This window comes from Aquipseudomonas ullengensis (assembly GCF_014174475.1).
Classification (GTDB): domain Bacteria; phylum Pseudomonadota; class Gammaproteobacteria; order Pseudomonadales; family Pseudomonadaceae; genus Aquipseudomonas; species Aquipseudomonas ullengensis.
In genome coordinates this window covers 360422-417908 of record NZ_JACJUD010000002.1, presented here as the reverse complement: position 1 = coordinate 417908, position 57487 = coordinate 360422, and the positions used below count along the sequence as shown (strand labels likewise).

Here is a 57487-nt window from a genome sequence, read left to right as displayed (position 1 = left end):
TCGACCTGAGCCTGGACGAGCAGCCTCTGCAAGCACTCGGACGCTTCCTCGCCCCCGCTGCCAACGAAGCGAATACGCGCATCGATGCGCACATCTTTATCGCTCGCCTGCCGCACCCGGTCAGCCCGGCCGCAGAACTGGAAGAACTGCGCTGGCATGACGCCGACGGCCCACCCAGCGACGACCTGGCGCCCCTGCTGCTGGAACACGTGCTACCGGCCCTGGCCCGCCAGCGCGCGCATTGATCCACGGCAAGGCCTGTCCTGGCGCCCCGTTTAAGCTGCGCGCACAACCACTCTGCGGCCGCACAGGCCCATGCCAGACACCTTGCGTGTAAACCCCACCGCATCGCACGCGAGGTTTACATGAGCATCACCACCCAACATATCTGCGCCGCCGCCGACGCCCTGCACGGCTTCGTCGGTTTTAATGGCAAGACCGGCCAGTACATCGTCCGTTTCAGCGAGGACTCCTTCGGCCTCGATGTTGCCGCCGACAGCATCGTGCCCACCTGCGAATTCGTCTGGACCGCCCAGACCGACGAAACCATGTGCCTGGACCGCGAGCGCCTGCAACTGCTGGCCGCGCAGAACATCGACGAGCGCCTCAACCTCGGTGAGCCCTTGCGGGTTTACCTGCGCCGCAGCGACTTGCCGGCGATCAGCGCGATGCGCCGGTTGCTGCCCGCCAGCGGTTGAATGCACACAGACTGACCGAAACGACCGCACATTCATCGCTTTCGCCACCTGTCCCACCGGCAGGCGACTCCTATGCTCAACGCACAACAATAAGGAGTGGCAAGCATGTTCGATGTGCTGATCAAGAACGGCCTGTTTTTCGACGGCACCGGCGCTCCCGCCGTCCCACGCCACCTCGGCATCCGTGATGGCAAGGTGGCGGCAATCAGCGCCGAACCGCTGGACGAGAGCGACTGCGCCGAGGTGATCGACGCCAGCGGCCAATGGCTGATGCCCGGCTTCATCGACATGCACACCCACTACGACGCCGAACTGGTGGCTGCCCCGGCACTCAAGGAGTCGGTGCGCCACGGCGTGACCACGGTGATGATCGGCAGCTGCTCGATCAGCATGGTGCTGTCGGCGCCGGAAGACTGCTCGGACCTGTTCACCCGCGTCGAATCGGTGCCACGCGAGCATGTGCTGCCACTGCTGCAGGCGCGCAAGACCTGGAGCAGCGCCGCCGACTACGCGGCCTTCCTCGACCGCCACCCGCTGGGGCCGAACATCTGCTCGTTCCTCGGCCACTCCGACCTGCGCGTGGCCGTGCTCGGCCTGGAGCGTTCCGTGGATGCCAATGTGCGCCCCAGCGAAGCCGAGCTGACGCGCATGGAACAACTACTGGACGAAGCCCTGGACGCCGGCCTGCTCGGCCTGTCGAGCATGACCAACCCCTGGGACAAGCTCGACGGCGAGCGTCAGCGCTCCAAGTCGCTGCCCTCGGTGTACGCACCGTGGCGCGAGTACGTGCGCCTCAACCGCGTGTTGCGCCGACGCGGGCGCATCCACCAGGGCGCGCCGAACCTGGTGACCAAGCTCAACGTGTTCGCCTTCCTCTGGGAAAGCATGGGCCTGCTGCGCAAGCCGCTGAAGACCACCCTGATCACCCTGATGGACGTGAAGGCCGACCCGTGGCTGGCGCCGATCCTCGGCCCGCTGACCCGCTGGGTAGCGCGCCTGACCCGCGCCGACTTCCGCTGGCAGACCCTGCCGGTGCCGTTCGTTACCTATGCCGACGGCATGGAGTTCGTGGTTTTCGAGGAATTTCCCAGCGGTGAGGCGGCCCTGCACCTGGCCAGCCAGGACCTGCGTAGCGAGCTGTTTCGCGACCCGGCCTACCGCCGGCAATTTCGCCACGACGTCGACAAGCGCTTCGGCCCGCGCGTGTGGCACCGCGACTTCGACGACGCCTGGATCGTCGACTGCCCGGACGCCAGCCTGGCTGGGCACAGCGTCGGCGAACTGGCCAAGGCGCGCGGCATGCACCCCGGTGACCTGTTCCTCGACCTGCTGGTGGAACACGGCCCGCGCCTGCGCTGGCGCACGCTGATCGCCAACCACCGCCAGCACGTGGTGGAGAAGTTGGTGACCGAGCCGTGCACCCTGATCGGCTTCGCCGATTCCGGCGCGCATATCCGCAACATGGCCTTCTACAACTTCGCCGCGCGCCTGCTCAAGCTGGTACGTGATGCCGAGCAACGCGGCGACCATGTGATGCCCATGGAACAGGCGGTGTGGCGCCTCACAGGTGAGCTGGGCGCCTGGTTCGGCGTGGATGCCGGTGTGCTCGCCGTGGGCAAACGCGCCGACGTGGTGGTGCTCGACCCACAGCGCCTGGACGCCAAGCTGGAGGGGTACCACGAGGCGCTGATGGAGGGTTTTGACGGGCTGGCGCGCATGGTCAACCGCGGCGACGCGGTGCAGGCCACGCTGATCAACGGTCGGGTGGCCTACCGCCACGGCGAGTTCGCCGCCGACCTGGGCCAGGCGCGCGGCTACGGCCAGTTCCTGCGCGCAGGAACGTAGGGCGGGTGCAACCCGCGTGTTCCCTTACGCGGGTTTCACCCGCCCTACCGGAACCCGTCGTGGTGATCGTTCCCACGCTCCGCGTGGGAATGCAGCCCTCGACGCTCCAGCGTCCACCCTGTGCATTGCGCCGCCCGGAAGCCCTGTGATGCAGAGCCTGGGAGCCATCTGACCTGCTCCCGTGGTGGAAAACGCTTCGCGGTTTTCCACCCTACGCGGGCCTGTCTCGTAGGGTGGATAACGCTCTGCTTATCCACCGTGACGCCAACGCAAACCTACTGCGCAGCCGGCACCACCGCCCGCACGGTATTGCGGCTGTGCGCGCCGAAGTGACGGAACAGCTCGGCCAACAATTGCTCCAGCGCCGGATCGGGCGCGGCCTTGGCCGCCAGCTGATTGCCGGCACTGAAACCCTGGCTGCTCGGTTTCGCCGCCAGCCAGCGGCCAATCAAATCGTCCAGCTCGCCGGCGCGTTCATGGGACTCCGCCGCCACCACGTTGGCCGCGTAATCGGCATCGAAGGCCGGGTAGCCTGCATCCGTGCGGGTATCGGCATAGGCGGTCAGCAGCGGGCTGTCGGCCGGGCCCACGCGCAGCAGATCCTCCATGCGCGCGAACTGGTACTGCTCGATGGCGGTATGCCGGTCGGCCACACGCTTGATCGCCGCTTCCCGGTCCTGCGGGTAGCCGGCCTCGGCTTTCACCGCGATCATCACCATGCCGCTGGTGTCCACGCCGGGCAGGACGCTGGCGTGGTACGGCTGGGTCAGGTCCTGCAGGTAGTGCAGGGTCCAGCCAAGGAAACGGTAACCCCAGTAGGGATGGCCGCTGGCGAACGCCAGGCGCGCCAGGCCGCTGTACTGGTAAACCCGCCAGTGCGGCAGGGTGCGCGCCAGGTAGGGCGCCGCCGCGAAGATCAGCGGCGACTCGTGGAAGTAGCCGATATGGAACGGCGCCTGGGAGGAGTATTCGAAGCGCGCATCGCCAAACGGCTGGGTACCGAAGCCGTACTGCTGGCCGGCCTCGCCGGGGTTGTCGCTGAACAGGTTGATGTCGTGGCCGTAGTCCGGCTCATCGGCCGCGCTGCTCAGCACCTGCAGCGCACTCACCGCCTCGCCTGGCTGCAGGGCCAGGTAGCGCCACTGGCTCCACGGGCCGACCTTGTGGAACACCAGCACATCCTGCGCCAGCAGGCTGGGACGCCCACCGTCCGCTTGCCCCGGCAGTTGCTGGATAAAGCTGGCCAGGCGCACCTCGGGGTTGATCCGCAGGGCGCGGACAAACGCCGCGCGCGGATCGGCCTGGGATGTAGCGCTCCAGCGCAGCGCGTCCGGGCGGGCGGGGTAGTTGGGGAAATGCTCGCGGGCGAAGGCTTCCTGCTCGTCGAGCAAACGCTCCAAGGCCGGCGCCTGATCCTTGAGAAATGCCTCCAGCGGCTCGGCTGCCACCTCGCGCTGCAGGCCTGGCACCTGCTGCAGGGCCAGCAGGCTGCCCAGCGCATGGTTGGACCAGGCCTGAGCGCCGAGGGGCAGGCCTGCCAGCAGGCAGGCACATGAAAGCAGGGCAAAGAGTCTCACAGGCGCTCCCGATATTCGGTTCGGTTCAGCCACAAAGACTACCTGCTGCGCTAGCAGGCGACAGCGACGAAGTGCGCCAGGCGCACTCACCGATCAGGCGCGCACTCAGACCAACAGAACGGCCGCCGCTACGGCCGCAATCAGCAGCACGCCGACCAGCAGCAAGCCGACCCGCGACGAACCCGCCGCCTCGACAGGTGCCGGCGCAACGCTGGCCTGCGCCGCAGCCCGCAGCGGGTTGGGCGTGGCGGCCGGGTTGGCGACCTTGGCAGCCGGCTTGGGCAGATCGACGGCCTGCATAAACAGCGTGGCGTCTTCGTCCTCGACCTGCTGCGACTCGACCTTGGGCCCGATCACCAGCAGGGTCACCGAGCCCATGCGCACCTGATCACCCGGCTGCAGCACGGCCGCGCTGCGTTTCTCACCATTGACCAGCACACCGTTGGCCGAGGCCAGGTCCTTGACCTCCAGCACGTCGCCCTTGAGGAAGAACTCGCAGTGCCGGCGCGACAGCTCGGCATCGCTGAAACACAGCTCGCACTTGACCGAGCGACCGAAGGTCATCGAGCCGCTGATATGGAATTTCTTGCCTTCGTGCTCGCCCTTGACCACCTGCAGGAACCAGCGCTGGGTAGCCTCGGCCTTGGGTTTGCTCTTGGCTGGATCGACCAGCAGCAGCTCCACCTCACCGAGGCGCACACGGTCTTCCGAACGCAGCTGGTAACGGCTGCTGATGCGCTCGTCATTGACGAAGGTGCCGCTCTCGCTGTCGCAGTCATTGATGAAGTAGAGCCCACCCTCCTGACGAATCTCGGCATGGAAGGCGCCGATTCCGTCGTCATCCAGGGCCAGCTGGTTGCGCCGGTCCTGACCGATGGTGAAGCGCTCCTCAACCAGCCAGATAGGCGCCTGGCGACTGTCTTTGAAGTGCAGCTTGAGCATGGGCAATGATCCTGTCGAAGGCCGTTTACTGGCCGAAAAGGTTGTTCCAGACCCGTTGGATCGGGTTCTTCTGTTGCTTGGCAGCACTTTCCTGGGTTGCTTCGGAACGGGCACGGGTGGCCCGCGCCGAGCTGAGCAACTGTTGGTGTTCACCACGCATTTTGAGCAGCTCCGCATTATCCGGTTGGGCCTCGAGGCCACGCTCGATCATTGCCAGTGCGGCGGGGAAATCGGTGCGCCGGTAGGCCGCATTGGCCAGGTCGCGATAAAGCATGGCCACCCGCTGCAAGCCGGCCTGCGCCTGCTCCTGGCCAGGCACCCAGCCCAGCACCTGGCGGTAGTAGTAGACCGCGCTGTCTTCTTCCGGCAGCAGCAGGCGCTTGTCGGCGATGCTTTGCTCGGCCCGCTCCAGCGCCTGCGCCACCCGTGCATCGAGCACCCGCTGCAGCCCTTCCAGCGCGCCGGCATGGTTGGCATCCAGGGCCAGGGCCTGACGGTAGTAGAAGTCGGCGCTGTCCTGCTCCGGTTGCAGCAACTGGCCTTCGGCCAAGCGCTGCTCACCCAGGGCGAGGAAGCCGGCGATGCGTGTATCCGTGATTCGCTGCAGGCCGGCCAGGGCCTCGTCGTTGTCATCGTCCAGCAGCAGAATCTGCTTGAAGAAGAATTCGGCACTGTCCTGCGCCGGCTCGACCAACTGGCCAGAGGCGAAGCGCTGTTCGGCCTGAGCCAAGAGGTCGTCGATCTGCGCCCGCTCACGCAGGTAGAGCCAGCTGAAGGTCAGCGTGGCCAGCAACACCAGTACGCTGAGCCCCGCCAGGATCGGCATCGCCGAGCGGCGCGATGCAGCACCTTTGGCAACTGGCGCAGGCGGCGCTATCGGCTTGGCAAGCGGCAGCGCCGGGCGGATCTGCGTCTCATCGAGGTCGCTCAGCTCGATCTCGTCGAGGGCGGCAAGCAGCGCGCGGCAATCGCCGAAACGCTCGTCCGCAGCCTTGGCCAGCATGCGCGAGACAACGCCCTGGAAGGCAGCCAGCGCATCAGGCAGCGTCGGCGCAGACATCTGCACGTGGTTCATCACGGTCTGCGTGTAATTGCCACCGCGGTACGGGTTAGCGCCGGTGAGCATCTCCAGCAGGATCACACCTAGGCTGTAGATATCGCTGCGCGCATCCAGCGCCTGGCACTGGGCCTGCTCCGGGCTGCTGTACGCAGGGCTGCCGACAGCGACGCCGAAATGGGTCAGCTCGCTGTCGATGTCCAGGTCCTTGGCCACGCCGAAGTCGGTGAGCACTGCACTGCCGTCGTCGCGAAAGAGGATGTTGGCTGGCTTTACATCGCGGTGCACCAGGCCCTTGTCATGCACCACGGCCAGGCCGCTAGCGATCTGACGGATGATTTCCAGGGCCCGCTCGGGGGCGAACAACTCGCCTTTGTGCCGCGCCAGGTCGCCGCCGGGGAAGAATTCCATGGCCAGGTAGTAACGGCCGTCGGCCAGCCGGTCGATGTCGTAGATGGTGATGATCGAGGGATGGCTGAGGGAGGCGACGATATGCGCTTCCTTGATGAAACGCTGGCTGAAGGCCTCATCCTCGGCGCTTAGCAGCACCTTGATGGCGACCTTGCGGTGCAGCGATTCCTGGGTGGCGAGGAATACCTCGGCCATCCCGCCTTTGCCCAGCTGGCCATGCACGCGGTAGCCGGGTATCTCAAGCAAGCTATCGCTCATTCGATCTGATTCTTAGGGTTTATTGCCGACGGGGATTGAGCAAACGCCTGAGGAAACTGCGCGGTTTGGTGCCGATCTCCGGCGATTCCGACGCGCTACGCCCCAGGACGATGCAGGATATATTGTCCTTGCCGCCCGCCTCGATTGCCAGCCCTATCAGCTGTTCGACCAGCTCATCGAGGGTCGCTGCACTGCCGCAGGGCTGCTGGATCTGCGCATCGGTGAGTTCGCCGGTCAGGCCGTCACTGCACAGCAACAACAACTCCCCCGGTGCCAGTGTGCCCTGCACGCGATCGACCTGCAGCACCAGCTCGCTCTGCCCCAGGCACTGGGTGACCAGATTGCGCCGCGGATGGTTGCGGGCCTCGTCCACACTCAGCTCGCCAGCATCGATCATCGCCTGCACCCAGCTGTGGTCGCGGGTGAGCTGGGCGATCCCGTCGAGACTGATGCGGTAGGCACGGCTGTCGCCAATCCAGGCCAGGTCGAACTCGGCGCCGGCAAAACGCACGGCGACCACGGTGGTGCCCATGCTGCGCCCGCCGCCCTGCTGGCCGGCAGCGAGAATGGCGGCGTTGGCGGCATGGATGGCGGCGTCCAGATCACCACCTTCGGCAGTCACGGCACGCAGCGTCTGCAACGCCAAGGCGCTGGCGACTTCACCGCTCTGGTGTCCACCCATGCCATCGGCCACGGCCCACAGCCCAAGCTGGGGACAACACAGCACGGCATCTTCGTTGTGTGCACGAACGCGACCCGCGACGCTCTGCGCCGCATACCCCATCGACATGACTGGTGGAACCTCTCAACTGCACGAGCGTGCATGATGCGGCGCCAGGCGGCGGCTGTCAGCCTGGGCGATGGGAAGTGTTAAGCAGTCGAGATAGAGCGCCTCTGTGATCAGCGGCTGCGCTGGACTTCGTAGCTGTTCTGTCCGGGATAGCGCTGCACTTCATAGCCACCCGGATACTCGGTGCTCTGCCGGATACCGCCACTCTGCTGCACGCTGGAGCTGCCAGAGGACTGGCTTTGCCGGCCATAGCCCTCGGGCAGCGCCTGGCCACCGTAGAGGTTCTGGATCTGGCTGCGGCTCGAAGAGCTGACGCTGCCACTGGCACCCGGGCTGACATACTCAATGGGCACCGCCTGTAGCGGCCGGCGCACCACTTCGCCAGCCATGACCGGCAGCGCGGTGATCGCCGCCAGCCCTATCAGTAGTCGTATCGCGCTCATCGCATCGATCCTCGCGGGTTTGTTTCGATGCTACGCCGATTGCCGCCGCGCAACACCCCTGGCCACTGTATTGCCAGGCTTGGCAAGGACAGAGCGCCCGCTATCATGCGGCGCTTTTCGGGATGCCGTATTCAAGCCCATGCGCCGCACCATTGTTTTGCTGTCTTTGTTGCTTACCCTGCCAACCCTCAGCCATGCCGCCCCGCCACGCACCTTCAGCGAGGCCAAGAAAGTTGCCTGGAAACTCTATGCACGGCAGTCGATAGAGTTTTATTGCGGCTGCCGCTACAGCGGCAGCCAGGTCGACCTGAAAAGCTGCGGCTACGTGCCGCGCAAGAATCCGCAGCGCGCCGCACGCATCGAGTGGGAGCACATTGTTCCGGCCTGGACCATTGGTCACCAGCGACGCTGCTGGCAACAGGGCGGGCGCCGCCAGTGCGCAAACTCGGACAAAACCTACCGGCGCGCCGAAGCCGACCTGTTCAACCTGGTGCCCAGCATCGGTGAGATCAACGGCGATCGCAGCAACTTCAGCTATGCCTGGCTGCCACAACAGCCCAGCCAGTACGGCGCCTGCCCGATGGTCGTCGACTTCAAGGCGCGCAAGGCGATGCCCCGAGCGAAGATCCGCGGCATGGTGGCGCGCACCTATTTCTACATGAGCAAGCGCTACGGCCTGCGCCTGTCGAATCAGCAGCGCCAGCTGTTCGAGGCGTGGCACAAGCAGTACCCAGTGCAAGAATGGGAGCGACAACGCAACCTGCAACTCGGCTGCGTGATGGGCTGGGGCAATCCCTATGTTGGCAAGATCGACCTGCGACGCTGTAGCCCGGGACACGACTGAGCCCGATTCCAACGCCTTCGACCGATGCCCCACTCAGCAGATATTTAAAAAATGACTAGGCGTTTCGGCCCCGAACTTGTAAGGTGCTCGGACTGTGTTGCATGTGTCACCGCAAATCGAACTGTTTAGATCTCGGTCCAACTTTTCATCGGTTTCTTTACTCTTTGCACTCAGTCATGGCCTGGGCTGTTCCAGAGTCGTGTTAACTTTGTTCAAGGAGATATCCCATGTCCGAACGTCAAACCGGCACCGTTAAATGGTTCAACGATGAAAAAGGCTTCGGCTTCATCACCCCGGAAAGCGGCGCTGACCTGTTTGTGCACTACCGCTCGATCCAGAGCTCCGGCTTCAAAAGCCTGCAAGAAGGCCAAAAGGTTTCTTTCGTTGCAGTGAAAGGCCAGAAAGGCATGCAGGCTGACGACGTACAAGTAATCTAATTACTTCGCGCGTCACGAAAAACCGGCCTACGGGCCGGTTTTTTTATTCCTGCCATTTTACCCGCCGTGATCCTGCGGCAGTGATTCCTGAAGGGGGAACCAGCATGCGAGTCAAAGCATCCACCCAGAAGCCCAAGCCCGCGCCAGCCGTGGAAACCAGCGAGTCGATCGAGGCCCAAATCGCCGCCTTCCTCAAATCTGGCGGCGAGATCCAGCAGATCGCCAAAGGCGTCAGCGGACAATCGCACACCCCCAGCCGACATATCACTATCGGCAAGAAGTAAGTTCCGACACGCTGCGGGCCAAGCCGCTGGCTGGCCCATGCGTCGCTCGACATTTTGACCGAAATACTGGCACTTTGCCCCACCCCGCCCTTGCTCGCCCCGACAAAGCTCTGCATCCTTGGCAACATAAGAATGCGGCCACAGGCCCGGGACCTCGCTGATGCTCAAGCGACTACGCAACGACTTCCAACTGTCCATCATCACCCTGATGGGGTTTTTCGGCGCCCTCGGTATCACACCCTACGCCATCTACCGCCTCCTGCATGGCAATTACCTGGTCGGAACCGCCGACACAGTGATCGTCATCTCGACCCTTTCTGCCGTGTTCTACGCCTGGCGCACCGGTGACACGGTCAAGCCCGGTATCTACCTGGCCTGCATCTTCTCCGTCGGCTCAACGCTGATTGCCATCAACCTCGGCGTCAACGGCCTGTTCTGGATCTATCCACTAATCCTGTTCAACTTCTTCATGGTCTCCCCCGGCAAAGCCATCGCGGCAACCCTGATGGTCCTCCTCAGCCTGGTCGGCCACGCGCTATGGGTGCCTGGCAGCGTCTTCGAAAGCCAGTACCAGATGGTGTCTTTCCTGGTCACCAACATGATGGCCGGTGTCCTGACCTTCATCTTCGCCTACCGCACACGCCACCAGCGCGAGCAATTACAGGGACTCGCCATCCGCGACCCACTGACCGGCGCACGCAACCGCAGGGCAATGGATGACGAACTGAAAATCGCTGTTTCCAGTAAGCGCCGTCATGGCCGTAGCTACAGCGTACTGGCGATGGATCTCGACCACTTCAAGCAGATCAATGATCAATACGGTCATCCCGCAGGTGATCAAGTGCTAGTGAGCTTCGTCGCCCTGATCAAAGCCGGCTCGCGCAAGGAAGACCGACTGTTCCGCGTCGGCGGTGAGGAATTCCTGCTCTTGCTGCCAGACACCAGCCTCAGCGGCCTTGAGGCCGCAGCCGCTCATCTGCAAAAACTGGTGCGCGAACTGCTGCGCAGCCCCGGCGGAACGGTCAGCGTATCGATCGGCGGAGCCATACTGCGCACAGATGAACCCTGGCCGAACCTGCTGCAACGAGCCGACCAGTGCCTCTACCAGGCCAAGAGCGCCGGGCGCGACTGCACCATCATCGACCGCAGCGAAGAAGGCTCGCCCGTCGCCTCCCTCCCCACTGCCGGCCCGGCGACTACACTCTAACCAGGCCAACTCGGCCATAAATCTAGAGACAAAGGGGGCCCAGCAACCGCAAGACGGGAGGTACGCCATGAACCGGCATTTCTATATCAGTGACAACCTGGATGACCTGGAAAAACTAGAGGGCGAACTGGAAGCCTGCGGCATCAGCACTGAACAGATCCACGTGCTGAGCGAAAGGGACGCCGAGGTCGAGCAACATCACCTGCATGACGTCTCTTCAGTTATGAAGCAGGATGTCGTTCACTCTGGACAGATTGGCAGCCTGATCGGCTTTGCCCTCGCAGCACTGGTCGTACTGCTGGCCTGGCTCAATGATTGGGCCAATACCGCTGCCGGCTGGATACCGTTCATATTTCTAGCCGCAGTGCTGATCGGCTTCAGCATCTGGGAAGGCAGCCTGTTCGGCCTGCAAAAACCTAACACTGCGTTTAAGCACTTCGCCGAGCCACTTCACGACGGTAAACACCTGTTCTTCGTCGACGTAAAGCCCACGCAGGAAACCATTCTCAGCCAGATCGTCGCCTACCACCCAGGACTGGAACTGGCTGGAGTCGGTGCCGCCTCGCCGGACTGGGCAGTTGCCCTGCAGCAACGCTGGCACCGCTTTCGCCAGATGATCTGATTAGAACAAGGGCGACCAGCCTAGCGAGTCGCCCTTACTCAATTTCAGCCCCGCGCAGCAGCAGCGGCAATCAGTTGTTTCATCTCTGACACCGCCGACTTGAAGCCGACGAACAGGGCATGAGCGACGATGGCGTGGCCGATATTCAATTCATGCACCCCAGCAATCGCCGCGACCGGCTCGACGTTGTGGTAGTGCAATCCATGACCAGCGTTGACGATCAGGCCATGGGCCAACCCGCAGCTGACGCCATCACGGATACGCGCCAGTTCACGCGCGGTCTCTTCAGGAGAGAGCGCATCAGCATAACGACCCGTGTGCAGTTCGATAGCAGGGGCACCGACACGTCGCGAGGCCTCGATCTGCCGCTCATCGGCATCAATGAACAACGACACCTCGCACCCCAGGCGCGCCAGGCGTTGCACGGCAACCTTGATGCGTTCCTCTTGGCCCGCCACATCCAGACCACCCTCGGTGGTCAGCTCTTGCCGGGTTTCCGGCACCAGGCAGACATGCTCAGGACGGATGCTTTCGGCAAACTCCAGCATGAAATCGGTCACGCCCATCTCGAAGTTCATCCGCGTCTGCAGCACATCCTTCAACAGGCGTACGTCGCGTTCCTGGATATGCCGACGATCCTCACGCAAGTGCACGGTGATGCCATCGGCCCCCGCCTCCTCGGCATCCAGCGCGGCTTTCACCGGGTCCGGATAGCGGGTACCACGCGCCTGACGCAACGTGGCCACATGATCGATATTGATGCCGAGCAGAATACGGTTGGCTTCAGTCACGGGCAGGTTCCTTGAGATTCATGAAGAGTTCGCGGCTGACCAGCGGTCGGCCACCCAGATGTGGCGCGAGGGCCTGACGCATCAGCCGCTTGGCCGCCGCCAGAGCGCCAGGGGAGGCCCAGTCGGCCTGCGCCATGGCGAGCAGGTCAGCGCCTTGAAACAAGCCTGGTTGCAACTGGGCAACCTGCTCCATGCCCGCATCGGGCTGCAGGCGATACAGGCCATCACGCTTGATCGGCTGACCAGCCAGATCGACGTCAAGGGCAAAACCATAGCCCAGCTCATCCAGCAGACGCCATTCGAACGACCGCAACAAGGGCTCCAGCGGCGGATTGGCCGCCAGTGCGCGCAGGCTCAGGGCGTAGTGTTCGAACAGCTCGGGATGCGGGTCTTCTGCAGGCAACAGGCGAATCAGCAGTTCGTTGAGATACAGCCCGCTGAACAACGCAGAACCACTCAACAGGTTGGGAACGCCGGCAGCCTCCAGACGGGCAATATTCTTCAGCTCGCCACGCCCGCGGAATTCCATTTCCAGCGGAATGAACGGGCGCGCCAGCGTGCCGGCCTTGCCACGGGCACCGCGCAAAACGGCGCGAAAACGCCCTTGCGGGGTGAGGATATCGACCAGCGCGCTGCTCTCGCGGTAGGCACGGCTATGCAGGACATAGGCCGATTGCGCGCTGACCTGCATGGCTTAGATGTCGTTGTAACCCAGCGAACGCAGCGCCCGCTCGTCATCGGACCAGCCACCCTTCACCTTGACCCAGAGATTGAGCATGACCTTGGAGTCAAACAGCACCTCCATGTCCTTGCGCGCCTCCTGGCCAATGCGCTTGATGCGCTCGCCCTTGTCGCCAATGATGATTTTTTTCTGCCCATCACGCTCGACCAGAATCAGCGCATGAATATGCAGGATGCGGCCTTCCTGCTTGAACTCTTCGATTTCCACGGTGATCTGGTACGGCAACTCGGCACCCAGCTGACGCATGATCTTCTCGCGCACCAGCTCGGCAGCCAGAAAGCGGCTGGAGCGGTCGGTAATCTGATCTTCCGGGAAAAAGTGCTCATTTTCCGGCAGATTCTCGGCGACCAGTTTCTCCAGGGTCTCCAGATTGTGCCCCTGCTGCGCAGAAATCGGCACGATCTCGGCATTCGGCAACTGCTGCTGCAGCCACTCCAGGTGGGGCATCAGCTCGACCTTGTCTTCGATGCGATCAGTCTTGTTTATCGCCAGTATCACCGGTCCCTGCACATACTGGATGCGTTCGAGAACCATCTGGTCTTCATCGGTCCAGCGCGTGCGATCAACCACGAAGATCACCACGTCGACATCTTTCAATGCCGCTGACGCGGTCTTGTTCATGTAGCGGTTGAGCGCTTTCTCGTTGTTCTTGTGCAGCCCCGGCGTGTCGACGTAGATGGCCTGCACCTCAGCCTCGGTCTTGATCCCGAGCATGTTGTGGCGGGTGGTCTGCGGCTTGCGCGAGGTGATGGCAAGTTTCTGCCCGAGAATATGGTTGAGCAGTGTCGATTTGCCCACATTGGGACGCCCGACAATGGCGACATAACCGCAGCGGCTAACGGGTGTATCAGTCATGACTGTTCTCCACGCCCAGCGCCACCAGGGCAGCAGCGGCGGCGACCTGTTCGGCAATGCGCCGACTGGCACCGTGCCCCTGGGTCTTATCACTCAGCAGGGCGATTTCGCACTGCACAAAAAAGGTTCGGCAGTGCGGCTCGCCCTGGATATCCACCACTTCATAGCGTGGCAGATCAACCCCGCGCGACTGCAGAAACTCCTGCAGACGGGTCTTCGGGTCCTTGTTGGTATCTACCAGCGTCAGGCTCTCCAACTCGTTGCTCAGCCAGGCCAGCACGCGATCACGCGCAGCCTCCATGCCGGCATCCAGGTAGATCGCACCAATCAGGGCTTCCAGGGCGTCGGCCAGGATCGACTCGCGACGAAAACCACCGCTTTTTAGCTCGCCGGAGCCCAGACGCAGGTATTCCCCCAGATCGAAGCCACGCGCCAGCACTGCCAGCGTCTCACCTTTCACCAGGCGCGCGCGCAAACGCGACAGCTGACCTTCACGCGCCTGAGGAAAGCGCTCGAACAGGGCTTCCCCCGCGATGAAGTTGAGGATGGCGTCGCCGAGGAACTCCAGACGCTCATTGTTGCGCCCGGCAAAACTGCGGTGAGTGAGTGCCAGGAGCATCAGCTCCTGGTCTTTGAAGGTGTACCCGAGCTTGCGCTCGAGACGCGGCAACGATGTACTCACTGGGCTCTTACGCGGAATTCTTTATCGAAATTGGCGACGAGATCGAGGTTCTCGATCATGTGCTCACGCTTTTCGTACTGCAGATGGACCTGGAATTCGTTGTTTTCCAGTTTGACCTCAAGGATATCTTCCAGCTTGAGATCACGAATGCCGTTGACGGTCATGCCCTTCTCTACGTGCTCATAGAACTCGCCGACCGTACGGATCTGCAGTGCCTGATCAGTCTCGACAGAGCTGATGATCTTCTCCAGCGACATGAAGTCCATGTAATGCGGAAACATCTTGAAGGCGGTACTGGCCAGGAAAGCCACAACCGCCAGAATCAACATCCAGCCCAGAAAAGACATCCCTTTCTGCGAACGCGCAAATGTCATCTTCGACCCCAATTGTCAGTGTTGTTGTAATGCCCGCAGGCGAAGGCCACGACTATATATAAGCAGCTGCTGCCCGATTGAACAGCACCGCGCATTTTCGATGATTAGTGGATCAGGCCGACCCGGGAGAAGTTGGGCACGCTACGCAGCTTGGGCTCCGGCCAACTCATCCACACGGCAAAGGCCTTACCGACGATATTGCGGTCCGGCACCATGCCCAGCAGATCCCTGGGGATCTTCGAGTCATTCCAGTAACGGCTGTCGTTGGAGTTGTCGCGATTGTCGCCCATCATGAAGTAGTAGCCCTTCGGCACCACCCACTCAGTACCCGGATCGATGTAGTTGCGGCGCATTTCCTTGCGGATCAGGTGCTCGGCTTCACCGAGCTTCTCCTTGTAGAGCACCGCACTACCCAGGCTGCCCGCCTCTTCGCCGAGCATTTGCTCCGCTACTGGCTCGCCGTTGATCAGCAGGCGCTTGTTGCTGGTATAGCGAATATGGTCGCCAGCCAATCCCACGACGCGCTTGATGTAGTTGACGCTGGGATCACTGGGGTAGCGGAATACCATGACATCGCCGCGCTGCGGATCGCCCACTTCGATGATCTTGGTATCCAGCACTGGCAAGCGAATGCCGTAGGCAAACTTGTTGACCAGAATGAAGTCGCCCACTTCCAGCGTCGGCTTCATCGAACCGGACGGGATCTGGAACGGCTCCAGCAGGAAGGAGCGCAGCACCAGCACGATCGCCAGCACCGGAAAGAACGATTTACCGTACTCGACCAACAACGGCTCGCGGTTCAGGCGCTGCAGTACCGCCTCGTCCGGCTCACCAACCTGCCCCTGATACGCCGCAATCGCTACCCGCCGGCGTGGCGCCAGCAGCAGCAGATCGAGCAGGGCCAACACGCCGCAAACCGCAACGGCAATCACCAGAATCAGCGGGAAGTTGAACGACATAGGTATTAGCTATCCACCTTGAGTACGGCCAGGAAGGCTTCTTGCGGGATTTCCACGCTGCCAACCTGCTTCATCCTTTTCTTACCGGCCTTCTGCTTCTCCAGCAGTTTTTTCTTACGGCTGACGTCGCCGCCGTAGCACTTGGCCAATACGTTCTTGCGCAGCGCCTTGACCGTTGTACGCGCCACGATCTGCCCACCGATGGCCGCCTGGATCGCCACGTCGAACATCTGCCGCGGGATCAGCTCTTTCATCTTCTCGGTCAGCGCACGGCCTTTATAGTGGGCCTTGTCGCGATGCACGATGAGTGCCAAGGCATCTACCTTCTCACCGTTGATCAGCACATCCAGCTTGACCAGGTTGGCGCTCTCGAAACGGTCGAAACTGTAGTCCAGCGAGGCATAACCACGACTGACCGACTTCAGGCGATCGAAGAAGTCCAGTACCACCTCGTTCATCGGCAGGTCGTAGCAGACCTGCACCTGGCTGCTGAGGAACTGCATGTCGCGCTGCACGCCACGCTTCTCGATGCACAGGGTGATGACGTTGCCCAGGTGCTCCTGGGGTACCAGGATATTGGCGCGCACGATCGGCTCGCGCATATCCTCGACCAACGACAGGTCCGGTAGTTTGGACGGGTTATCGACGTAGATCGTCTCCCCCGTCTTCAACAGCAGCTCAAAAATTACAGTCGGCGCAGTGGTGATCAGGTCGAGATCGTACTCACGCTCCAGGCGCTCCTGGATGATCTCCATGTGCAGCATGCCGAGGAAGCCGATACGGAAGCCAAAGCCCAGGGCCTCGGAGCTTTCCGGCTCGTACTGCAACGCTGCATCGTTCAGCGTCAGCTTCTGCAGGGCTTCGCGGAAGTCTTCGAAATCGTCGGAGCTGACCGGGAACAGACCGGCATAGACCTGCGGCTTGACCCGTTTGAAGCCTGGCAGCATGTCGACATCGGGGGTATTGGACAGGGTCAGGGTGTCACCCACCGGTGCACCGTGAATATCCTTGATGCCAGCGATGATGAAGCCCACTTCACCGGCCTTGAGGTCTTCGGTGGCGGTGTGCTTCGGCGTGAACACGCCCACGCTGTCAACCTGGTGGATCTTGCCAGTGGACTTGACCAGCACCTTGTCGCCTTTCTTGATGCGGCCGTGACGCACGCGCACCAGGGAGACCACACCGAGATAGTTGTCGAACCAGGAGTCGATGATCAGCGCCTGCAGCGGCGCATCGATGTCGCCGGTCGGCGCAGGGATCACCTCGACCAAGCGCTCCAGCACCTCGTCCACGCCCATGCCGCTCTTGGCGCTACAGGCCACGGCGTCAGTGGCATCGATGCCGATGATGTGCTCGATCTCGTCCTTGACCTTGTCCGGATCTGCCTGTGGCAGGTCCATCTTGTTCAGCACCGGCATGACCTCAAGGCCCTGCTCGATGGCGGTGTAGCAGTTGGCAACCGACTGCGCCTCGACGCCCTGACCGGCATCCACGACCAGCAGGGCACCTTCACAGGCCGCCAGCGAGCGACTGACTTCATAGGTGAAGTCGACGTGACCCGGGGTGTCGATGAAGTTCAGCTGGTAGGTTTTGCCATTACGCGCCGTGTAATACAGGGTCACGCTGTGGGCTTTGATGGTGATGCCGCGCTCGCGTTCCAGATCCATGGAGTCCAGTACCTGGGCCTCCATTTCGCGCTCGGACAGGCCGCCGCACATCTGGATGAAGCGGTCGGCCAGGGTCGACTTGCCATGGTCGATGTGGGCGATGATGGAGAAATTGCGGATATGACTCAGGTCGCTCACGGATCAACACTCGAAAAAGCCGCGGGCAGGCTGCCCGTCGAAAAATAGCCGGGAATTCTAACTGATCGCGGCATACCGCGTCACGCGTGGCCGCTGGCAGACCACAAAGAAAAGGGGCGGTAAAAACCGCCCCTTTTTCTATATCCGCAAACTTATTCGCTCAATTTGAAGGTAATGAAGCTGGCCCTGCCCTCGCGCAATACGCGCATCGACACCGAGCGATTGGCCGGCAGTTCCTTGACTACCGTGGTGAACGTCTTGGCTGAGTCGATCGCCTGGTTATTCAGGTGCGTGATGACATCCCCCGGACGCAAACCAATCAGCGCCGCCGGGCCATCCTGCACTTCCTTGATCACTACGCCACCGCGCAGGTCGAGGGATTTCTTCTGCTCGGCGGCCAGCTCGGCAACTGCCACACCCAAGCGATTGCTGCTGCGCTCGACACCGGAGCTCTCGCCTGCAGCCAGTTCGTCGCCATCTTCCGGCAAGCTGCCAACGGTCATCTGCAGACGCTTGCGCTCACCTTCGCGAATCACTTCCAGGTCAGCCTTGCTCCCCGCCTTCATCGCCCCCACCAAGTGCGGCAGGTCGGCAGACAGGATGATCGGCTGGTCGTTGAGGCTAAGAATCACATCGCCAACCTGCAGGCCGCCCTTGGCCGCCGGGCCATCCTCCATCACCTGGGCCACCAGCGCACCCGCCGGTTTCTCCAGACCGAAGGACTCGGCAAGATCCTTGTTCACTTCCTGAATCACCACGCCCAGCCAACCGCGACTGACCTTGCCACCGGATTTCAGCTGGTTCGCCACATCCATGGCCACATCGATCGGAATAGCGAACGACACGCCCATAAAACCGCCTGAGCGGGTGTAGATCTGCGAATTGATACCGATCACCTGGCCATCCAGATTGAACAGCGGACCACCCGAGTTACCCGGGTTGATCGCCACATCAGTCTGGATGAACGGTACATAGTTCTCGTTGGGCAGGCTGCGCCCCTTGGCCGAGACGATACCGGCCGTCGCCGAATGATCGAAGCCGAAGGGCGAGCCAATGGCCAGCACCCAACTGCCGACTTTCAGCTCGTCAGGCTTACCGACCTTCAATGTCGGCAGGTTCTTGCCCTCGACCTTGAGCAATGCCACGTCGGTACGCGGGTCGGCACCAATCAGCTTGGCCTGCAGCTCGCTGCGATCCGACAGGCGCACGATGATCTCATCGGCATCCGCCACTACATGGTTGTTGGTCAGGATGTAGCCATCATCGGAAATGATGAAGCCGGAACCCAGAGACTGCGCCTCGCGCTGGCGCGAGCCAGGATTGCGCGGCATCTGCGGCAGACTGCGCTCGAAGAACTCGCGAAACTGCGGCGGCAAGCCTTGCAAGTCGGGCATCTGGCCCTGAATGGCGACTTCACGCTGCGGCAGGTTCTGCCGGGTACTGATGTTCACCACGGCAGGCGAGGCCTGCTCGACCAGCTCGGTGAAATCGGGCAGCTCGGCATGCGCCAAAGACGCCTGAGCCAGCAAAAACAGGGAAAAAAGGCCGGATAAAGAGGTTCTCAGATTCAGCATTTACTGCAGCTCCATCCACAAAGGAACAAGCGTTTCTAACGGAATAGGTCGTCTGCCTGCACAGAAACTCGACCAACCACCCCACAGCCATCCCAGCACGTTCGGCGAGCATTTCAGCCGAACTCAGCCACTCCCAGGCCGCACACCGCTAGCCGCGGCGCACAAAAAGCTCAACATTACGAGAGACGACGGCAGCCTGAGCGGCTGAGCGATCGGAGAACCGATCGCCTCAATATTTACTGCGCGCTACTGGCCGTCGCGGCAGCCGCTTGCATAGACAGCGCGACACGCTCGGCAGTTCCCACCGGGATTTCGCCAACCACGGTGACCATCACATCGCCATCGGCAGTCGCCATACGCCGGGAAACCACTGCGGTGGGCCCCAACTGGCGACGCGAGTCCTCGACCGCCACGCCGTGCAGGGGCTCAAGGAAGACCGAGAAGCGCGCCAAGCCATCGCCGTACATCAGGTAGGCCACCGGATCAGAAGAAGTCGGACTGGCGCGCTGCAACGACTGATTCAACTCAAAGCCCGGCGGCAGCCAGCCGGCACGCCAGGGCTGAGTCAGCTCGGCAACCTTGTTGAAGCTCACCGGCTTGCATGTCGCACTCGGCAACAGTGCCTCATCCTTCACAGCATCGCTCAGATCCAGGTCGATGAACTGGAAGCGCTCGAGCAACTGGCCCTTCTCACTGATCAACAGCGACTTGAGCGGCAACGCCGTCTCTTCATCCAGATGCAGTTCGAAGGCATAACGATGCTGGTCGCGCGGCATCAGCACCAGAACCACCGCGGAGCGCCCCGCTACCCGTGAGCGACCGATAACACGCAGGTCATAACGTTTTTCGAGTAGGGCTGCATCAAGGTGGCGAGACGACCACTGCACATCAGGCATTTCGTCAGCCAGGCCGTCACTCATGCACTGAGGACGCCCATCGACACGAAGAACCTCCTGGGCAGGTCCATCGAGCTGTAGCAGCCGCTCATGCACACCGTCGGCACCCGCTTTGTGCCAGACCGCATGGGTAGAGAAGTTGCCATTACGCTCGTAGACGAAAGTACCGTGGAAGCTCTGCTGCGCGGACTTGGCCATCCGCTGCAACCAATCCTGAGGTTCGGCTGCCTGGGCAGGAGTCACCAGCCAGCCGAGCAGTGCAATGAACGCAATGGCGCGCATAAATCCCCTCAGCGATTTTCCAGACTAGCAGCGCGGGCGTAAGGCAACGCGGAGTCCGCACTACTGGCCGCCGCCTGTTGGGCATGCTGACGCAGGTAGGATGGCAGACGCTGCTCCTGCCAATTGGCGGAAGGCACCTGCACACTCGGCTGCTGCGGCACTACACCCTCATCCGGGTTGTAACCAGCCAGCACCGCCGGCCCTTGGGTTTGCATCTGCGGCAACGTCAGGCCTGGTTGAGCACCTTGCTGGGCCAGCTGCGTACCGCCGATCTCGTCCTGATTGTAGAAGCGCACGCCAGCCAGCACCGCGACCGTTACCGACGCGGCAACCGCAACACGACCAATCGTGCGCCATACGCCACTTGCCGGCTTGGCAGGCACGGCCTCTTCGGCCAGGGCAGCGGAGACTGCGGCTGCGATATCCAGGCGCGGCTCCAGCAGCTCCTTGTGCATCACCGCACGAGCTATCTGGTAACGCGACCAGGTAGCACGCAGCTCGTTATCGTCGCTCGCGGCGAGTACTCGACGCAGTTCCAGTTCGTCCGCTTCGTTATCCATCACCGCGGACAGCGATTCCTGCAGGGCTTCACGACTCATGGTGGTTCCTCTCTTGGCTGTCGCCGCTGTCTCAGCTTTCCTGCAACAACGGTTGCAGGGACTTATCGATGGCCTCACGCGCCCGGAATATCCGCGATCGCACAGTGCCGACCGGACATTGCATGACGCTGGCAATGTCCTCATAACTCAGTCCATCGAATTCACGCAGGGTCAGGGCCGTGCGCAGATCCTCGGGCAACTGCTGGATGGTGCGATGCACGGTGGCCTCGATTTCATCCCGCAGCAGCATCCGTTCCGGTGACTCGTTGTCCTTGAGTGCGTGATCGCCCTCGTAGAACTCGGCATCCTCGGTACTTACATCACTGTCTGGCGGGCGACGGCCACGCGAGACCAGGTAGTTCTTCGCCGTGTTGATGGCGATGCGGTACAGCCAGGTATAAAACGCACTGTCACCGCGGAAATTGCCCAGCGCGCGATACGCCTTGATAAATGCCTCTTGTGCCACATCCTGGGCTTCGTGGTTGTCGTGCACGAAACGCACGACCAACCCGAGAATCTTGTGCTGGTACTTGAGCACCAGCAGATCAAAAGCTCGCTTGTCGCCACGTTGTACGCGCTCGACCAGCTGCTGATCGTCTTCCTGGGTTAGCATCAAAACTCCTCCTGGTATTCGGAGGAGCCCCGCGCCGGCCAGTCAATCGTCTTGCCAAGATAGACTCGGTGGTTTCGCAAAAGTTCTCCCCTCCAAACAAGCTTCCTGCACCGCCATGGCATCTGCAGCAAACACTGCAACAAGGCTTCTACCCTGCCGCTGAATAATCGTTCTAGTGGCCGACCGCGCACAGCGCTGCGACCGATCAATGCCATTTAGCCATCGGTGTTGGCTAATGGAACCTGAGCGACTAAGAAAGTTCCCGAGCGGCATGCTCAGGCATAAGCGAGCTATTGTGCCGCTCACCCCCTCTATATACTAGGCGGCGCCTTTTCGCGGGAACCCTAGTAGAAATGAGCCAACACTATCAGCACGACGTTCTGGTGATCGGCAGCGGTGCTGCCGGCCTGACCCTGGCCCTGACGCTGCCGCAGCACCTGCGCATTGCCGTCCTGAGCAAGGGCGACCTGGCCAACGGCTCTACCTACTGGGCCCAGGGCGGCGTCGCGGCCGTACTGGACGATGCCGACACCGTGCAGTCGCATGTCGAGGACACCCTCAACGCTGGCGGCGGACTGTGCCGCGAAGATGCCGTGCGCTTCACCGTCGAACACAGCCGAGAAGCCATTCAGTGGTTGATCGAACAGGGCGTGCCCTTTACCCGTGATGATGAGCACGACCGCGAGGACGGTGGTTTTGAATTCCACCTGACCCGCGAAGGTGGCCACAGCCACCGCCGCATCATCCATGCCGCCGATGCTACCGGCGCAGCGATCTTCAACACCTTGCTGCAGCAGACCCGCCTGCGCAGCAACGTCGAGCTGCTGGAGCAGCGCGTGGCGGTCGACCTGATCACCGAGCGCAAGCTCGGCCTGAGCGGCCAGCGCTGCCTCGGCGCCTATGTGCTGAATCGCAACAGCGGCGAAGTCGACACCTACCACGCACGCTTCGTCATCCTCGCCACCGGCGGCGCAGCCAAGGTCTACCTCTATACCAGCAACCCCGACGGCGCCAGCGGCGATGGCGTGGCCATGGCCTGGCGTGCCGGCTGCCGGGTCGGCAACCTGGAGTTCAACCAGTTCCACCCGACCTGCCTGTATCACCCACAGGCCAAGAGTTTCCTTATCACCGAAGCCCTGCGCGGGGAAGGCGCACACCTCAAACTGCCCAATGGCGAACGCTTCATGGCGCGCTTCGACGCCCGCGAAGAACTGGCCCCGCGCGACATCGTCGCCCGCGCCATCGACCATGAGATGAAACGCCTCGGTGTCGACTGCGTGTACCTGGACATCAGCCACCAGCCGCCCGAGTTCGTGAAGAGCCACTTCCCAACCGTCTACGAACGCTGCCTGGAATTCGGCATCGACATTACCCGCCAGGCCATCCCGGTGGTACCGGCGGCGCACTACACCTGCGGCGGCGTGGTGGTCGACCAGCAAGGCTGCACCGATGTGCCTGGCCTATATGCCATCGGCGAAACCAGCTTCACCGGCCTGCATGGCGCCAACCGCATGGCCAGCAACTCGCTGCTGGAATGCTTCGTCTACGCCCGCTCGGCGGTGGAACACATAGTCGCCCAGCTGGATCAGGTGCCGATGCCGGCCAGCCTGCCCACCTGGGACGCCAGCCAGGTCACCGACTCGGACGAGGACGTGATCATCGCGCACAACTGGGACGAGCTGCGGCGCTTCATGTGGGACTACGTCGGCATCGTGCGCACCAACAAGCGCCTGCAGCGCGCCCAGCATCGGGTACGCCTGCTGCTCGACGAGATCGACGAGTTCTACAGCAACTACAAGGTCAGCCGTGACCTGATCGAGCTGCGCAACCTGGCCCAGGTCGCCGAACTGATGATCGAGTCAGCCATGCAACGCCACGAAAGCCGCGGCCTGCACTACACCCTGGATTACCCGGACCTGCTACCGGAAGCCCGCGACACTATTCTGGCGCCGCCCACCTACGCCGACTGAACTTCAGGCGCACCCGCAGGCGCCGATGCACCTCCCGCGCCAAGGCATCACGCGGGATGCACAGGCCGCGCACCCGCCGCTCTCCCGCCAGGCGAAAGCGCAGGATCACCGCCAACGGCAGCGCCAGGCTGTCCGGGCGTAATTGCACCGCCTGCCAGCCCTGCGCCCGGCTCCACAGCTGCCACCCCTCCTCGTCTCGCCGCAAGCCGGTAAAGGCTTGCGGATGCCCCAGCAGAATCTGCCGCGGCAACACCCACATCCCATGCAAGAGGCAGCACAAAGCCGCCAGGCAGCGGGCCCAGAGAGGAATATCGATCAGAAGAAGGGTAACCAGCGCCAGGAACTGGGCCAGCAGATATGCCACCAACAGCAGGCGCGAGGCCTGCCAGTGGCATTCGAAGCGCTTACTTGGGCTGGACACGATCCAGAATCATGCGAACCATGCGCAGCAGATCCGGGTCTTGCGGCTCATTGCGCTGCATGAACCAGCCAAACATGTCCTGGTCCTCGCATTCCAGCAGCTTGCGGTAACGCTCCTGATCCTCGGCATCAAGGGTCGCGTAAACTTCCCTGACGAAAGGCACCAGCAATACATCCAGCTCCAGCATGCCGCGGCGGCTGTGCCAGAAGAGTCGATTCAGTTCAGTAGAGTCGGCCATACATCGGCTCCTGTGGAAAGGTGCGCAGTATAGCGAGCACAGTCGCGCTCGGCACCCGCTGACAAGCCGGCAGCGCGGCTCTATGATGGCGCCCCGGACTACTCAAGCTGCGATCGCCAATGGCCGACTCCGCCTTTTTTTGCACCCTGACCCACGAATCCCTGCTCGCCGTACGTGGCACCGATGCCGCCAAGTTCCTCCAGGGCCAGGTCACCTGCAACCTCAACTACCTCGACCAGCACAGCACCAGCCTGGGCGCACGCTGCACGCCCAAGGGCCGCATGACCTCGAGCTTCCGCATCCTGCCCGAGGGCGACGGCTACCTGCTGGCCATGGCCAGCGAGCTGCTGGACGCGCAACTGGCCGACCTGAAGAAATACGCCGTGTTCTCCAAGTCGACCCTAAGCGACGAGTCCGGCGCCTGGGTACGTTTCGGCCTGAGCCAGGGCGATAGCGTCCTCGCCAGCCTTGGCCTCGACCTGCCGCAGGACGCCGATGCCGTGGTTCGCGCCGAGAGGCTGATCGCCCTGCGCCTGCCCGGCGGTCGCGCCGAGCTGTGGGCACCCGCCAATGAAACCACTCGCCTGCACCAGCAACTGGGTGCCGCACTGCCCGAGGCCCCGCTCAACGCCTGGTTGCTGGGCCAGGTGCGCGCCGGCATCGGCCAAGTCTTCGGGCCGACCCGCGAGCTGTTCATCCCGCAGATGATCAACCTGCAGGCCCTGGGCGGGGTGAGTTTCAAGAAGGGCTGCTACACCGGCCAGGAAATCGTTGCGCGCATGCAGTACCTCGGCAAGCTCAAGCGGCGTCTCTATCGCCTGAGTCTGACAGGCAGTGACTTGCCAGCTGCGGGTGCCGAGCTGTTTTCTCCGGTGCATGGTTCCAGCGTCGGTGAAGTGGTGCTGGCAGCCCACGCCGAGCAAGGCATCGAGCTGCTCGCCGTGCTCCAGGAAGATGCGAAGAATGATGGCCGCCTCCACCTCGGCAGCCTCGATGGCGCCGCGCTGAGCCTGCTAGACCTACCTTATGCACTGGATGCCGACCGCGAGATCCAGCGCTAGGATCCGGCTGGCGATCAGCTGAAGTCGGCCGCGCGCCGCCAGCAATGACCTCCGGCCGCTCACTTACAACATGCCCTCGGCCATTTCTGCCGGGCCAGGCTCTAGCCCGCGAGATCGCTCACAAGTTCCAAGTAAAAAACTGATGCACGGGCCCGGACAAACGCGGTACAACCCGGGCAGACCCTGAACAATGATCGCCCCAGCGCCTAAACTGATGCGGTCGAATGATCCGAGAGCCGAGATGAGCAAGCTTGCCGAGAAAGTCCAACAGGAACTGATCCAGGCCATCGAAAACGATGAACTGGTGCTGCCGACCCTTCCCGAGGTGGCCCTGCGGGTTCGCGAAGCCGCGGAAGACCCGAATATCAGCATCCCGGCACTGAGCAAGGTGATCGGCAACGATGCCGCCCTCACCGCGCGCATCATCAAGGTGGTGAACAGCCCGCTGCTGCGCACCAACAAGGAAATCACCGACCTGCAGATGGCCGTCGGCCGCCTCGGCATCAACTACACCTGCAACCTGGCCACCGGCCTGGCGATGGAACAGATGTTCCAGGCCACTTCCGACGTGGTTGATCGAAAAATGCGAGAAGTGTGGAACAAAAGCACCGAAATCGCCGGTATCTGCCACGTTCTGTGCAAACACTACACACGCCTGCTGCCCGATCAGGCAACTCTCGCCGGCCTAGTTCACCAGATCGGCATCCTACCGATCCTTACCTATGCCGAAGAGCACAACGAGCTGCTGGCGGACTCCATCAGCCTCAACCACGTGATCGAGAAGATTCACCCGATCATCGGCGAAAAAATCCTGCGCGCCTGGGAGTTCCCCGAACCGATCGCCTTGGTTCCTGGCCAACACCTGAACTTCAGTCGCGACTCGGCCAAGGTCGATTACGTAGATATCGTCCAGGTCGCCACACTGCAGAGCTACCTGGGCAGCGAGCACCCCTACACCCAGCTCGACTGGAGCAAAATCCCCGCCTTTGCCAAGCTCGGCCTCGACCCCAATGTCGACATGCAGGCCGACGAAGACCTCTCCGCCGCGATGGAAGCGGCCACCAGCATGCTCCAGTAACACCTCCCGGCAGACGTATTCGCCAAGCCCTTCTACGCTATGAACAAACCCCGCAACTGCCTGCAGTTGTGGGGCGGCGGCTTTAGCCTTACCGCCGCAAAGGCCCGATGGAACTGCCTTTGCCTGTTCAACCTGGGGAAGGAAGCACCCGATGCGTATGCTGCTACTGCTGTGCGCCCTGGCTTTCGGCTGCAACCTGCAGGCCGAGACCATTACCCTGACCAACGGCGAGTGGAGCCCCTACCTGGGCGAAAAGCTGCCCCATCACGGCGTGGCTTCACGCATCATCGAGGAAGCCTTCGCTATTGAAGGCATTCAGGTGAAGTGGACGTTCTACCCCTGGGCCCGCGCCTTGCGCACTGCCGAGAACGGCAAGAGCTCCGGCTCCGCCGTGTGGCGGCGCAGCCCCGAGCGCGAACAGAGCTTCTTCATCAGCGACCCGGTCGTCGACACCAGCTACTACCTGTTCCACCGCAAGGACCGCCCTCTCGACTGGCAACAGATCAGCGACCTGCGCGACAAGCGCATCGGTGGCGCCATCGATTACAACTACGGCCCGGCCTTCCAGCAAGCGGAAAAGAACGGCCAGGTGCACATGCAGCGCCTGAGCAACGAGGAACAGGCCATACGCATGCTGCTGGCGGGACGACTCGATGCACTGCCGATGGACAAGGTGGTGGCCTTCGACCTGCTGCGCAGCAAGTTCAGCTCTGCCGAACGCCACCAGCTGAGCTTCCATCCGCTGCCGCTGAACAGCGATAGCCTGCACCTGCTGCTATCGCGCAAGGTCGCCGGTAACGAGGCGCTACTGCAGCGCTTCAACCTGGGCCTGCAGAAACTGCGCGACAGCGGCCGGGTGTCGAAGTACCTGCTGGAGGTGCAACAGCCCGTGAGCCTGGTGCCTTAGACCGCTGGGAAACTGACCCGCACCCGCAACCCGCCACTGCGCCCATCATGCAGGCTGATCTGCGCCAGGTGCGCGCGGCAGATATCCCCGACTATCGCCAGCCCCAACCCGGCACCGCCGACCTGTGGATTGCTGCGGTAGAAGCGCTCGAATACCTTGTCGCGCTCTTCCGGCGCAATGCCCGGCCCATCGTCTTCCACCTCCAGCACGGCCGGCTGCAGCACCCGCAGAATCACGCTGCCGCCCCCTGGCGTGTGGGTCATGGCGTTATCCACCAGGTTGTAGATCAGCTCGTTGAGCAGCGTCGTCTCACCGTCGATGCACACACCTTCCTCGGCCTCCAGCGCCAGGCTGATGCCACGCTGATGGGCCAGTGGCGCCAGGGCCATACCCAGCTCACGCGCCAACTGAGCCAGGTCGACGCGTTCTGCTCCGCCCTCGGCAATCGCTCGCGCCCCGCGCTCGATGCGCGCCAGCGAGAGCAACTGGTTGGCCAGATGGGTCAGTCGGTCCGTACTCTGCGCAGCTTTTTCCAGGGTGCTGCGCCACAGCGCCGGTTCGGTTTCACGCAGGCCCAGCTCGATGCGCGCCTTGAGCGCCGCCAGCGGCGTGCGCAGCTCGTGGGACGCATCGGCGATAAACTGCGCTTGGCGCTCGAACTGCTGGCGCAGGCGCTCAGTGAAATGGTTGAACGCCGCCACCAGCGGACGCAGCTCATCCTGCGCTTCGACCATCGGCAGAGGCCGCAGGTCGTCCGGCTCGCGCTCCTCCACCGCGCCCCGCAGGCGCTCCAGCGGGCGTAGCGCGGCGCTCACCGCCAGCCACACCAGGGCCAGGGTGATCAGCGCCAGCAGGCCCATGCGCCACAACGTATCAAGCAACAGGCTGCGGGCCATGCGCTCGCGCGCGCCCTCGGTCTCGGCCACGCGGATTTCCGCCATGCCGTTGATGTCCGGCTCGCTGACTGGCTGCAGCAGGCTGACCACGCGCACGCCCACGCCATCGAACTCGCCGTCGTAGAAGCGTGCCAGGGCCGGGTAATCGTCGGTGCGCTGGGTGCCGGGTGGCGGCGGCGGCAGGTGGTCGTAGCCGGAGACCAGACGCCCCTGCAGGTCGTTGACCTGATAGAAGATGCGCCCCTCGCTGTCATAGGCGAACACATCCAGCGCCACATAGGGCACGTCGGCGCGCAGGGTGCCGTCGTCGGCATACAGGCCATCGGCGATAGCCCGTGCCGAGGCCAGCAGGGTTCGGTCATAGGCCGCATCGGCGGCGGCGCGACCGTTCCAGTAAGCGCTGACGCTACCGATCAGCAGCGGGATGGCCAGCAGGATGGCCAGCCGGCGCAGCAGCCGGCCACGCAGGCTCCCAGCGCGTTGTTCAGTCACTCACCGCCTCCAGCAGATAGCCCAGACCACGGAAGGTGACGATGCGCACCGCATTGCCCTCGAGCTTCTTGCGCAGGCGATGGATGTAGATCTCGATGGCGTCGGCGCTGGCTTCCTCGTCCAGGCCGAATACCTGGTCGGCCAGTTGCTCCTTGCTCATCACCCGCCCAGGCCGGGCGATCAGCGCTTCCAGTACCGACTGCTCGCGCGAGGTCAGGCTGAGCACCTGCTCGTGCAGGCTGAAGCGCCGCGTGCCCAGGTCATAGACCAGCGCCCCGCAGCGCTGCTGGGCTTCACCACCGAGCACGCTGCGCCGCAGCAGCGCCTTGACCCGCGCCTCCAGCTCGGTCAACTCGAAGGGCTTGGCCAGATAGTCATCGGCGCCGAGGTTGAGCCCGTGCACGCGATCCTTGACCTCACCGCGCGCAGTCAGCATCAGCACCGGCAGCACCTTGCCGCGGGCACGGGTGCGCGCCAGCACCTCGAAACCATCCAGGCGCGGCAACCCCACGTCGAGCACCGCGAGGCTGTAATCCTCGCTGGCCAGGGCGTGCTCGGCAGCCACGCCGTCGTGCAGCACGTCCACCGTCAGGCCTGCGCCACGCAGGGCCTGAGCCACGCTTTCGGCCAGGGGAAGATGGTCTTCGACCAGCAGGATTCGCACGTTTAGGCACTCCACAAACTTGTTCTTATACGGCGAGTGTAACGGCCCAAACACCTGCGCGAATGCCCTGAAGACTTTCTTTCAAGCTGAAAGCCTGGTGAAAGCTTGGCGCCCTAGCATCCCTCCAGGGTGGCTAGAACCACCCAAAGAACGCCGGCCGCGTGGTTGCTCCGGCGTGACAAAAACAACAATCGGAGACCACATGATGCGCACTGCCTCCCGGCAGGCCCTGCCGCCTGTCCGCCTCAGCCTCACCCTTCTCGCCTGCAGCCTTGCCCCGGTCAGCCATGCCGCCTTCATCGAAGACAGCAGCGCCAGCCTGACCACCACCAACATCTACCTGAACCGCGACTTCCGTGAAGATGCCGGACAGAACAAGCGCGAAGAATGGGGCCAGGGCTTCCTCCTCGACATTCAGTCCGGTTACACCGAAGGCACGGTCGGCGTCGGCCTCGACGCCCTCGGCATGCTCGGCGTCAAACTCGACTCCGGCGGCGGCCGTACCGGCACCGACCTGCTCCCCGTACAGGACGACGGCGGCACCCCGGACGAATTCGGCCGCCTGGGCCTGACCGCGAAAGTCAAAGTGTCTTCCAGCGAGTTCCGCTATGGCTCGCACATCCCCGAGCTGCCCGTGGTCAAGGCCAGCGACAGCCGTCTGCTGCCGCAGGTGTTCGAGGGTGGCTTGCTGACCTCCAGCGAGCTGGAAGGCCTGGCCTTCACCGGCGGACGCCTGGACAAGGTGATCGACCGCGCCTCGACCAACTCCGAGGACCTGCTCCTCAACAGCAAGAACAAGCGCTTCACCAGCGGTATCAGTGCCGAACACATGGACCTGGCCGGTTTCGACTACACGTTCGCCAAGGGCCTGACCGGCCGTTACTACTATGCCGATGTCGAGGACATCTACCGCCAGCACTTCCTCGGCCTGCTGGCCAGCCAGCCCCTGGGCGGTGGCGCACTGAGCGCTGACCTGCGCGTATCGATCAGCGACGACAGCGGCTCGGCCAAGGCCGGCGAAGTCGACAACCGCGCGTGGAATGGCCTGGTCTCCTATGCCCACAGCGGGCACAAGGTCGGCCTCGGCTACCAGCACCTCTCCGGCGATACCGGCTTCGCCTACATCGATGGCAGCGATCCGTTCCTGGTCAACTTCGTGCAGATCAACGACTTCGCCAATGCCGAAGAACGCTCCTGGCAAGCCCGCTACGACTACGACTTCGCCGGCCTCGGCCTGCCGGGCCTGAGCTTCATGACCCGCTACATCAAGGGCGACAACGCCCAGGTGACCGGCAGCGCTGAAGAAGGCACCGAGTGGGAGCGCAACACCGAGCTCAAATACGTGGTGCAGAGCGGCCCGCTCAAGGACCTCTACGTGCGCCTACGCAATGCCAGCTTCCGCTCCAGTTTCGCCCGCGATGCAGACGAGAACCGCGTGATCGTCGGCTACTCCCTGGCCATCTGGTAAGCCACAATAAAACTCCACAGGAGAACAAGATGAAGACTGCCCTGTCGCGTATCGCTCTTGCCTTTGCCGCCCTGACCCTGAGCAGCCAACTGCTCGCCGAACCCAAGCGCCCCGAGTGCATCGCCCCGGCCAAGCCCGGCGGCGGCTTCGACCTGACCTGCAAGCTGGCCCAAAGCGGCCTCAAGGACAACGGCCTGCTCAAGGCGCCGATGCGCGTCACCTACATGCCCGGCGGCGTCGGCGCGGTGGCCTACAACGCGGTGGTCGCCCAGCGTCCGAAGGATGCCGGCACCATCACTGCCTTCTCCTCCGGCTCCCTGCTCAACCTGGCCCAGGGCAAGTTCGGCCGTTACGACGAACACGCCGTGCGCTGGCTAGCCGGTATCGGCACCGACTACGGCGCCATCAGCGTGCGCGCCGACTCGCCCTACCAGACCCTCGGCGACCTGGTCGAAGCGCTGAAGAAAGACCCCGGCAGCATCGTCTTCGGCGCCGGCGCCACCATCGGCGGCCAGGACTGGATGCAGACCGCACTGCTCGCCCGCCTGGCTGGCATCGACCCGCAGCAGCTGCGCTATGTGGCCTTCGAGGGCGGTGGCGAAACCCTCACCGCGATGCTCGGCGGCCATGTGCAGGTGACCAGCAGCGGCCTCGGCGAAGTCACCCCGCAACTGACGGCGAACAAGATCCGCGTGATCGCCGTGCTGTCCGAGCAGCGCCTGCCCGGCAAGCTGGCCAGCATCCCCACCGCCAGGGAGCAGGGCTTCGACATCACCTGGCCGGTGATCCGTGGTTTCTACATGGGCCCGGAAGTCAGTGACGCCGACTTCGCCTGGTGGAAGAGCCAGTTCGACACCCTGCTGGCCAGCCCCGAGTTCGCCACGCTGCGCGAACAGCGCGACCTGTTCCCCCTGAGCATGACCGGCGACGAGTTGCAGGCCTACGTGCTCAAGCAGGTGCAGGACTACAAGGCGCTGGCCGGCGAGTTCGGTTTGGCCAAATAAGCCCTGCCCGCCGGCTTTTGTAGGAGCCAGCTTGCTGGCGATCGGCGCCCATGCTGAACCTCAGGGGCACCCGGATCGCCAGCAAGCTGGCTCCTACAGGGTCTTGCAACTACTCCCCCATTCCTGTGAGGACACCCTCATGTATGTCCGCCTGTTCGCTGCGGTCTGGCTGCTCGTCTGCGCCTTTCTCGCCGTGGTCGCCTGGGGTTTCCAGGCGCCCTTCACCTACGACCCGGTCGGCCCGCGCGCCTACCCCCTGCTGTTGCTGACCCTGATGGCTGCCGCCGCGCTGTGGCTGCTGTGCAAGCCTGCGAGCGAGCCAACCCTGCCGATCTCCTGGGTCCTGGCGCGCAAGGTCGCTCTGTGCGTCGCCGCGCTGCTGGCCTACGCCATGCTGTTCGAGCCGCTGGGCTTCGTCCTCAGCACCGCCCTGGCCGGCTTCAGCCTGGGCCTGCTGTTCAACGGCCGAGTGCTGCTCAGCGCCGTCAGCGGCCTGCTGATGGGCGTGCTGCTCTACGGGTTTTTCGATTACCTGCTCGACGTGCCGCTTCCGCTCGGCGTGTTCGAAGCCTTCGTGGGGAACTGACATGGAAACGCTGAATTTCTTGCTGCAAGGCTTCGATGTCGCCACCCGCCCGATCAACCTGCTGGTGGCGCTGTTCGGCGCCTTCGTCGGCACTGTGGTCGGCCTGCTGCCGGGCCTGGGGCCGATCAACGGCGTGGCCATCCTGCTGCCGCTGGCCTTCGCCCTCGGCCTGCCACCGGAAACCGCGCTGATCCTGCTGGCCGCCGTGTACCTGGGCTGCGAGTACGGCGGGCGGATCTCGGCGATCCTGCTCAACGTGCCGGGCGACGCCGCGGCGATCATGACCACCCTCGACGGCTACCCGATGGCGCGCCAGGGCAAGGCCGGTATCGCCCTGTCGCTGTCAGCCATGAGCTCGTTCATCGGTAGCACCATCGCCACCATCGGCGTGGTGCTGTTCGCGCCGATCCTGGCCAACTGGGCGGTGGCCTTCGGCCCGGCCGAGTATTTCGTGTTGATGGTGTTCGCCATCGCCTGCCTCGGCGGCATGGTCGGCGACAAACCGGTGAAGACCCTGCTCGCCGCGCTGATCGGCCTGGGCCTGGCCACGGTCGGGGTGGATGCCACCACCGGCGTGTATCGCTTCACCTTCGACAATGTCGGCCTGTCCGATGGCATCCAGTTCGTCATCGTGGTGATCGGCCTGTTCAGCGTCAGCGAGGTGCTGCTGATGCTCGAGCACACCGCCAGCGGCCAGCAGGCGGTGAAAGCCAGCGGGCGCATGCTGTTCAGCGCCAAGGAGTTCGCCTTCACCTGGTGGAGCACAGTGCGCAGTTCACTGGCCGGCTTCGTCATCGGCGTGCTGCCGGGCGCCGGGGCGACCATCGCCAGCGCCATCACCTACATGAGCGAGAAGCGTATCGCCGGTGAGTCCGGGCGCTTCGGCGAGGGTGACTTGCGCGGCGTGGCGGCCCCGGAAGCGGCCAACAACGCCTCGGCCTGCGGCTCGCTGATCCCCATGCTGACCCTCGGGGTACCGGGCTCGGGTACCACCGCAGTGATGATCGGCGCGCTGACGCTGTACAACATCACCCCCGGCCCGCTGCTGTTCGAGCAGCAGCCGGATGTGGTCTGGGGCCTGATCGCCTCGTTATTCATCGGCAACGTGATCCTACTGGTGATGAACATCCCGCTGGTCGGCCTGTTCGCCCGCATGCTCAGCGTGCCGACCTGGATCCTGGTACCAGCCATCACCATCGTCAGCCTGGTTGGCGTGTATGCGGTGCACAGCACCACCTTCGACCTGGTGCTGATGATCGGCCTCGGCGTGTTCGGCTACCTGCTGCGCAAGATGGACTTCCCGCTGTCGGCGCTGATCCTCGGCTTCGTCCTCGGCGAGCTGATGGAGTCCAACCTGCGCCGCGCCTTGTCGATCAGCAACGGTGATCTGGCGATCCTCTGGCACAGCCCGATCAGCATGGCGCTGTGGGGCCTGGCCGCGCTGATGCTGGCCCTGCCCGGCCTGCGCTGGCTGCGCAAACGCCGCGCGCTGCGGGCCGCCCATGCCTAACTGGCTGCTCACGCCGCTGGTCGGCGCTACCGGCGGCTGGCTGGCCGGCTTGATCGGCTGGCCGCTGCCGTGGATGGTCGGCTCCTTGCTGGCAGTGATCCTGCTGCGCTGCCTGGGCAACCTCGACCTGCGCGAGGTGCCCGGCGCACGCAAGTGCGGGCAGTGGCTGGTGGGCACCGGCATCGGCCTGCACTTCAGCCCCGCGGTGCTGGAACAGATCGTCGAACACGGCGGCCTGCTCACCGCCGGCGCATTGCTTACCAGCCTCACCTGCCTGATCGGCATCGGCCTGCTGCGCCGCGCCGGCCATGACCGCGCCACGGCGTTCTTCGCCAGCATGCCCGGTGGCGCCAGTGAAATGGTCAACCTCGGCCAGCGCAACGGCGCCGTCGCCAGCCAGGTGGCCGCAGGGCAAAGCCTGCGCCTGCTGCTGGTGGTACTCAGCGTACCCGCGCTGTTCCAGTGGTGGCTGGGGGCGCCGATCCCGCTTGAACATGCCGGTGGCGAGGTCGACATCCCAGCCCTGGCGGTATTGCTCGGCGGTGGCGCGTTGCTGGCACTGGGCTGGCAGCGCCTGCGCCAACCCAACCCCTGGCTGCTCGGGCCGATCCTGTTCAGCGCAGTGGGGGCAGTACTGCTGGCGCGTAACCTGAGCCTGCCGGCCGGCACCAGCCAGGTCGGCCAATGGCTGATCGGCAGCGCCCTGGGCTGCCACTTCAACCGCGAATTCTTCCGCCGCGCGCCGCGCTTCGTCGCCCTGGTGCTGCTGGCCACCCTGCTCGGCATGCTCGCTGCCGCGCTCGGCGCCGAGGCCCTGAGCTGGCTCGGCGCCCTGGATGAGCACGCGCTGATGCTTGGCATGATGCCCGGTGGCATCGCCGAGCTGAGCCTGACCGCCGAGGCCCTGGCGCTGTCGGTACCGCTGGTGACCGGGCTGCAGGTGCTGCGCCTGGTCTGCGTGCTGTTCCTCGCCGAGCCGCTGTTTCGCCTGTGGCTGAGGCGCAGCGGCGGCTGAGTCCTATCACGCCCCCACGTTCGACCCGCCTCGCGCGGGTCTTTGCGTTACGCCGTGCACAACCTGTAGGAGCCAGCTTGCTGGCGATCAGTCGTTACGCAGAGCATCGCCAGCAAGCGGGCTCCTACAAAAGCACAGCACGTTTAGCCATCCGCAAGCTGCCTTGCGCCAGACAATTGAGCGATAGATGTTTAGCGCATGTGTCCCAAGGAACGTTGCCCGGCCACCTTGCTCTATCTTGTTTGCCGATAGCTACCACGCGAGCCCCGCCATGCGCCTGCATCGCCTCACCCTTGCCCTGCTCTGCACCACCCTGCTGTTGGGCGCATGCAGCCGCCTGGATATTGGCTACCGCAACCTCGACTGGCTGATCAGCTGGTCGCTCGACGATTACCTCGACCTCAGCCGTCAGCAGAAGCAGTGGCTCAAGCCCCGCCTGCACAACCACCTGCGCTGGCATTGCAGCACTCAGCTGCCGCTGTACTCCGACTGGTTACAGCGCAGCGAGCAGCTGATCGGCGCAAGGCCGCTCGACCCTGCGCAGCTCGATGCCCAGTTCGACCAGTTGCGCCAGGCCATCGATACCATTGCCGTGCAGACCACGCCGACCGTCACCGAGCTGCTGCGCGGCCTCAGCCCCGCGCAGGTGGCCCATCTACGCAAGCGACTTGCGCAGGAGGACCGCGAATTGCGCCAGGAATACCTGGAGCCGAGCCCGGCGCAGCAGGTCAGCGAGCGCCAGGAGCGCATGGTAGAAAGATTCGAACCCTGGCTGGGCAGCCTGTCGACCGCGCAGAAAAACCTGATCGCACGCTGGGCGCAGAAGCCCGAGCAGCAGAGCAGGCTGTGGTTCGACAACCGTGCACGCTGGCAGGACGCCTTTCTGGCGACGCTGGAGCAACGCAGCAGCGAGGACTTCAACCAACAACTGCGTCACCTGCTGCAACAGCGCACGGACTTCTGGACCCCGGCCCACCGGGAGCAGTTCGCGCGCTCACAAACGGCGCTGGCGCAGCTGTTCGCCGAGCTGATCAACAGCGCCGACAGCCGCCAGCAGCAACACCTGCTGCAACGCCTGCACGAGCTGCGCCAGGACCTCGATGGCCTGGCCTGTGTCAGCCCTGCAACGCCGGCAGTCGCCAGTCGATCGGAGTGAGGCCGCACTGCTCCAGGTACTTGTTGGTGCGGCTGAAATGACCGTTGCCGAGGAAGCCACGGTAGGCCGACAGCGGTGATGGATGCGCCGACTTCAGCACCAGATGGCGGGTGGCATCGATCAGCTTCTGCTTGCCCTGCGCATGGGCGCCCCAGAGCAGGAACACCAGGTTGCCCGGCCGCGCATTGACCGCCTCGATGACCTTGTCGGTGAACGGCTGCCAGCCCTTGTCGGCATGCGAGCCGGCGTTGGCCTGCTCCACCGTGAGCGAGGTGTTGAGCAGCAGCACGCCCTGCTCGGCCCAGCTCTGCAGGTAGCCATGGGCCGGGATGTCGATGTTCAGGTCGCGCTTGAGCTCCTTGAAGATATTCACCAGCGAGGGCGGCGCCGGGACCCCTGGCTGCACCGAGAAACACAGACCGTGGGCCTGGCCCGGGCCGTGGTACGGGTCCTGGCCGATGATCACCACCTTGACCTGATCCAACGGCGTGGAATTGAGCGCATTGAAGATCATCGGCCCCGGCGGAAAGATCACCTTGCCGGCCGCCTTCTCGGCGCGCAGGAAGTCGCTGAGCTGCGCCATGTACGGCTTGTCGAACTCCTCGCGCAGGGCCTCTTTCCAGCCGGGTTCGAGTTTGATGCGGTCGTCGACGCTCATGCGGGGTTCCTGCACAGGTAAAAACAGAAGCGGCACGCTAAGGAAGGCACCCCGGCAAGTCAAGGTTGAGTGGACGTAGGGCGGGTGCAACCCGCGCCCTGCCCATTCGCGGGTTGCACCCGCCCTACGCGACCACCTGATGCGCTGCCATCACGCCCCTGGATGCAGATTGCCGCCCCCCGCCTGGCGGGACAAGACTGCACGCTCACCCAACGGAGCAACCAGCATGAGCACTACCACCGGTATCAGCCGTGAGCGCCTGGAACAGGCGCTGGAGCACTCCACCTTCGCCCAGCTACTCGGCGCCGAACTGCTCGACTTCGAGCCGGGCAAAGTCAGACTGCAGGTACACAGCCGCCCCGACCTGTGCCAGCACCACGGCTACATGCACGGCGCGGTGGTCGGTTTCATGGTCGACAGCGGCTGCGCCTGGGCCGCCGCCTCGCTGGTCGGCGACGTGGTTACCAGCGAGTACAAGCTCAACCTGCTCGCCCCGGCCCTGGGCGAGCGCCTGGTGTGCCGCAGCGAAGTGCTCAAGGCCGGCCAACGCCAGGCGGTGTGCCGGGCAGATGTGTTCGCGATCAAGGATGGCCAGGAGAAGCTGGTGGCGACGGGCCTGGCGACCATCGCGCGGGTCTGACGCTCGCGCGGGGGCTGCTGGGTAATCTCGTCGGTGGACAAGCAAAGCCTTGTCCACCCTGCCACACCGATCTGCAGGCGGACTCAGTCGAGCACTACGGCGTGGCCCGCCTTGGGGTCGATGTCACCAGCAATCAGCGACTCCACCAGGCGCTGCGCTGCTTCCAGACCAACATGCTCGTTGACCTGCATCCACGGCTGTTGCGCATCGCCAACGCGTTTGATGAACGCCAGCTGCGCCGCGTTGAACTTGCGCGTCACCTCTTCGGCGCCCCAGTCGGCGTTGCGCTTCTTGATCTGGTACGGCGCGAAGTACGGCTGCGGTTGCGGGCCCGGCAAATCCATGTCGGCGCTGTTGATGTGTTCGTGGCTCTGTGCCGAGCCCGCGTAGCAGTCGTGCACCAGCTGGTTACCGAAGTGCTGGTGGATGCGCGCGCGCAGGTCGCGGCTGCCGGAGAAATCCACGTACAGGGTGGGGATCGACGGATCGAGGCTTTCCACCTGGTTGTAGTCCACGGCACGGGCGTAGCAGCCCAGCTCGGCGACGAAGTCGGTGTTGCCGGCCGAGGTCAGGCCAACCAGTTCCACCCGTGGGTTGTTTTCCAGGCAGAACGCCGTGCCATAGGCGGTTTTACTCGACGCGCTGGACACCACGACCTGCCGGGCGCCGAAGAAGTCGTTGTCTTCGAGGAAGTCGGCCAGCATGAACGAGGTGATGAACAGCGGCCGCAGGAGCATCTGGTAGTGCTCGTCCGCCGCGCGATAGGCGGCATCGGTGCTGATGCGCTGGTACTGGTTGTAGGCCGAGGTCAGCTCCAGACGATGTTCGGCACCGTCATAGAAACCGCGCTCGCCAACACGCACCGGCTTCATCAGCACATGGCTGGCAACCGGCCAGAAACCATAGAAGCGCTCGCCAGGGGCCAGGCCACCGACCGTCGACTCCACCACTTCGGCAAAACCCCAGGCCGGCATGTGGAACCAGTCGGCGTCGTGGGTCGGGTAAAAATCCCAGTAGCGCAGGTGCGGCGTTTCACCGAACGCGGCGTAGGTGATGTTGTTGGTGGTCAGGGCCAACTGGCTGATGCGCAGCAGGGCTTCACCCTCGCGCAAGGCAGGCAGCGGGCGCGTGGCAATACGGGTTTGCTGCAGGTCTCGCTTGTTGTTCTGGAGCTGGCTGATCACGGTCATCTGGGCACACCTTGGACGGGTGAAACGAAGGGGCAATGACTGTAGCCTGTGCCCATGACTGACGGGTTCGGAAAGCCATGACCAGCAAACCACCTGCCGAAAGCCGCGCCAAACCGCTCAAACGCCCGACCCAGGCCCGGGCGAAGGTCACCGTGCAGGCGATCTTCGACACCTATGTTCGGATTTGGCAGCGCGATGGCTGGGACAAACTCACCACCCGCGCCATTGCCCTGGAAGCGGGTGTGGCCGTCGGCACCCTGTACGACTATTTCCCCAGCAAACACGCACTGCATTCCGGCTACGTGCGCTACTGCATCGAGACCCTGCTGGAGGCCATCGAACTGCAGGCCGTGCAACCGACGGGGCTGACCTGGCAGGCCCGCCTGAGCAAGCTGGTGCGGATTCTCTCGGGGGTGGAAGGCAACCAGTCCTGGTTCCATCCCGACATGCTCGAACTGGAATCGCTGGTTGCCGAGCAAAAACACCAGCAACGTGCCTATGAAGAACTACTGGGGATCTGGCGCCGCGTGCTCGACGCCGCCGACGACCTGCCTGCCACCCCGTCAACCGCAACCGTCGAAGCCCTGCACCTGGCCGTCTGGGGCGGCCGCCGCTACGCCCTGCTGGTGCAACTGGACGCGCCGCGCATGCAGCGCTGGGCCGAGCAGATGGAGCGTTTCTGCCAGTTGGCGATCAGCGATTCGGTGGCCGCTGGCGCACAGACCCCACTCCGGTAGGGTGGAAAACCACGCAGCGTTTTCCACCGCTCGTGCTGGACGCTGGAGCGTCGAGGGCTGCATTTCCACGTAGAGCGCGGGAACGATCAAGCGATCAACAGCACGTTTTTTTGGATCCCCGCCTTCGCGAGGATGACGGGGGAAGGAACACCACGCCCTCTTCCCACATCGTCATTCCCGCGTAGGCGGGAATCCAGTGCCGGACGCTGGAGCGTCGAAGGCCAAATTTCCGCACGCAGCGTTGGAACGATCAAACGACCAACGGCGCGGTTATTTTGGATCCCCGCCTTCGCGAGGATGACAGAGGAAGGAACACCACGCCCTCTTCCCACCTCGTCATTCCCGCGCAGGCGGGAATCCAGTGCTGGACGCTGGAGCGTCGAGGGCGGCATTCCCACGCGGAGCGTGGAAACGATCAATCACTCCAATGCGCTGAGTATCCGGTACGCCAGGCGCACGCGATCCTCGTTGGGGTAGTTGCGGTTGGCCAACAGGACGATGCCGATCTGTTTGGCCGGCACGAACGCCACATAGGCGCCGAAGCCGTTGGTCGAGCCGGTCTTGTTGACCCACACCGCGTCCTGCGCCGGCAATGGGGGCTGCAGCGCGCTGACCGCATGACTCTGGTAGGCCATCTGGCTGGAGTTGCCCTGCAGCAGGGCATCCAGCGCGATCGGGTAGTTGTATTGCTCCCAGATCAGGTCCTGGGTCATTGCTCCCAGCGTGAAATAGCCGGTGCGGGTAGCGCTGAGCGCCTGCTTGAGCGCTGGCTCCAACTCGGCTTGCCCCAGCTGGGCTTCGACGAAATGCAGCAGGTCCCTGGCGCTGGTCTTCACTCCGTAGGCCTCGGCGGCCAGCACGCCGGGGTTCAGCCTGACCGGCGCATCATCCTTGCTGTAGCCCTGGGCGTAGAGAGCCTGCTTGTTCGCCGGCACCTGCAGGTAGCTATTGGGCATGGCCAGCGCAGGAAACAGCTGCTGTTCCAGCGCATGGGCGTAGGGCACGTGCAGGCTCCTGGCCACGATCACGCCGAGCATGCCGATGCTCGGGTTGGCGTAGGTGCGCTGGCTACCCGCGGGGTACTGCGGCTGCCAGGCCTTGAGGTAGTCCATCAGCTGGGCGGTGTTGTGTACCGCGTCTGGCACCTGCAGGGGAAAACCGCCGGCGGTGTGGGTCGCCAGGTTGATCAGCGTCACTTCGGCAAACGGGCTGCCCTGCAGCTCGGGCAGGTACTTGCCGACCTTGTCGTCCAACGACAGCTGGCCCTTGGCCTGGGCGTATGTGGCCAGCGTGGCGGTGAAGGTCTTGCTGATCGAACCGATCTCGAACAGCGTGTCGCTGCTGATCGGCTGCCCTGTCTGCCGGGAAGCCACGCCGTAGTTGTAGAAGCGCTGCTGGCCCTGCGCGGTGATTGCGATGGCCAGGCCGGGGATCTGGTGCTGCTGCATCACCTCTGCCGCAGCGCTGTGCACCAAGGCATCGATGTCCGCCGACGGGTTAACTGCCAGTGCCAGCCGGCTACCGGCCAGCAGGAGCAGCGCGGCAAACAGCTTGGCGGTTGAGTGCATGCGGTTGATCCTCGATGTGGTGGCGTGGGGAGCAGAAATTACCACCTCGACTCCCCTGCGCCCAAACCCTGCGCGACGCCATCAACCCTGATGCAACGCCCGGTAATGGCTGGGCGCCATACCCACTACTTTCCTGAACAGGCGCGAGAAGTAATAGGGATCGTCATAACCCAGCTGCTCGCCGACCTGCCGCACCTCCAGGGTTCCCTGGTCGAGCAGGCGGCAGGCGTGGGCCATCTTCAGGTTGATGAAGTCCTGGATCGGCGCATGGCCGGTCAGGGCGCGGTAGGTCTTGGCGAAGTGGAAGCGCGACAGCTTGAACTGCGCTGCCAACTGGTCAAGGTTGAGGCTGTCGTGCAGGTGCGCACGCATTACCGCCTGCACTGCGTCCACGTCCAGCACCCGCCCGGACTTGAGGTTGGCCCGCGCCGGCAGGATCGCCAGGGAACTCAGCAGCGCCTGCAGCTGATGCGCGGCATGGATGAAATGCGGCAGGTTGAGGCCCTGGCGATGCAGGCCGAGCAGCGCGTCGAAGTCCGCCAGCAGGCGCGGCTGCACGCCGATATGGCGCAAGCGCAGCGGGCCGAGCAGGCGCAGGAAGTCCTCGCACAGGCTGCCGTCGAAATGCACCCAGTACAGCGTCCAGGGCCGTTCGGCATCGGCGCCATAGGCATGCGCCTGGCCCTTGGGCAACAACAGCAGGTCACCACCGCCAACCTCCAATCGTCCATCCTCGCTGTCCAGCCAGCCACGCCCGGCGCGGCAGTAGATCAGCAGATGGTCGTCCGGCTGCTGGCGCTGCATGCGGTGCCCTGCCGCTTCCGGGTAAAACCCCAGGGCCAGCGGAAAGCAGCCGGCGGCCAATGGCTGGCGTGCCAACAGGCGGCGCAGGCGCGGCGTGGTGATGAAGCGCAGACCATTGGCCGGCAACGGCCAGTTGGAGGTTTCCACCGCTGTGTTCATGTTCACGCCTCGACGAGCAATACCAAGATCGTCCATCCCTGCGACAAGATCGTCAATCCACAAGCCCTGAGTCAGTGGCTATAACTGGGGCACATAACAAAAAGTTCAGGAGACACCTGATGGCCCGCGTGATCCCCCAATTGATTGCCGGCGAATGGCAGACCAGCCACTCCCGCGAACTGATCGAAGTGACCGACCCGGCCACCCAGGAGGTCCTGGCCCTGGCGCCCAAGGCCACCCACGAGGAAATCGAGGCGGCCATCGCCAGCGCCAAGAGCGCCTTCCTCACCTGGCGCGAAGTGCCGGTACCGGAACGCGCGCGGCTGATGCTGCGCTACCAGCACCTGCTCAAGGAACACCACGACGAGCTGGCGGAAATCCTCGCGCAAGAAACCGGCAAGACCTTCGCCGACGCCAAGGGCGATGTCTGGCGCGGCATCGAGGTGGCCGAGCACGCGGCCAACATCTGCAGCCTGATGATGGGCGAGACGGTGGAGAACGTCGCCCGCGAGATAGACACCGCCAGCTATATCCAGCCGCTCGGCGTGTGTGTCGGCATCACCCCGTTCAACTTCCCGGCGATGATCCCGCTGTGGATGTTTCCGCTGGCCATCGCCTGCGGCAACAGCTTCATCCTCAAGCCGTCCGAGCAGGACCCGCTGACGCCCAACCGCCTGGCGGAACTGTTTATCGAAGCCGGCGCGCCCAAGGGCGTGCTGCAGGTGCTGCACGGCGGCCGCGAAGTGGTCGACGCCCTGCTGGTACACGAGGACATCCGCGCCATTTCCTTCGTCGGCTCGGTGCCGGTCGGCCAGCACATCTACCGCACCGGCACCCAGCACCTGAAGCGCGTGCAGGCCTTCGCCGGGGCGAAGAACCATATGGTGATCATGCCCGACGCACCCAAGGACCAAGTCATCAGCAACCTGCTCGGCGCCAGCTGCGGCGCGGCCGGCCAGCGCTGCATGGCGATCAGCGTGGCGGTGTTCGTGGGTGAATCGAAGGCCTGGATCGACGAGCTGGCCGCGCAGATCGCCGAGCTCAAGCCCGGCTACTGGAAAGACCCGAGCGCCGCCTACGGCCCGCTGATCAGCCAGCAGGCCAAGCAGCGCGTGCAGCGCCTGATCGCCGAGGGCAAGGCCGAAGGCGCGCAGTGCCTGGTCGATGGTTCGCAGTGCACGGTCGAGGGCTACCCGAACGGCAACTGGCTGGGCCCGACCCTGTTCCGCGGCGTGACCACCAAGATGGGCCTGTACCGCGAGGAGATCTTCGGCCCGGTACTGGTGTGCATGGAGGTCGACACCCTGGAGCAGGCCATCGAGCTGGTCAACGGCAGCCCCTATGGCAATGGCACCTCGATCTTCACCCGCTCCGGCGGTGCCGCGCGGCACTACCAGCATGCGGTGGAAGTCGGCCAGGTGGGCATCAACGTGCCGATCCCGGTGCCGCTGCCGTTCTTCTCTTTCACTGGCTGGAAAGGCTCGTTCTACGGTGACCTGCATGCCTACGGCAAGCAGGCGGTGCGCTTCTACACCGAGACCAAGACGGTCACCAGTCGCTGGTTTGATGACACGCCGGTCAGCGGCCCGAACATGACCATCCAGCTCAAGTAACCCGCCAGGGACACGTTATGGATTTCGATCTGACTGAGGAACAACGCCTGCTGGTCGACAGCGCCCGCGCCTTCGCCGCGCACGAACTGACGCCGCATGCCGCCGACTGGGACCGCGACCACCACTTCCCGGTGGATGTGATCAAGCGCGCCGCCGCGCAGGGCTACCTGGCCCTGTATATAAAGGAAGAGGACGGCGGCCTGGGCCTATCACGCCTGTCCAGCTCGCTGATCTTCGAGCAGCTGTCCGCCGGCTGCGTGGCCACCACCGCCTTCTTCACCATCCACAACATGGCTTCGTGGATGCTCGCCTCGTTCGGCGATGCCGCGCTCAAGGACGCCTGGCTACCGCGCCTGACTTCCGGCGAGCTGCTGGCCTCCTACTGCCTGACCGAACCGGACGCCGGCTCCGACGCCGCGCGCCTGCGCACCCGTGCCAAGCGTGACGGCGACGAATACGTGCTGGACGGCAGCAAGTGCTTTATCTCCGGCGCCGGCAGCACCGATGTGCTGATCGTCATGGCCCGTACCGGCGAAGAAGGTGCCAAGGGCGTGTCGTGCTTCCTGGTGCCGGGCGACGCCGAGGGTGTGAAGTACGGGCGTAACGAGCTGAAGATGGGCTGGCGCGCGCAACCAACCCGCACCATCACCTTCGAGGGCGTGCGCATCCCGGCGGGCAACCGCATCGGCCCCGAGGGCCAGGGCTTCGTCTACGCGATGAAGGGCCTGGACGGCGGGCGCATCAATATTGCCAGTTGCTCACTGGGCGCGGCCCAGGCCGCGCTGGAGCAGAGCCTGCGCTACGTCGAGGAGCGCAAGCAGTTCGGCAAGGCGCTCAGCGAATTCCAGGCCCTGCAGTTCAAGCTGGCCGACATGCTCACCGACCTCACCGCCAGCCGGCAGATGGTGCGTCTGGCCGCGCACAAGCTGGATCACGGTGACGGCGAGGCCAGCCTGTACTGCGCCATGGCCAAGCGTTTCGCCACCGACCACTGCTTCACCCTGTGCAACGAGGCGCTGCAACTTCACGGCGGCTACGGCTATCTCAACGACTACCCGCTGGAGCGCTGGGTGCGCGACAGCCGCGTGCACCAGATACTCGAAGGCACCAACGAAATCATGCGGGTGATCATCGCCCGCCGCCTGCTGGACCAGGGCGGCATGCTTGATCGCCTGCTGTAGCCTTAGGCAATACCACACCTGTAGGAGCCAGCTTGCTGGCGATCCTGGCTAGCGAAGTCGTTACCTGACGGGGCACTGATCGCCAGCAAGCTGGCTCCTACAAACGCAGACCGCTGTGAGGACATGTATGAGCAACGCCATCGAAGCCTACAAACCCGGGGTTTTCGACCTGACCCACAAGATCACCGTGGAGAAGCACGGCCATACCGCGCTGATCACCATCAACCACCCGCCGGCCAACACCTGGGACCGCGACTCGCTGATCGGCCTCAAGCAGCTGATCGAGCACCTCAACCACGACGACGATATCTACGCCCTGGTGATGACCGGCCAGGGCGGCAAGTTCTTCAGCGCCGGCGCCGACCTCAACCTGTTCGCCGATGGCGACAAGGCCCGCGCCCGCGAGATGGCCCGGCGCTTTGGCGAGGCCTTCGAGGCCCTGCGTGATTTCCGTGGGGTGTCGATTGCCGCGATCAACGGCTACGCCATGGGTGGCGGCCTGGAATGCGCCCTGGCCTGCGACATCCGCATCGCCGAGCGCCAGGCGCAAATGGCCTTGCCGGAAGCCACGGTGGGCCTGCTGCCCTGCGCCGGCGGCACCCAGGCCCTGCCCTGGCTGATCGGCGAAGGCTGGGCCAAACGGATGATCCTCTGCGGCGAGCGCATCGACGCGGAAACCGCCCTGCGCATCGGCCTGGTCGAACAGGTGGTGGACAGCGGCGAAGCCCGTGGCCATGCCCTGCTGCTGGCATCCAAGGTGGCCCGGCAGAGCCCGGTGGCGGTACGCACCATCAAGCCGCTGATCCAGGGCGCCCGCGAGCGTGGGCCGAACACCTGGCTGCCGGAAGAGCGCGAGCGCTTCGTCGACCTGTTCGACGCCGACGACACCCGCGAAGGGGTCAACGCCTTCCTCGAGAAACGCGACCCGCAGTGGCGCAACAAGTGACCGTAGGGCGGGTGCAACCCGCGTGATGGACCTGCAACACAAGCCGCGGGTTGCACCCGCCCTACACAGCGCAACCGAATACCGTAGGGTGGATGTCGCCTTTTACATCCACCACAACCCCCGCTCGGTGGATGGATAGAGCGCCATCCACCCTACGATGGACACCTAGATGAACGTGCATTTCGAAGAACGTCCCGGCCTGCATGGCTACCGCATCGGCATCGCCAGCCTGGATGCGGAGAAGAGCCTCAACGCCCTGACCCTGCCGATGATCGAGGCGCTGGACGCCAAACTGCGCGCCTGGGCCGACGACCCAACCATCGCCTGCGTGCTGCTGCGCGGCAACGGGCCCAAGGCCTTCTGTGCCGGCGGCGACGTGGTGCAACTGGTGCACCAGTGCCGCGAACATCCGGGCGAGATCCCACCCCTGGCGCGGCGCTTCTTCGCCGATGAATACCGCCTCGACCAGCGCATCCACACGTACCCGAAACCGCTGATCTGCTGGGCCCACGGCCATGTGCTGGGTGGCGGCATGGGCCTGATGCAAGGTGCCGGCGTACGCATCGTCACACCGAGCAGCCGTCTGGCCATGCCGGAGATCAATATCGGCCTGTACCCGGATGTCGGCGGCAGCTGGTTCCTTGCTCGCCTGCCGGGCAAGCTCGGCCTGTTCCTCGGCCTCACCGCCAGCGGCATCAACGCCCGCGACGCCCTCGACCTCAATCTGGCCGATCGCTTCCTGCGCGACGACCAGCAAGACCTGCTGATCGAAGGCCTGGTGCAAATGAACTGGCAGGAACAGGCCCCGGCGCAGCTCACCAGCCTGCTGCGGGCCCTGGAACAGGAAGCCCGCGCCGACCTGCCACAGGCGCAGTGGCTGCCGCGCCGCGAGCGCATCGACACCCTGCTCGACAGCGCTGACTTGCCCAGTGCCTGGCGCGCGCTCACCGCGCTGCATAACGACAGCGACCTGCCCCTGGCCCGCGCCGCCAAGACCCTGGCCGAGGGCTGCCCGCTCACTGCGCACCTGGTCTGGGAACAGATCCGCCGGGCCAAGCACCTGTCCCTTGGCGAAGTGTTCCGCATGGAGTACGCCATGAGCCTGAACTGCTGCCGCCACCCGGAATTCCCCGAAGGCGTGCGCGCCCGCCTGATCGACAAGGACCAGGCGCCGCGCTGGCACTGGGCCGATGTAGCCAGCATCCCCGCTGCCGTGATCGCCGCACACTTCGAACCGGTGTGGGACGGCCCACACCCGCTGGCAGACCTGTGAGCTTCCTGTAGGAGCCAGCTTGCTGGCGATCCAGTGCCCAGATCGCCAGCAAGCTGGCTCCTACAACCGTTACATCCGGCACCCGCTACGAGGAGAACAATAACAATGACTCAGATCGCCTTTATCGGCCTCGGCCACATGGGCCTGCCCATGGCCCGTAACCTGCTCAAGGCCGGCTTCGCCCTCAAGGTCTTCGACCTGCTGCCCACCGCCGTCAGCGAGCTGGTGAGTGAAGGCGCGATGGCTGCCCGCGATGCCAGCGATGCGGTGCAGGGCGCCACAGTGGTGGTCAGCATGTTGCCCGCCAGCCGCCACGTCGAAGGGCTGTACCTGGGCGACAGCGGCCTGCTGGCACAGATCGCCCCCGGCAGCCTGGTACTGGAGTGCTCGACCATCGCCCCGGATTCGGCGCGCAAGGTGCACGCGGCCGCCAAGGCCCGCGGCATCGATCTGCTCGACGCGCCGGTGTCCGGCGGCACCGCCGGCGCGGCGGCCGGCACCCTGACGTTCATGGTCGGCGGCCAGGCCGAGGCATTGGAGAAAGCCCGGCCGATCCTCGCTGCGATGGGCAAGAACCTCTTCCACGCCGGCCCCGATGGCGCCGGCCAGGTGGCCAAGGTGTGCAACAACCAGCTACTCGCCGTGCAGATGATCGGCACCGCCGAAGCCATGGCCCTGGGCGTGGCCAGCGGCCTGGACCCGGCCGTACTGGCCGAGATCATGCGCCAGAGCTCGGGCGGCAACTGGACCCTGGAGAAGTACAACCCCTGGCCCGGCGTGATGGAAAACGCGCCGGCGTCCAAGGGCTACAGCGGCGGTTTCATGGCCGAGCTGATGGCCAAGGACCTCGGCCTGGCCCAGGAAGCCGCGCAAGCCACCGCCAGCAGCACGCCGATGGGCGCCCTGGCCCTGCAGCTGTATCGCCTGCTGCTCAAGCAGGGTAACGGCAAGCTGGACTTCTCGGCGGTGCAGAAGCTGTTTGTCGAGTAACCCGCGCTGGCTATCCCCCGTAGGGCGGGTGCAACCCGCGTTGCCGAGCACGCGGGTTACACCCGTCCTACACGATCCCGCACGCTGGCTTGCACGACCGTCGCACCAACAAAAAACGCCGCATCGAATGCGGCGTTTTTGTTTACAGCCAAACCTGGCTCAGCGCTCGCGCAGCGCTTCCGAGCGGGCCCGCAGGATGGGCTTGAGCAGGTAGCTGAGCACGCTCTTCTTGCCGGTGATGATGTCCACCGAGGCGACCATGCCGGGGATGATCAGCAACGGATGTTCCTCGCTGCCCAGGTGGCTTTTGTCGGTGCGCAGCTGGATCAGGTAGAAGCTGTTGCCTTCTTCATCGGTGATGGTGTCGGCGCCGATCTGCTCCAGCTTGGCCTGCAGGCCGCCGTAGATGGTGTAGTCATAGGCCGTAAACTTGACCACCGCCGGCTGGCCGGGATGGAGGAAGGCGATGTCCTGCGGACGGATGCGCGCTTCCACCAGCAGGCTGTCGTCCAGCGGCACGATCTCCACCAGGTCGCTGCCCGGCTGGATCACCCCGCCGATGGTATTGACCAGCAGCTGCTTGACGATGCCGCGCACCGGCGAAGTGACCAGGGTACGGTTGACCCGGTCTTCCAGGGCCTTGCCGGTCGCCTGGATCTTGCTCAGGTCGGTGCGCGCCTCGTTGAGTTCGGTCAGCGCGTCGCTGCGGAAGCGCCCACGGGTCTCATCGATCTTGCGCTGGCTTTCCTTGATCGCCGACTCGGCACGCGGGATGGCCAGGCTGGTGGCGTCCAGCTCGCCGCGGTTCTCCACCTCGGCGCGGCGCAGGCGCAGCAGCTCGACCTGGGACATCGCGCCCTTGGCCACCAGCGGCTCGGACATGTCGATTTCCTGGCGCAGCAGGCTCAGGCTGCGGCTGTACTGGTCGCGCTTGGAGGCAAACTCGCGCAGCTCCTGCTGACGTTGCACCAGTTGCTCCTCGACCCCGCCCACCTCGTCGCGCAGTTGCGACTGGCGGCTCTCGAACAGCGCGCGCTCACTGGCGGCCAGGTGCGGCACCGCGTCGATGATCGCGGTCGGAAACGCCAACTCGCGCCCCTCGACCTCGGCACTCAGGCGCTCGACGCGCAGCAGCAGGGCCAGGCGATCGGCCTCGGTTTCGCCGACGTTAGAGGCGAAGCGCGTGTCGTCCAGGCGCAGCAGCGGCGCACCCGCCTCCACCACCTGGCCTTCACGGACGAACAGCTCGGCGACGATGCCGCCTTCGAGGTTCTGGATTTTCTGCAGCTTGGACGACGGAATGGCCTTGCCATCGCCGCGGGTGACTTCGTCGACCACGGCGAAGTGCGCCCAGAGCATGCCGAACAGGAAGAAGCCGATCAGGCACCAGATGGTCAGGCGCACGATATGCGGGGCATCCTCCACCAGCGCCTTGCGCACTTCCGGCAGGGGTTGCCCGGCAACCGCATCACGGCCCTTGAAGTAGGCGCGCAGTTGCGCACCAAACAGCGAATTAAGCACCGGAAATCCTCCCTTTCTTCAACGCGTCCATGACATCGGCCTTGGCCCCGTCGGCGATGATCCGCCCACGGTCGACGATGATCAGGCGGTCCACCAGGCTGAGTAGCGAGGTACGGTGAGTGACCAGCAGCAGGGTCTTGTCGGCGATCACCGCCTGCAGGCGCTGCTTGAGGCGCTCCTCACCGGTGTTGTCCATGGCGCTGGTGGGTTCGTCGAGTAACAGGATCGGCGGATCGAGCAACAACGCACGGGCCAGGGCGACGTTCTGCCGCTGGCCACCGGAAAGCTGCTGACCGCGCTCGCCCACAGGCAGTTCGTAGCCCTGCGGATGCAGGCGGGCGAACTCGTGCACGCCAGCCAGTTCGGCGGCCTGCAGCACGCGCTCGTCATCCACATAGCGGGCGCCGCTGACCAGGTTGTCGCGCAGGCTGCCGCTGAACAGCTGGATGTCCTGGGGCACGTAGCCGATGTTGTGGCGCAAGTCGCTGACGTCCAGCTGGCGGATGTCCACGCCATCCACCAGCAGGCTGCCACCATCGGGCTGGTAGAGGCCGACCAGCAGGCGCGCCAGGGAACTCTTGCCCGAGCCGCTGCGGCCGATGATGCCGACCTTCTCACCGGGCTTGATCACCAGGTCGATGCCCTTGAGCGCATGGTTCTGCTGCTGCGGGTAATGGAAGTCCAGTTGCCGGCATTCGATCGCGCCCTGCAGGCGGGCGCGGGTCAGCGGCCGCTCCTGCTGCTCGCGCTCCTGCGGCAGCGCCATCATCTGGTCGATGCCCTGCATGCTCACCCGCGCCTGCTGGTAACGGGTCAGCAGCCCGGAAAGCTGGCCCAGCGGGCCGAGTGCACGGCTGTTGAGCATGTAGCAGGCCACCAGGCCGCCCATGCTGAGCTCGCCGGCGATGATCAGGTACACGCCGACGATGATCATCAACACGCCGGCCAACTGCTGGATCACCCCGGTGATGTTCAGCGCCAGGCTCGACAGCATGCGCGTGCTCAGCTCCAGGCGCCCAAGGGTGCCGATGGTCTGCTCCCACTGGTACTGACGTTCGCTCTCGGCGTTGTTGACCTTGACCGCATCGAGCCCAGCCAGGGTCTCGATCAGCCCGGACTGGCGCTCGGCGGCCAGCGCCATGGTGCGCTCCATGGCTTCGGCCAGCGGCTTCTGCAGCAGCCAGCCGATGCCCAGGGCCAGCGGGAAGGCCAGCAGCGGAATCCACACCAGATGCCCGCCGAGCACCGCCACCACCAGCAACACCAGCAGGGTGAACGGCAGATCGATCAGGCTGGTCAGGGTCAGCGAGGCGAGGAAGTCACGCAGCACCTGGAACTCGTGGATGTGCTGGGCGAAGCTGCCGATCCGCGCCGGCCGAGCCTTCATCGCCATGCCGACAATGCGCTCGAACAGGCTGGCGGAGATGATCAGGTCGGTCTTCTTGCCCGCCAGGTCCAGGCACAGGCCACGCATGGTCTTGAGCAGCAGATCGAACAGGTAGGCACCGGAGATACCGATGGCCAGCACCCAGAGCGTGGACAGCGCCTGGTTGGGTACCACGCGGTCGTAGACGTTCATCACGAAGAACGGCGCGAACAGGCCGATCAGGTTGATCAGCACACTGGCCGCGATGGCATCGATATACAGCCAGCGCGAGCGCTTGAGGGTGTCGCGGAACCAGGACTTGGTGCGCGGAATCAGGCTCTCGCGATCAAGATCGAACTGGTGCCGCGGCTGGGCGAAGAACACCTCGCCGCTGTAATCCTCGGCCAGCACGCTGAGCGCCACGCTCACCTCGCCGCCATCGCTCTCGCCGAGCAGCAAGCGCGCCTGATCGCCCTGGCGCGCAAGCAGGACAACGCTGCCACCGCCCTTGAGCAGCAACAGCGCCGGCAAGGCAATCGCAGGAATCTGCTGCAGTGAGCGGCGCAACCAGCGCCCCTGCAGGCCGGCTCGCGCCGCCGCGCGCGGCAACAACTCGGCGCTCAGGCGCTGCGCGGGCAGTGGCAAGCCAGCCGTCAGCAAGGCCCGGCTGGCCGCGCGTCGATGCAATGCACAGAGCGCCAACAGGCTGTCGAGAAGGGGGTCGTCATGCCGGGCACGGGGATCGCCCAGGGTTTTCGCTTGGCTGGTTTCTGCGGTCACGCGGGACTCTCTCAGCTCTTGTTCAGGTTCCATCCGGCCGAGCGCAACGGCGCTCAACCTACTCCACCCTTAGCTCCTGCTGCCGGGCTGGCACGCCATCCTGGCCTGCCTCATATGTTCGCCCCACCAAACCGTGCACTGATCGACATTTCGCCAGTGACGGAAATCACCCTATCGATCTATCAGAAGCCCCGCCCATTGAAAACAGGGACTTACAAATATCTCCCGACAGCCCCGTCATTCGTGGCCTGCAGGTCAGTCGCGGCAAGAGCATTACCGCTCATCGGAGAGTTTGAACTTCTCTAGCGATGTCAAAGTGACATCCCCGCAAGAATTGTCTAGCATGACGGCGCACAGGTCAAATTATTGGCATAATCGCAATATCGATTAGTTATAAGCCAATAGCTTGGCGCTACTTTTTTGTCGTACGTCACAAAAACAATAGGCAGAGGCGCCATCTAGTGGTTGGCCGGATGCCACAAGCAGTCTGACATTGGAGAGTTCGTCATGAGTACGGTCGTTGCAGTCGTAAAGTCAGTTGTCGGCCAGGTTTTTGCTCTGTCCCCCGAAGGTATCCAGCGTCTACTGATCGAAGGCGACCGCCTGTTCCGCGGCGACCAGGTGCAAACCGGCCAGGAAGGCATGGTCAGCCTGCAACTGCAGGACGGCCAGAATCTCGAAATCGGCCAGGGCAGCCAGTGGGTTGCCACCGCTGAAACCTCCGAAAAACAACCGGCCGCGCCGACTCCGCCGAGTGACGAGGACCTCAGCGTCAACCAGCTGCAAGAAGCCATCGCCGCTGGCATGGACCCGACAGCCGAACTCGAAGCCACCGCCGCGGGCCCAGGCTCCAGTGGTGGTGGCGGCGCAGGCGGCGTGGGTGGCGGCCACAGCTTCGTGCTGCTGGGCGAGACTGGCGAACAACTCGACCCGACCATCGGCTTCCAGACCGCAGGCCTGGCCAATGGCGACGCACCGCAGGACGTTCTCGAGGTCGCTGCCCAGGACTTCAACACTCCCCCACCGGCCGCCACCTTCACCGTCGAAACGGACGAGGATGTTCCCTACGGCGGCAAACTGGTGATTGTCGATGGCAATGGCGACCCACTGACCTACGACTTGATCGATGCGCCGGACAACGGCCAACTGGTCTTCAACCCCGATGGCAGCTGGCTCTACACGCCCAACCCCGATTACAACGGCCCGGACAGCTTCCAGGTGCAGGTTAGCGATGGCCAGGGCGGGCAAAGCACCCTGGTGGTCAACATCGGCGTGCGCCCGATCAACGACGCACCGACCATCAGCGTCAGCGCCAACGACTTCACCGAAAACAGCGCGGCTGCAAACCAGGTGGCGGCTACCTACGTCACCAGCGACGAAGACGGCGACAACCTGACCGTCAGCTTCACCGGAACCAGCAACAGCGCTGGCTACTACGCCCTGGTCGGCGGCCAGGTGGTGCTCACAGCCGCCGGCGCCGCCCACGTCAACGCCGGCAATGCCCTGCCGACGATCAACCTGACCGTCACCGACAACGGCACCCCGAGCCTGTCGGCGACCGCCAGCGACACGCCCGCCGTTACCACGGTCAACGACGCGCCCACCATTGCCGTCAGCGCCAATGACTTCACCGAGAACAGCGCTGCTGCAGGCCAGGTCGCGGCCACCTACGTCACCAGCGATGAAGACGGCGACAACCTGACCGTCAGCTTCACCGGAACCAGCAACAGCGCTGGCTACTACGCCTTGGTCGGCGGCCAGGTGGTGCTCACCGCCGCCGGCGCCGCCCACGTCAACGCCGGCAACGCCCTGCCGACGGTCAACCTGACCGTTACCGACAACGGCACACCGAGTCTGTCGGCGACCGCCAGCGACACGCCTGCCGTTACCACGGTCAACGACGCGCCCACCATTGCCGTCAGCGCCAATGACTTCACCGAAGAAAGCGCTGCTGCGGGCCAGGTGGCGGCCACCTACGTCACCAGCGACGAAGACGGCGATAGCCTGACCGTCAGCTTCACTGGAACCAGCAACAGCGCTGGCTACTACGCCCTGGTCGGCGGCCAGGTGGTACTCACCGCCGCCGGTGCCGCCCACGTCAACGGCGGCAATGCCCTGCCGACGGTCAACCTGACCGTCACCGACAACGGCACGCCAAGCCTGTCTGGTGCGAATAGCGACACCCCGGTCGTCACCCTGGTCAACGATGCACCGGTTGCCGTCAACGACAGCCTGAGCACTAGCGAAGACACGCCGGTGACCTTCACCGCCGCGCAACTGACCGGTAACGACACCGATGAAGAAGGCTCGCCGCTAACCATCAACAGCGTCACCAGTGGCAACGGCGGTACTGCCGTGCTCAACATCGATGGCACCGTCACCTTCACCCCCAATGCCAACTTCAATGGCACGGCGGACTTCACCTATACCGTCACTGACGGCCAGCTGACGTCCAACACCGCCACCGTCAACGTAGCCGTGGCTGCGGTCAACGACGCTCCGGTCGCCGGCAACGACAGCATCACCACCAACGAAGACACGCCCGTCACCGGCAACCTGCTCACCAACGACAGCGACGTCGATGGCGACAACCTGAGCGTGACCCAGTTCAGCATCAGCGGCCTGCCCTTCACCTTTAATGCCGGCAGCACCGCCACCATTCCCTTCGTTGGCCGCCTGACAGTCGCCAGCAACGGTGAATTCACCTTCACCCCAGGCACCAACTACAACGGCCCGGTACCGCAGTTCACCTACACCCTCAGCGACGGCACGTTGACGGACACAGCCACCCTGAACATCAGCATCAACGCTGTGAACGATGCACCGGTCAACGGCGTGCCCGGCGCGCAGAGCGTCAACGAAGACGGTTCTCTGCGCCTCAACGGCAGCAATCGCGTCAGCGTGGGTGATGTCGACAGCCCGAACCTGAGCACCACCCTCAGCGTCGAACATGGCGTGCTGACAATTGGCGCGTTCCCTGGCCTGACCATCACTGGCAGTGGCACCGACAGCATCACCCTGTCCGGCAACCAGATTCTGATCAACATCGCGCTCAACAACCTGCGCTATGCGCCGGATGCCAACTACAACGGCGCCGACCAGCTGACCATCGTCACGACCGACAGCGCGGGCCTGACCGACACCGACACGGTGGCCATCACCGTCAACCCGATCAACGATGCACCGGTTGCCGTCAACGACAGCCTCAGCGCTACCGAAGACACCCCGGTGACCTTCACCGCCGCGCAGCTGACCGGTAACGACACCGACGTCGAAGGCTCGCCGCTGACCATCAACAGCGTCACCAGCGGCAACGGCGGCACCGCCGTGCTCAACATCGATGGCACGGTCACCTTCACACCCAATGCCAACTTCAATGGGACGGCGGACTTCACCTACACCGTCACTGACGGCCAGCTGACGTCCAACACCGCCACCGTCAACGTGGCCGTGGCTGCAGTCAACGACGCGCCAGTCGCCGGCAACGACAGCATCACCACCAACGAAGACACGCCGATCACCGGTAACCTGCTCACCAACGACAGCGACGTCGATGGCGACAGCCTGAGCGTGACCCAGTTCAGCATCAGCGGCCTGCCCTTCACCTTTGCGGCTGGCAGCACCGCCACCATTCCCTTCGTTGGCCGCCTGACAGTCGCCAGCAACGGTGAGTTCACCTTCACCCCAGGCACCAACTACAACGGCCCGGTACCGCAGTTCACCTACACCCTCAGCGACGGCACGCTGACGGACACGGCCACCCTGAACATCAGCATCAATGCGGTGAACGACGCCCCGGTCAACGCCATGCCGGGCGCTCTGAGCGTCAATGAGGATGGCTCGCTGCAATTGGATGGTGGCAAGCACGTTGGCCTAACCGATATTGACAGCCAGACCCTGAGCACCACCCTCAGCGTCGAACATGGCGTGCTGACAATTGGCTGGTTCCCAGGCATTACCATCAGTGGCAGTGGCACCGACAGCGTTACCCTGTTCGGCAACAAACTCCTGCTCAACCTTGCCCTCAACAACCTGCACTACGCGCCGGATGCCAACTACAACGGTGCGGACTCACTGACTGTCACTACCACCGACAGTGACGGCCTGAGCGATACCGATACGGTGGCCATCACCGTCAATCCGGTCAATGACGCGCCAGTGGCCGTCAACGATAGCCTTAGTGCCACTGAAGACACCTCGGTGATCTTCACCGTCGCGCAACTAACCGGCAACGACAGCGATGCGGATGGCACACCGCTGATCATCAACAGCGTCACCAGCGGCAACGGCGGCACCGCCGTACTCAACAGCAATGGCACGGTCACCTTCACGCCCAATGCCAACTTCAACGGCACCGCGAACTTCACCTACACCGTCACCGATGGACAGCTGACGTCCAATACCGCCACCGTTAACGTGGTCGTAGCTGCAGTCAACGACGCGCCGGTTGCCAACGATGACGCTGCAACATCTGACGAAAACTTATCCGTCACTATCGCGGTACTCAGCAACGACACCGACGCGGAAAACAATACGCTGACCGTTACGGGAGTCACCCAGGGCGCCAACGGATCAGTAGTGATCGACGCCGTATCGGGCAATCCGATCTACACCCCCAACGGCGGCTTCTCCGGTTCCGACAGCTTCACTTATACGATCAGTGACGGGAACAGCGGCACTTCCACGGCGACGGTAAATATCACCGTCAACCCAAAAAACGACGTGCCGGTTGCTGTCACTGACAGCATCACACTCTCTGAAGGTGGCACTGCCACCATCCTCGTGGGCGGCGCGACCAGCGTACTGGCCAATGACAGCGATGCCGATGGCGACCCACTGACGGCCACTCTGGTCACAGGGCCCACCAACGGCAGCCTGACCCTGAACGCCAACGGCACGTTCAGCTACACCCACAACGGCAGCGAGACCACTAGCGACAGTTTTACTTACAAGGTCAATGACGGCAGCGTCGACGGCAATACTGTCACCGTCAACATTGGTGTAACTCCGGTCAATGACGCGCCGGTTGCCAACGACGACTTCTACACCATTAACGAGGACCAGACTCTGGTTCTGCCGTTACCACTGAATGAACTGGTAACCAACGACACAGATGCTGATGGCGATAGCCTGCGCGCTTACATGATAAGCGGCGCGTCGAATGGCAGCTTTTCCGTGGTTGGCAGCAACGTGGTTTTCACACCCACCCCTGGCTTTAGTGGCGCTGCGAGCTTCACTTACGGCATTTATGACGGAAAAGGTGGCACGTCCACAGCGACGGTACATATCACCGTCAACCCAGTGAACGACGCTCCTGTGGCCGTCACTGACAGCATCAGCGTTTCTGAAGGCGGTACCGCAACCATCCTCGCCAGTGGCGCCACTAGCGTGCTGACTAATGACAGCGATGCCGAGAGCGACCCGCTGACTGCCACCCTGGTTACAGGCCCCGCCAACGGCACTCTAACTCTGAATGCCGATGGCACCTTCAGCTACACCCACAACGGCAGCGAAACCACCACCGACAGTTTCACCTACAAAGTCAATGACGGCACCGTCGACGGCAACACCGTAACCGTCAATATCGGCGTCACTCCGATCAATGATGCGCCTGTAGCCGTCGCCGACAGTACCACCGTGGCCGAAGGCAGCAGCGTGCTGATCAACCTGGCGATTAACGACACCGATGTCGATGGCACCATCGACCCGACCAGCATCGTCATCACCGGCAATCCGGCCAATGGCTCCGTTACCGTCAATGCCGACGGCACTGTCAGCTACCAGCACAACGGCAGTGATACCACCAACGACACCTTCACCTACACCATCAAGGACAACACCGGCGCAGTCTCCAATCCAGTCACCGTTAGCCTCACCATCACCGCCGTCGACGACGCGCCGACCATCACCGTCACCGCCAATGACTTCACTGAAGACAGCGGCGTGGCCGTTGGCGCAGTGGCCGGCACCTACACCACCGCCGATGCCGAAGGCGATGCACGCACCGT

The 57487-nt window shown here is 63.9% G+C and carries 52 protein-coding genes (1 of these 52 only partly in view); 26 read left to right on the top strand and 26 right to left on the bottom strand.

The genetic code is table 11. From position 1 onward, the window contains the following. From H3H51_RS07375 to H3H51_RS07365, 3 genes are all read left to right on the top strand, one after another. Positions 1 to 245: the 3' portion of an NUDIX hydrolase gene (locus H3H51_RS07375; protein ID WP_183088406.1), read on the top strand. It extends 163 nt beyond the left edge of the window; only the last 245 of its 408 coding nucleotides appear in the window; its start codon lies off the left edge, out of view; its stop codon occupies positions 243 to 245. Between the two features lie 120 nt (positions 246 to 365). Beyond that, positions 366 to 698 carry a DUF2025 family protein gene (locus H3H51_RS07370; protein WP_183088405.1) on the top strand — a complete coding sequence of 111 codons (333 nt, stop codon included), beginning with the start codon at positions 366 to 368 and terminating at the stop codon, positions 696 to 698. A gap of 105 nt (positions 699 to 803) precedes the next feature. Next, a complete protein-coding gene (locus H3H51_RS07365) occupies positions 804 to 2543 on the top strand; it encodes an N-acyl-D-amino-acid deacylase family protein (protein ID WP_183088404.1) in 1740 nt (579 codons plus the stop codon). Between the two features lie 275 nt (positions 2544 to 2818). On the opposite strand, the gene H3H51_RS07360 is transcribed toward H3H51_RS07365, so the two are convergent. The 5 genes from H3H51_RS07360 to H3H51_RS07340 all read right to left on the bottom strand — a co-directional run bounded on the left by H3H51_RS07360 (position 2819) and on the right by H3H51_RS07340 (position 8021). After that, entirely contained in the window at positions 2819 to 4120 is a 1302-nt protein-coding gene (locus H3H51_RS07360; RefSeq protein WP_407926467.1) for a phospholipase C/P1 nuclease family protein, read from the bottom strand. 105 nt (positions 4121 to 4225) lie between these two features. Next, positions 4226 to 5062, bottom strand: coding sequence for an FHA domain-containing protein (locus H3H51_RS07355; RefSeq protein WP_183088403.1), 837 nt, complete (start codon positions 5060 to 5062; stop codon positions 4226 to 4228). Between the two features lie 25 nt (positions 5063 to 5087). Then, the gene (locus H3H51_RS07350) at positions 5088 to 6788 is read right to left on the bottom strand and encodes a serine/threonine-protein kinase (RefSeq protein WP_183088402.1); all 1701 of its coding nucleotides are present in this window, start codon (positions 6786 to 6788) and stop codon (positions 5088 to 5090) included. Positions 6789 to 6807: 19 nt separating this feature from the next. Next, positions 6808 to 7572 carry a PP2C family protein-serine/threonine phosphatase gene (locus H3H51_RS07345; protein WP_183088764.1) on the bottom strand — a complete coding sequence of 255 codons (765 nt, stop codon included), beginning with the start codon at positions 7570 to 7572 and terminating at the stop codon, positions 6808 to 6810. A gap of 116 nt (positions 7573 to 7688) precedes the next feature. Beyond that, positions 7689 to 8021: a hypothetical protein gene (locus H3H51_RS07340; protein ID WP_183088401.1), complete on the bottom strand. Its 333-nt coding sequence runs from the start codon at positions 8019 to 8021 to the stop codon at positions 7689 to 7691. A gap of 139 nt (positions 8022 to 8160) precedes the next feature. On the opposite strand from H3H51_RS07340, the gene H3H51_RS07335 reads away from it, so the two are divergent. The 5 genes from H3H51_RS07335 (at position 8161) to H3H51_RS07315 (ending at position 11415) form a co-directional block, all read left to right on the top strand. Further along, positions 8161 to 8865 (top strand): endonuclease, encoded by a 705-nt coding sequence (locus H3H51_RS07335; RefSeq protein ID WP_183088400.1) that lies wholly within the window; start codon positions 8161 to 8163, stop codon positions 8863 to 8865. 227 nt (positions 8866 to 9092) lie between these two features. Next, on the top strand, positions 9093 to 9302 hold the full coding sequence (locus H3H51_RS07330; RefSeq protein WP_183088399.1) for a cold-shock protein: 210 nt from the start codon (positions 9093 to 9095) through the stop codon (positions 9300 to 9302). Between the two features lie 104 nt (positions 9303 to 9406). Then, positions 9407 to 9586 carry a hypothetical protein gene (locus tag H3H51_RS07325; RefSeq protein WP_183088398.1) on the top strand — a complete coding sequence of 60 codons (180 nt, stop codon included), beginning with the start codon at positions 9407 to 9409 and terminating at the stop codon, positions 9584 to 9586. A gap of 160 nt (positions 9587 to 9746) precedes the next feature. Then, positions 9747 to 10793, top strand: coding sequence for a GGDEF domain-containing protein (locus tag H3H51_RS07320; protein WP_183088397.1), 1047 nt, complete (start codon positions 9747 to 9749; stop codon positions 10791 to 10793). Between the two features lie 67 nt (positions 10794 to 10860). Continuing rightward, positions 10861 to 11415: a magnesium transporter gene (locus tag H3H51_RS07315; protein ID WP_183088396.1), complete on the top strand. Its 555-nt coding sequence runs from the start codon at positions 10861 to 10863 to the stop codon at positions 11413 to 11415. A gap of 44 nt (positions 11416 to 11459) precedes the next feature. Here the strand turns inward: H3H51_RS07315 and pdxJ are convergent, their stop codons facing one another. The 11 genes from pdxJ to rpoE all read right to left on the bottom strand — a co-directional run bounded on the left by pdxJ (position 11460) and on the right by rpoE (position 21587). Continuing rightward, positions 11460 to 12206 carry a pyridoxine 5'-phosphate synthase gene (gene pdxJ, locus H3H51_RS07310; RefSeq protein ID WP_183088395.1) on the bottom strand — a complete coding sequence of 249 codons (747 nt, stop codon included), beginning with the start codon at positions 12204 to 12206 and terminating at the stop codon, positions 11460 to 11462. Beyond that, complete coding sequence (gene recO / locus H3H51_RS07305) at positions 12199 to 12897, bottom strand: DNA repair protein RecO (RefSeq protein WP_183088394.1); 699 nt, start codon at positions 12895 to 12897, stop codon at positions 12199 to 12201. The genes pdxJ and recO overlap by 8 nt, the downstream gene beginning before the upstream one ends. Positions 12898 to 12900: 3 nt before the next feature. After that, entirely contained in the window at positions 12901 to 13803 is a 903-nt protein-coding gene (era, locus tag H3H51_RS07300) for a GTPase Era (protein WP_183088393.1), read from the bottom strand. Then, positions 13796 to 14485 carry a ribonuclease III gene (gene rnc, locus H3H51_RS07295; RefSeq protein WP_183088392.1) on the bottom strand — a complete coding sequence of 230 codons (690 nt, stop codon included), beginning with the start codon at positions 14483 to 14485 and terminating at the stop codon, positions 13796 to 13798. Before rnc ends, era begins: the two co-directional genes overlap by 8 nt. Then, positions 14482 to 14859, bottom strand: coding sequence for a DUF4845 domain-containing protein (locus H3H51_RS07290; protein ID WP_183088391.1), 378 nt, complete (start codon positions 14857 to 14859; stop codon positions 14482 to 14484). Before H3H51_RS07290 ends, rnc begins: the two co-directional genes overlap by 4 nt. 104 nt (positions 14860 to 14963) lie before the next feature. Further along, a complete protein-coding gene (gene lepB / locus H3H51_RS07285; RefSeq protein WP_183088390.1) occupies positions 14964 to 15818 on the bottom strand; it encodes a signal peptidase I in 855 nt (284 codons plus the stop codon). A 5-nt stretch (positions 15819 to 15823) separates the two neighbouring features. Beyond that, a complete protein-coding gene (lepA, locus tag H3H51_RS07280; RefSeq protein WP_183088389.1) occupies positions 15824 to 17623 on the bottom strand; it encodes a translation elongation factor 4 in 1800 nt (599 codons plus the stop codon). A 152-nt stretch (positions 17624 to 17775) separates the two neighbouring features. Beyond that, positions 17776 to 19197, bottom strand: coding sequence for a DegQ family serine endoprotease (locus tag H3H51_RS07275; RefSeq protein ID WP_183088388.1), 1422 nt, complete (start codon positions 19195 to 19197; stop codon positions 17776 to 17778). 236 nt (positions 19198 to 19433) lie between these two features. Next, positions 19434 to 20375, bottom strand: coding sequence for a MucB/RseB C-terminal domain-containing protein (locus H3H51_RS07270; protein WP_183088387.1), 942 nt, complete (start codon positions 20373 to 20375; stop codon positions 19434 to 19436). A gap of 8 nt (positions 20376 to 20383) precedes the next feature. Continuing rightward, entirely contained in the window at positions 20384 to 20974 is a 591-nt protein-coding gene (locus H3H51_RS07265; protein ID WP_183088386.1) for a sigma-E factor negative regulatory protein, read from the bottom strand. A 31-nt stretch (positions 20975 to 21005) separates the two neighbouring features. Then, positions 21006 to 21587, bottom strand: coding sequence for an RNA polymerase sigma factor RpoE (rpoE, locus tag H3H51_RS07260; RefSeq protein WP_183088385.1), 582 nt, complete (start codon positions 21585 to 21587; stop codon positions 21006 to 21008). Between the two features lie 353 nt (positions 21588 to 21940). Between rpoE and nadB the strand changes: the two genes are divergently transcribed. Further along, positions 21941 to 23557: an L-aspartate oxidase gene (nadB, locus tag H3H51_RS07255; protein ID WP_183088384.1), complete on the top strand. Its 1617-nt coding sequence runs from the start codon at positions 21941 to 21943 to the stop codon at positions 23555 to 23557. Here nadB and H3H51_RS07250 read toward each other — a convergent pair. Beyond that, positions 23526 to 23978 (bottom strand): protein YgfX, encoded by a 453-nt coding sequence (locus H3H51_RS07250; RefSeq protein WP_183088383.1) that lies wholly within the window; start codon positions 23976 to 23978, stop codon positions 23526 to 23528. The genes nadB and H3H51_RS07250 overlap by 32 nt on opposite strands. Beyond that, positions 23962 to 24216: an FAD assembly factor SdhE gene (locus H3H51_RS07245; protein ID WP_183088382.1), complete on the bottom strand. Its 255-nt coding sequence runs from the start codon at positions 24214 to 24216 to the stop codon at positions 23962 to 23964. Before H3H51_RS07245 ends, H3H51_RS07250 begins: the two co-directional genes overlap by 17 nt. A gap of 119 nt (positions 24217 to 24335) precedes the next feature. Here H3H51_RS07245 and ygfZ point away from each other — a divergent pair, with 119 nt between their 5' ends. From ygfZ to H3H51_RS07230, 3 genes are all read left to right on the top strand, one after another. Next, entirely contained in the window at positions 24336 to 25277 is a 942-nt protein-coding gene (gene ygfZ, locus H3H51_RS07240) for a CAF17-like 4Fe-4S cluster assembly/insertion protein YgfZ (RefSeq protein WP_183088381.1), read from the top strand. 241 nt (positions 25278 to 25518) lie between these two features. Continuing rightward, complete coding sequence (locus H3H51_RS07235; protein ID WP_183088380.1) at positions 25519 to 26355, top strand: HDOD domain-containing protein; 837 nt, start codon at positions 25519 to 25521, stop codon at positions 26353 to 26355. 151 nt (positions 26356 to 26506) lie between these two features. Continuing rightward, positions 26507 to 27262, top strand: coding sequence for a substrate-binding periplasmic protein (locus tag H3H51_RS07230; protein WP_183088379.1), 756 nt, complete (start codon positions 26507 to 26509; stop codon positions 27260 to 27262). Here H3H51_RS07230 and H3H51_RS07225 read toward each other — a convergent pair. Further along, the gene (locus H3H51_RS07225) at positions 27259 to 28650 is read right to left on the bottom strand and encodes a sensor histidine kinase (protein ID WP_183088378.1); all 1392 of its coding nucleotides are present in this window, start codon (positions 28648 to 28650) and stop codon (positions 27259 to 27261) included. The genes H3H51_RS07230 and H3H51_RS07225 overlap by 4 nt on opposite strands. After that, positions 28643 to 29314, bottom strand: coding sequence for a response regulator (locus H3H51_RS07220; RefSeq protein ID WP_183088377.1), 672 nt, complete (start codon positions 29312 to 29314; stop codon positions 28643 to 28645). The genes H3H51_RS07225 and H3H51_RS07220 overlap by 8 nt, the downstream gene beginning before the upstream one ends. 205 nt (positions 29315 to 29519) lie before the next feature. On the opposite strand from H3H51_RS07220, the gene H3H51_RS07215 reads away from it, so the two are divergent. The 6 genes from H3H51_RS07215 (at position 29520) to H3H51_RS07190 (ending at position 36053) form a co-directional block, all read left to right on the top strand. Then, complete coding sequence (locus H3H51_RS07215; RefSeq protein WP_235981306.1) at positions 29520 to 30782, top strand: OprD family porin; 1263 nt, start codon at positions 29520 to 29522, stop codon at positions 30780 to 30782. 29 nt (positions 30783 to 30811) lie between these two features. Continuing rightward, positions 30812 to 31786 carry a Bug family tripartite tricarboxylate transporter substrate binding protein gene (locus H3H51_RS07210; RefSeq protein ID WP_183088375.1) on the top strand — a complete coding sequence of 325 codons (975 nt, stop codon included), beginning with the start codon at positions 30812 to 30814 and terminating at the stop codon, positions 31784 to 31786. 139 nt (positions 31787 to 31925) lie between these two features. After that, the gene (locus tag H3H51_RS07205; RefSeq protein ID WP_183088374.1) at positions 31926 to 32372 is read left to right on the top strand and encodes a tripartite tricarboxylate transporter TctB family protein; all 447 of its coding nucleotides are present in this window, start codon (positions 31926 to 31928) and stop codon (positions 32370 to 32372) included. Position 32373: 1 nt separating this feature from the next. Continuing rightward, positions 32374 to 33882, top strand: coding sequence for a tripartite tricarboxylate transporter permease (locus tag H3H51_RS07200; protein WP_183088373.1), 1509 nt, complete (start codon positions 32374 to 32376; stop codon positions 33880 to 33882). After that, positions 33875 to 34897 carry an AbrB family transcriptional regulator gene (locus H3H51_RS07195; RefSeq protein WP_183088372.1) on the top strand — a complete coding sequence of 341 codons (1023 nt, stop codon included), beginning with the start codon at positions 33875 to 33877 and terminating at the stop codon, positions 34895 to 34897. The genes H3H51_RS07200 and H3H51_RS07195 overlap by 8 nt, the downstream gene beginning before the upstream one ends. A 271-nt stretch (positions 34898 to 35168) precedes the next feature. Further along, positions 35169 to 36053: a DUF6279 family lipoprotein gene (locus tag H3H51_RS07190; RefSeq protein ID WP_183088371.1), complete on the top strand. Its 885-nt coding sequence runs from the start codon at positions 35169 to 35171 to the stop codon at positions 36051 to 36053. Here H3H51_RS07190 and ung read toward each other — a convergent pair. Next, entirely contained in the window at positions 36013 to 36711 is a 699-nt protein-coding gene (gene ung / locus H3H51_RS07185; protein WP_183088370.1) for a uracil-DNA glycosylase, read from the bottom strand. The genes H3H51_RS07190 and ung overlap by 41 nt on opposite strands. 226 nt (positions 36712 to 36937) lie before the next feature. Here ung and H3H51_RS07180 point away from each other — a divergent pair, with 226 nt between their 5' ends. Then, positions 36938 to 37351 (top strand): PaaI family thioesterase, encoded by a 414-nt coding sequence (locus H3H51_RS07180; protein WP_183088369.1) that lies wholly within the window; start codon positions 36938 to 36940, stop codon positions 37349 to 37351. Positions 37352 to 37434: 83 nt separating this feature from the next. Here the strand turns inward: H3H51_RS07180 and H3H51_RS07175 are convergent, their stop codons facing one another. Further along, positions 37435 to 38541, bottom strand: coding sequence for a DUF2855 family protein (locus tag H3H51_RS07175; RefSeq protein ID WP_183088368.1), 1107 nt, complete (start codon positions 38539 to 38541; stop codon positions 37435 to 37437). 77 nt (positions 38542 to 38618) lie between these two features. Between H3H51_RS07175 and H3H51_RS07170 the strand changes: the two genes are divergently transcribed. Continuing rightward, complete coding sequence (locus H3H51_RS07170; protein ID WP_183088367.1) at positions 38619 to 39278, top strand: TetR/AcrR family transcriptional regulator; 660 nt, start codon at positions 38619 to 38621, stop codon at positions 39276 to 39278. A 419-nt stretch (positions 39279 to 39697) separates the two neighbouring features. Here H3H51_RS07170 and ampC read toward each other — a convergent pair whose 3' ends face one another. Next, positions 39698 to 40846 carry a class C beta-lactamase gene (gene ampC, locus H3H51_RS07165; RefSeq protein WP_183088366.1) on the bottom strand — a complete coding sequence of 383 codons (1149 nt, stop codon included), beginning with the start codon at positions 40844 to 40846 and terminating at the stop codon, positions 39698 to 39700. Positions 40847 to 40927: 81 nt separating this feature from the next. Then, a complete protein-coding gene (locus H3H51_RS07160) occupies positions 40928 to 41809 on the bottom strand; it encodes an AraC family transcriptional regulator (RefSeq protein WP_183088365.1) in 882 nt (293 codons plus the stop codon). Between the two features lie 119 nt (positions 41810 to 41928). Between H3H51_RS07160 and H3H51_RS07155 the strand changes: the two genes are divergently transcribed. From H3H51_RS07155 to mmsB, 5 genes are all read left to right on the top strand, one after another. Beyond that, complete coding sequence (locus H3H51_RS07155; protein WP_183088364.1) at positions 41929 to 43422, top strand: CoA-acylating methylmalonate-semialdehyde dehydrogenase; 1494 nt, start codon at positions 41929 to 41931, stop codon at positions 43420 to 43422. A gap of 17 nt (positions 43423 to 43439) precedes the next feature. Beyond that, positions 43440 to 44603 carry an acyl-CoA dehydrogenase family protein gene (locus H3H51_RS07150; protein ID WP_183088363.1) on the top strand — a complete coding sequence of 388 codons (1164 nt, stop codon included), beginning with the start codon at positions 43440 to 43442 and terminating at the stop codon, positions 44601 to 44603. Between the two features lie 127 nt (positions 44604 to 44730). Continuing rightward, positions 44731 to 45549, top strand: a complete 819-nt coding sequence (locus H3H51_RS07145) for an enoyl-CoA hydratase (protein ID WP_183088362.1) — start codon at positions 44731 to 44733, stop codon at positions 45547 to 45549. Positions 45550 to 45718: 169 nt separating this feature from the next. Further along, entirely contained in the window at positions 45719 to 46822 is a 1104-nt protein-coding gene (locus H3H51_RS07140) for an enoyl-CoA hydratase/isomerase family protein (RefSeq protein WP_183088361.1), read from the top strand. Between the two features lie 105 nt (positions 46823 to 46927). Continuing rightward, positions 46928 to 47812, top strand: coding sequence for a 3-hydroxyisobutyrate dehydrogenase (mmsB, locus tag H3H51_RS07135; protein ID WP_183088360.1), 885 nt, complete (start codon positions 46928 to 46930; stop codon positions 47810 to 47812). Between the two features lie 159 nt (positions 47813 to 47971). Here the strand turns inward: mmsB and H3H51_RS07130 are convergent, their stop codons facing one another. Next, on the bottom strand, positions 47972 to 49333 hold the full coding sequence (locus H3H51_RS07130) for an HlyD family type I secretion periplasmic adaptor subunit (protein ID WP_183088359.1): 1362 nt from the start codon (positions 49331 to 49333) through the stop codon (positions 47972 to 47974). Next, entirely contained in the window at positions 49326 to 51479 is a 2154-nt protein-coding gene (locus H3H51_RS07125) for a type I secretion system permease/ATPase (RefSeq protein WP_183088358.1), read from the bottom strand. Before H3H51_RS07125 ends, H3H51_RS07130 begins: the two co-directional genes overlap by 8 nt. 507 nt (positions 51480 to 51986) lie before the next feature. Here H3H51_RS07125 and H3H51_RS07120 point away from each other — a divergent pair. Beyond that, on the top strand, positions 51987 to 57487 hold a 5501-nt coding region (locus H3H51_RS07120; protein ID WP_183088357.1), incomplete at its 3' end, for a retention module-containing protein.

Bases quoted from the DNA above. Each gene is read 5' to 3' on its own strand.
- H3H51_RS07370 (WP_183088405.1), top strand. From the start codon at position 366: ATGAGCATCACCACCCAACATATCTGCGCCGCCGCCGACGCCCTGCAC.
- H3H51_RS07365 (WP_183088404.1), top strand. From the start codon at position 804: ATGTTCGATGTGCTGATCAAGAACGGCCTGTTTTTCGACGGCACCGGC.
- H3H51_RS07355 (WP_183088403.1), bottom strand. From the start codon at position 5,062: ATGCTCAAGCTGCACTTCAAAGACAGTCGCCAGGCGCCTATCTGGCTG.
- H3H51_RS07350 (WP_183088402.1), bottom strand. From the start codon at position 6,788: ATGAGCGATAGCTTGCTTGAGATACCCGGCTACCGCGTGCATGGCCAG.
- H3H51_RS07345 (WP_183088764.1), bottom strand. From the start codon at position 7,572: ATGGGGTATGCGGCGCAGAGCGTCGCGGGTCGCGTTCGTGCACACAAC.
- H3H51_RS07340 (WP_183088401.1), bottom strand. From the start codon at position 8,021: ATGAGCGCGATACGACTACTGATAGGGCTGGCGGCGATCACCGCGCTG.
- H3H51_RS07335 (WP_183088400.1), top strand. From the start codon at position 8,161: ATGCGCCGCACCATTGTTTTGCTGTCTTTGTTGCTTACCCTGCCAACC.
- H3H51_RS07330 (WP_183088399.1), top strand. From the start codon at position 9,093: ATGTCCGAACGTCAAACCGGCACCGTTAAATGGTTCAACGATGAAAAA.
- H3H51_RS07325 (WP_183088398.1), top strand. From the start codon at position 9,407: ATGCGAGTCAAAGCATCCACCCAGAAGCCCAAGCCCGCGCCAGCCGTG.
- H3H51_RS07320 (WP_183088397.1), top strand. From the start codon at position 9,747: ATGCTCAAGCGACTACGCAACGACTTCCAACTGTCCATCATCACCCTG.
- H3H51_RS07315 (WP_183088396.1), top strand. From the start codon at position 10,861: ATGAACCGGCATTTCTATATCAGTGACAACCTGGATGACCTGGAAAAA.
- recO (WP_183088394.1), bottom strand. From the start codon at position 12,897: ATGCAGGTCAGCGCGCAATCGGCCTATGTCCTGCATAGCCGTGCCTAC.
- era (WP_183088393.1), bottom strand. From the start codon at position 13,803: ATGACTGATACACCCGTTAGCCGCTGCGGTTATGTCGCCATTGTCGGG.
- H3H51_RS07290 (WP_183088391.1), bottom strand. From the start codon at position 14,859: ATGACATTTGCGCGTTCGCAGAAAGGGATGTCTTTTCTGGGCTGGATG.
- lepB (WP_183088390.1), bottom strand. From the start codon at position 15,818: ATGTCGTTCAACTTCCCGCTGATTCTGGTGATTGCCGTTGCGGTTTGC.
- H3H51_RS07275 (WP_183088388.1), bottom strand. From the start codon at position 19,197: ATGCTGAATCTGAGAACCTCTTTATCCGGCCTTTTTTCCCTGTTTTTG.
- H3H51_RS07270 (WP_183088387.1), bottom strand. From the start codon at position 20,375: ATGCGCGCCATTGCGTTCATTGCACTGCTCGGCTGGCTGGTGACTCCT.
- H3H51_RS07265 (WP_183088386.1), bottom strand. From the start codon at position 20,974: ATGAGTCGTGAAGCCCTGCAGGAATCGCTGTCCGCGGTGATGGATAAC.
- rpoE (WP_183088385.1), bottom strand. From the start codon at position 21,587: ATGCTAACCCAGGAAGACGATCAGCAGCTGGTCGAGCGCGTACAACGT.
- nadB (WP_183088384.1), top strand. From the start codon at position 21,941: ATGAGCCAACACTATCAGCACGACGTTCTGGTGATCGGCAGCGGTGCT.
- H3H51_RS07245 (WP_183088382.1), bottom strand. From the start codon at position 24,216: ATGGCCGACTCTACTGAACTGAATCGACTCTTCTGGCACAGCCGCCGC.
- ygfZ (WP_183088381.1), top strand. From the start codon at position 24,336: ATGGCCGACTCCGCCTTTTTTTGCACCCTGACCCACGAATCCCTGCTC.
- H3H51_RS07235 (WP_183088380.1), top strand. From the start codon at position 25,519: ATGAGCAAGCTTGCCGAGAAAGTCCAACAGGAACTGATCCAGGCCATC.
- H3H51_RS07230 (WP_183088379.1), top strand. From the start codon at position 26,507: ATGCGTATGCTGCTACTGCTGTGCGCCCTGGCTTTCGGCTGCAACCTG.
- H3H51_RS07215 (WP_235981306.1), top strand. From the start codon at position 29,520: ATGCGCACTGCCTCCCGGCAGGCCCTGCCGCCTGTCCGCCTCAGCCTC.
- H3H51_RS07210 (WP_183088375.1), top strand. From the start codon at position 30,812: ATGAAGACTGCCCTGTCGCGTATCGCTCTTGCCTTTGCCGCCCTGACC.
- H3H51_RS07205 (WP_183088374.1), top strand. From the start codon at position 31,926: ATGTATGTCCGCCTGTTCGCTGCGGTCTGGCTGCTCGTCTGCGCCTTT.
- H3H51_RS07200 (WP_183088373.1), top strand. From the start codon at position 32,374: ATGGAAACGCTGAATTTCTTGCTGCAAGGCTTCGATGTCGCCACCCGC.
- H3H51_RS07195 (WP_183088372.1), top strand. From the start codon at position 33,875: ATGCCTAACTGGCTGCTCACGCCGCTGGTCGGCGCTACCGGCGGCTGG.
- H3H51_RS07190 (WP_183088371.1), top strand. From the start codon at position 35,169: ATGCGCCTGCATCGCCTCACCCTTGCCCTGCTCTGCACCACCCTGCTG.
- ung (WP_183088370.1), bottom strand. From the start codon at position 36,711: ATGAGCGTCGACGACCGCATCAAACTCGAACCCGGCTGGAAAGAGGCC.
- H3H51_RS07180 (WP_183088369.1), top strand. From the start codon at position 36,938: ATGAGCACTACCACCGGTATCAGCCGTGAGCGCCTGGAACAGGCGCTG.
- H3H51_RS07175 (WP_183088368.1), bottom strand. From the start codon at position 38,541: ATGACCGTGATCAGCCAGCTCCAGAACAACAAGCGAGACCTGCAGCAA.
- H3H51_RS07170 (WP_183088367.1), top strand. From the start codon at position 38,619: ATGACCAGCAAACCACCTGCCGAAAGCCGCGCCAAACCGCTCAAACGC.
- ampC (WP_183088366.1), bottom strand. From the start codon at position 40,846: ATGCACTCAACCGCCAAGCTGTTTGCCGCGCTGCTCCTGCTGGCCGGT.
- H3H51_RS07160 (WP_183088365.1), bottom strand. From the start codon at position 41,809: ATGAACACAGCGGTGGAAACCTCCAACTGGCCGTTGCCGGCCAATGGT.
- H3H51_RS07155 (WP_183088364.1), top strand. From the start codon at position 41,929: ATGGCCCGCGTGATCCCCCAATTGATTGCCGGCGAATGGCAGACCAGC.
- H3H51_RS07150 (WP_183088363.1), top strand. From the start codon at position 43,440: ATGGATTTCGATCTGACTGAGGAACAACGCCTGCTGGTCGACAGCGCC.
- H3H51_RS07145 (WP_183088362.1), top strand. From the start codon at position 44,731: ATGAGCAACGCCATCGAAGCCTACAAACCCGGGGTTTTCGACCTGACC.
- H3H51_RS07140 (WP_183088361.1), top strand. From the start codon at position 45,719: ATGAACGTGCATTTCGAAGAACGTCCCGGCCTGCATGGCTACCGCATC.
- mmsB (WP_183088360.1), top strand. From the start codon at position 46,928: ATGACTCAGATCGCCTTTATCGGCCTCGGCCACATGGGCCTGCCCATG.